Origin of the sequence: Providencia sp. PROV272 (assembly GCF_049901975.1) — a bacterium.
GTDB lineage: Bacteria > Pseudomonadota > Gammaproteobacteria > Enterobacterales > Enterobacteriaceae > Providencia > Providencia stuartii.
In genome coordinates this window covers 2364531-2422201 of sequence record NZ_CP096291.1, presented here as the reverse complement: position 1 = coordinate 2422201, position 57671 = coordinate 2364531, and the positions used below count along the sequence as shown (strand labels likewise).

Sequence of the window (57671 nt, the reverse complement as noted above, 5' to 3'; positions counted from 1 at the left end):
TTTATTTTATTTTTTCTTGCTGAAATATTTAGTTACATAGTTTATTTCTATGTACATTAGAACTTACAGGGTTCATCGTGTATTGGTGTGTTTTTTGCTCGATGATTATTCTGGTATGGTTTGTTTTTATCGTTTTTATTAGCATTATATAGCGAAATTTCAACCAGTTTACGCTAAGTCACTTATCCTAGAGAGATACAAAAAGGTCGACAGGTTTACAGTCCATTCATAAGATTTTATTATCCTTAATGTAAATCTTACCGTGCGCACTGGCTGAGATGACGGAAATTAATAGGTAATTACATTTACCTAACTCAACTTGTCATTTTGGATAAAGGATATCGCTATGCCAACTCCATGTTATATCTCTATCGAAGGTAAAACGCAGGGCAACATCACTGCGGGAGCATTTACCCCTGAATCCGTCGGTAACATCTATGTACAAGGTCATGAAGACCAGATGCTGGTACAAGAGTTTTCCCACATTGTGACCGTACCGACTGACCCTCAATCCGGTCAGCCTTCAGGCCAACGTGCTCACAAGCCATTCCGTTTTACGGTGGCATTAAACAAAGCGGTACCACTGCTGTATAACGCACTGGCGTCCGGCGAAATGCTGCCAAAAGTGGAACTGAAATGGTATCGCACGTCTGTTGAAGGGAAACAAGAGCATTTCTTCACCACCACACTGACGGATGCGACTATCGTTAACATCGATTGCCAGATGCCGCATTGCCAAGACCCAGCGAAAGCCGATTTCACGCAGCTTATCGAAGTGTCTCTGTCTTACCGTAAAGTGGACTGGGAACACACGGTTGCAGGCACATCAGGTGCCGATGACTGGCGCGCACCGCTCGAAGCGTAATTTATAAGATACTGTTCCAATGCGTGAGCGATTATTTTTGTGTAGTTCGCGCATTTTACGTGGGAGGCATTGCATGGCAAGAACCACAGTGCAAGGGAAAAAAGTCGGATTACATCAAGACAAAACTACCACAGGGGCAACTTGCCTAGCCAGTATCTCAACTGTCACCAATGACGGCACTCGTGTATTACGGGTCGGTGACAAAGCCACACGTTGCCCACAATGTAAAAAAGAGGGCACGCTGGTGACAGGAGAGGAAGGCATGATATTGCACGGACGCTACGTTGCCGTTGAAGGTTCGGTTGTGCAATGTGGGTGTGTCTACGGGGTAAATCGCTTGGTGTGTTGAGCTTTTCTTTTGAATTTATAAGGGTATATCGGTATGGATGGATTGGTTTTTACCTGTCAATTTAAAGGTGTACCACCAGATACGTTTGCGGTGACTGAATTTCAACTGACAGAGCACTTGTCTGAGTTGTTTACCTTATCGCTAACGGTCGTCAGCGCGCTTCCTTCCATTCCATTTGATGACATGTTGGGATTCGCCTGCTCATTAACCGTGATGCGGAATGGTAAACCGATACGTACTGTACGCGGGTTATTAGCCAGCGCAGAACAACAAAATACAGACGGTAACCGAACGTGGTATCATTTTATTATTCGCCCTGAAATCTGGGTAATGTCATTAGGGCAAAATAGCCGTATTTTTCGTCAGATGACTGTGCCTGATTTACTTCAACAGCTGTTGTCAGAATCCCACATTAAAGCGGATTGCAAGTTTTACGCAAAAGCACCTTACCCGAAACGCGATTACATCACGCAGAAACGCGAATCCAATTACCAATTTTTTTGTCGTTTAGCTGCTGAAGAAGGCATTAGCTTTTGGTTTGAAGATGCAGGGCAAGAACCTCGGCTGTTTTATAGCGATTCTCATTTGGGAATGACGGCGGGAATTGATTTGGTGTATAACCCCCAATATGATACCGATACCCAAGACCATACTGCGTATCACTGGCGCTATCGCGAGTCGTTGCTATCTGGCAAAACCCTCTATAAGGATTACAATCCTGAGCGCCCCTCTTACCCATTAGAACATGAAATAAAAGGGGATGTGCATGGTCAGCACCCCTTTTACGAAAGTTATGGACGTTTTCAAACCCAAGAGGATGCAGACCGCTTTACAGCGCTTCGCCATGAAGGGAGTCAGCAATACCGTTGTGTCGGTAGTGCGACCACTAACTGCTTTGCTTTGATGCCGGGTAAAATTTTCTCATTGTCATCCCACCCGAATCTTGACATGAACCGCCATTGGCAAGTGGTGTCGGTTTCTCATCACGGAGTTCAACCTTTAGCAGATAATAGTGGTGGCGAAGGTACGACTTTATCCAATCAACTGACTTTTATTCCGAGTGAACTAGATTGGCGCCCGCCGTTTATTCATAAACCCACCGCCGATGGGGATGAATTGGCGACTGTGGTTGGGCCGGATGGGGAAGAAATCTACACGAACAAAGACGGGGCAGTGAAAATCTATTTTCACTGGGACCGATATCGTGAACCTGATTTAAGCAGCTCTTGTTGGGTACGTGTCGCACAAGGTTGGAATGGGGATGGATATGGATTTATGGCGATACCCAGAATCGGTCAGGAAGTGCTTGTCAGCTATCTGAATGGGGATATTGATAGGCCAATTATCACGGGATGTACTTATAATGGGCGCAATGCACCGCCGTTAAATCTCCCCAATGAGATGACCCGCACTACGTTTAAAACCCAAACCCACAAAGGGGACGGTTTTAACGAATTGCGTTTTGAAGACAGAGCAGGCCAAGAGGAAATTTATTTCCATGCCCAACGCGACATGAATGTGCACATTGAACACGATACGCATTGGCATATTCAGCATGACGCTAAACATCGTATAGATAACGACCGTTTTACAGAAATTGCAGGCAATGAGCATTTCATCCTCAAAGGCAGCCAAAAGGAAAATATTACAGGCAACGCCTCTTTGCATATCGAAGGTGACCAACAGACACAAGTTGATGGGAAAACGGTGCATGAAAGCAGCCAGCAAACCCATTTAGTCAGCGGCGGAAAAATCGTTCTGGAAGCGAATACGGAAATCACGTTGAAAGTGGGGGGCAGTTTTATTCGTATTACGCCCGGCACGATATTTACCTCTAGCGATATGGTGGTCGGTGGTGGCAGTGCCGGCAGTGGCGCCTCAGTTGCTTTGGAATTGCCAGAAGGCGTCGCGCCGTTTGAACAGCCACCGTATCCCGTCAAAAAATACTGTGCCTTGGCCGCGCAGCAAGCGGGGGGATTAACCGTGAAGCCGAATGAGGACGAGTAATGCCACAGACAGTGATACAACAGCAGATGCTCACACAAACATCAATTTCGACCCCAGGTTCAACCTGGTTATCCTGGTTAACGGCTACCCCACCAAATGATGTGTATTTTTTGATTAATACCCTATCAGACCCCAATCCGGTTAAACGGTTTTATGCTCATGATTGGATTGAGGAAGCCTTCCCGATATACCACGGAACGGCATTAGCACATTTAGCGGAAGTGAGCCCGTGGCTCGTGAAAGTCAAACGGTCACAATTATTTCACCTCGGTAAAATGTTAGACAGTGAGCCGTTTAGCGACCCCAGTTGGGGCTGGGCATATCAAAGTCAATTGGATTGGCGTACCCAAATCACCCACTGGCAAAAATACCAATTTGCTTGGATGGGGGAGGAGAAAATCATTTTTCGCTTCTTTGATGCCCGCATTGCGCGTACGTTGTTACCTAAATTAGGCCGAGGCGACTGGGCATTACTGATGATGCCCGTTGAGGACTGCTTTATTGAAGAGAGTGAAACGAAGGTGATTTATTCACGCCCTCCATATGCAGAGCCGTTCATTAGCCCTGCTGATTATATTCTCAGTGAAGTGTTGATTAAGGTCTGGCGAAATTCAGAACAAGCCTATCTGAATGTGATTGATAATTTTTATATTCAATTTTGGGAAAACCATCCGACTTTAGCTGACTCGTTAGATGAGCCAGAAGGGCGTTTAATTGCGCTTATCCGTGAATGGATGGACGAGTGTCAACAAAAGCGCTTAGACACCGCGTATCTCTTTGATGATTTATTTTTGCGTTACCTTGATGAAAAAGGCTATTTACCCGACATGACAAGGAGTGCCAATGCCGTATCAGTATAATGACCCTTATTGTGCAGATTGTTCTAAGCGCAAGGCATGGATAGAATGTGTGCTGGTTGATGAGCAGAATCAGCCCTTGGCAGGTTTGTCTTACACCTTAAAAGTTCGTAATGGGGTTATTAGAAAAGGTGTTACTGATGCACAAGGGTATTTGAGGCAAGAAGACTTACCTCGTACAGTGGCAACATTGACCATTGAGTCTCAAAAACTCACCGATGAAATGGAAAAACGCCCACTGAGAACCCTTCGAGGGGAGGCTCACTCGACCGTCAAACCGGATGCACTATTACAAGGCTATTCCTATCGGTATGCGGTTATCGGGGAATTATGCGATAAAGCCCCGGATATCGATAAATGGGAATCCGCTCGTTTTGGACTACCCCATTATCATTTTCCCAAAGAAGATGAATTCAACGGATTGAAGTTCATGGGCGAAGATTTTAATCAACGTCATGTGATAGAAGTCTGTCCATTTAGAGCATGGTCGCTAATTCTCAACCACACCCCAGACTATGACATGGTCAATGCTTATAATTTAGGGTTAATGTCATTGCTTGTGTATAAAGATGAAATCATGGTTGACCCCGATGAAATCGAAGATATGCGCGAATTTATCAACACACCAGATACCACCACGTCTTTTTTCTATCAACAGTGTTTTGATTTATCCAAAGTGCCTGTCATGACGGACGGTTACGATTACCCAGCTATTGTGACGGATGTACCTTTTAAAGAGCGCTATCGCCCTGCAATTTACTTAGACCTTCAACAAGTGGAAAATGCGCCAAAATTTGAGCATGACACCCAAATGTTTTATGTGGAAAACGACACGCAAATTATTGCCGCCTGGCGAGGTACTGCCAGTGTAAGAGACGCGCTTACGGATGCAACGTATCGTCCTATCCCTTGCCCGAAAAGCATTCTTTCAACCCAAAATGCCAAAGTGCATAAAGGTTTTTTAGAAGCTTATCAATGTGTCGAAAAATATTTTGTTCAAAAAATTGAAAAATTGAAAAGTAGCGCAGGTAATAAAAATAAGAATCTATATATCTGTGGTCACAGCTTAGGTGGGGCACTTGCTTTATTGCATTCGTCTGAATTAAGGGATAATAATCCGCTCTTATACACCTATGGTAGCCCGCGTGTTTTTACGGGCAGTGGCGTTAACGCCTTAGCATCCGTCAACCATTTTAGGCATGTCAATGATGCGGATACCGTCACCAGTGTGCCATTCGATACCAATATGGATAACTGGCTATTTAATGTCTATGGTCCATTGGGCACAGTTTTTGGGTTTGGCTGGACACTGGCAACATTGCCAACTATTCCACTGCAAAAAGCACTCCCTGATATTGGGGAAGTTTATTATCATCACGGCAATACCGTCAGTTTCTTTGAAGCCAGACAAATTGGTGAACGAAAAATTCCGTCTAAGGGCGGCAGAGAAAATGATTTTGTCGGGAAAGAACGCTGGCGTATGAATGGCAACTATAAATTTTACTTAGTCCCTGACATTGCCAATAAATTAAATGGTCAGTTAGAACAAGACCAAAAAAATTACATTCATGCCATCAAAGCAGACCGGACTCTTATCGATGAAATATTTCCTAAAGGAAATAACCCATCGTTAGACACGATTATGACCATGGCAACCGACCACTCTATGGCCAGTAAATACCAAGTGATTATGAATAATCGGTTATTGAGTATGTTAGAGCCCACGAAAGCGCCTAAGTTAAGCGCTTCAAAACAGCGATTTGAAGAACTCATTCATCACAAAGATGCTTATCCGTTAAACGCGCAGCGTAATACGACGTTTATCGCGCTTGAAAACGCGCTTAAGAATGAGGTCAAACGAAGTACAGAAAAAAATGATATATTGAAACAGGCACTTGAACGCTACAAGGATGAAATACATGAAATTTAAAGCGAATAAAACGGTATTGGCTATGCTGTTCGGCCTGTTTTTTTTACACGGCTGTGCAGCTAATAACAGTATGTTTTCACCCCCATTAGACGGAGAAAGTATTCATTTTACCGCCACTGTGCCTAACGAATTAGAGGCCTTACCCATTTCAGCGACCTATCGCTCTGAAATTTGCCGTAAAGAACGCCGAAACTCCAATAGGGAGACGTATACTATCCCTGGGTTTCATCGAGAAGAATATCCATTAGCGACGAATGCCTCGAATCAAGTAGAGGCGGATATTCCGAAATCTGGGGGAGGAAAATGTGATTGGAAACTCAGTAATATTAAATTTGAAGTGAAACTCAAAGATCCATCAAAAATAGATCCGTTAATATCAAAAAACTTTGGTATGGAAGCCACCTTTGTGCTTGATAACAATGCACCAGCGACTTTTGATGGCGGCTATGAAAAAAAATCAGGAGATATAAATGAGCAGTTAATATTATTTCCGTTGATTAGCGAGCGATTTATAGGGGGGCATGTCAAACAATTTTGGTTAATAGCTAAATATGAAACTATGACCTATAAAGTAATAAACACTCAAAATATCAATATAAATATTGATTATAGATCTAACATAAAAAGTTACTGGGTTGGGGCAAAAAAGAAAGGCGAAGATTCTTTTTTAAAGTATCCAAATGGCGATGTTATTCTTAATTCTGAAGTTGAACCTGAGTATAAAAAACTACTTGAAATATCAGAATCCATGATCCAAAAATAAAAACACTAACTTATACACATTATATGGGTGTAATATTTTTATATGAAATGTAAAACACTCCCCATTATTACCTCTTTGCTTTCTTTGTTGTTTATGTCTGATGCACTTGCTTTAAAAACGTGCTCAAATGAGCAGAGAAATATTAACAAACAGAACGCTTATATAATTACCAGTGATATTTTTTATGGTCCCGTAAAATCTGTAAAAGCCATACACACGAGACCTGAAAATAAATACGGTAAAACCGATAATGGAACAAGAGTATATCAATTCTCAGATTGTAATGAGCTGACTGAATTCAGCTGGAAATCTCAAAGAGTCATATCACCGTCGGATTCTGTAACCTTTGTTTCAGACGGGGAATTAATTGGCAGTAATCCTTACCATGTTAAAGCTGTCTCTGACTTCAGTGCCTACAGTAACTCCAGCTATACCAATGCCAGCTTATTTTATTACACTGATAGCAATGGGCGGATTATCAAAAATGAGGAAATAGTTCTGACTAAAAACAGAGTCTTTTCTGATGCCGATGAAGAAAATAAACGCCGTGAATTGTCAGAAAATTCAGACGATACTTTTTCTGTTTCAGTTATTAACTGGAATAATGGACTTATTAATAACAGGGTTGTGTCCACTCCCCATTGGGAGCATGTTTTTTATACGTCAAAGTATTCATATAATGAAGTATTAAAGATAGCCAAGGATAGAGCTAAAAACAGTGGTTTTTAAATTGATATCTAGCTTTAAGGTTATAGTTTCGCCATAAGATCTATGTTGCCATATCAACCAACGATGATAAAATGCACTATCGCCCGTTTGAAGTGAGACTACCATGAAAAAGAATGAATTAATTCAAGCAACAAGACCAACTCGTACTCAACTCATTCGATCGGTAGCAACCTCTACAGCGATTGAAACAGGGCAGGACTCCCGTCGCCTTGAAGAAGAGATGAAAGCTAAGCGTGAGAAGTTCGGGCATTTGAAACTGGCGATTTAGTTCTCTTTCAAGGCTTCATTAACCCAATATTTCATGGGTTCATAGTTAAGGTTTAGCCCTGCGTGGATTGCTGCAATGTATTGCTCGGGTTGTTGAGTCCAACTTTCGTAGTCTAACGGTTGAAACCCAGCTTGTACCGCCATCACATCGGCGAGTAAGCGCGATAAGCGCCCATTTCCTTCCCTAAACGGATGTATCAGAATTAACTCCACATGCACTGTGGCAATAGCTTCTATGACCTGTTCTCGGCTCATATTGGTGCAAGGCGTGTACTTCGCTAGATACTCTTTTTCAAATTGAGCAAGTAACTTTGCAACACGACCCGCAGGGGCAAACATAAAGCCACCTTTGCTAATATTCACTGTGCGTAATTGACCAGCCCACTCGTAAACATTCCCTAACCATTGGCGGTGCCAACGCTGAATAAGAGATACAGTAATTTGCTCAGTGGGGAATTGTTCTTCAAAAATGACTTGATACAGTTTTTCTAACAGGACAAGCTCTGCATCATTGATATCATCAACGTTTGAAAGTCCTAGCTTGTTAGCCAGTACCTCTTCATCAGAGCCGTCAGCAAATTTTCCTTCGCTGTTAGATACATCATATCTATTCATTTAAGCGTGTTCTTTTGGTATGGGTATGAATTTTGTACGTTATCATGCTAAAAACATCAAATAAATAATAACTACCTATAAATCAACGGATTAATTAAGTGTAGGTTAAATTGTAGATTTTTCTAAAAAATTCATAAATATCGTTATATTTCAAAGCTAACACACCCATGCATCATGGTTTTAATTCAAAATTGGCTCGTTTTACCCAAATATCAAGTTTATCAGCCCAATCTTGCATCATGATTTTGCGCTCTTCAAGATAAGTTGCATGGTTATATGAATGTCTAACACTATTTGAGTCCATATGGGCTAACTGTGCTTCGATAGCATCAGGTCTATATCCAAGCTCATTTAATCGTGTGCTGCCTGTTGTGCGTGTCGCATGAGGGTTATATATAACACTCCAACCTCTCGTTTTAAGAAATTGCCTTAGTGAGTTGGTAGACATCGGTTTATGACAAGAATCCCGACCGGGAAATAAATGTTTACGGCTGCCAGTAAAACCATAAAGAGATTTTAGAATCGCAATAGCTTGTGTAGGTAGAGGAACAATATGTTCTCTTCGTGCTTTCATTCGCTCAGCTGGAATTGTCCAAAGTGCATTATCAAGATCGAATTCAGACCATTTAGCCTCAGCGACTTCAGATGGACGAGAAAGCGTCCACCACATTAACCACATACAATAGTTCAGTTGAAAGGTGCCACGGCTATTATCAAAGTTATTGAGTAATTGACCTATTTGATCTGTAGTGAGGGCTTTTTTATGTTGAGTTTTGTTTGCTGGGGGAGCTTTTCTTATTGCCCATACAGGATCGCTATCAGCTCTTAATGTGGCAACAGCAAATTCAAAAATCGAAGATATCGTCCGTTTAGCTTCAGCAGCAACTGTTGGAACACCTCTTTGAACTTCACGCTGCAATATTTTGAGAATATGGTGAGATGTAATTTCTCTTATTGGTCATTGCCGATAGAAGGAAATACAATGCGCTCCAACATATCAAGGCGACGGTATTTTGTCACATCAGCCTAATCTTTCATTTCAACCATTCTTTTGAGATGATTTGAAATATATTTGCAGATTCGTTCGCTTTTCTGATCTTGTCTAGTTGCTTAGCTTATGTTGGATTAATTCCTTCTGATACGAGTTTTTTTGGCATCATCACATTTAGGTCTGGCTTCAGCTAGTGTTATTAATGGGGAGTTACCTAATGCAAGCATGCTTGATTTTCCATTTAGTTGAAAACGGAATCGCCATGCTTTTTTACCATTAGGTTTCATTTTAAGGTACAAACCGTTGAATTCATTGATACGATAAAGTTTTTCTTTAGGTTTTGCAGTTCTGCATTTTGTATCAGTAAGCATAATAAGTTCAACTAGTTATGTAAGTTGATATTATTATACTCACTTAAAAAGGGAGGATAAATAAGTTGTACCCAGTTACATACTCATTTAGTCACGAGCTTTTATGAAACTTAATGAGGCATAAAAAAGCATAAAACCCAGTTAATATCATGAATTTTATGCTGTTTTATTATGATTTGATACTTTGTGAAATAATATAAGGCTAAAGCGCAGGCTTACACATTAAACAAGAAGTTCAGCACATCGCCATCTTGAACAATGTAATCTTTACCTTCTGCACGCATTCTACCGGCTTCTTTAGCGCCTTGCTCACCGCGGTATTTAATAAAATCATCAAATGCGATAGTTTGAGCTCGAATAAAGCCTTTCTCAAAGTCAGTATGGATCTTACCGGCGGCTTGTGGGGCTGTTGCACCGACAGGGATCGTCCATGCGCGAACTTCTTTCACGCCAGCAGTAAAATAAGTTTGTAGGTTCAATAACTGATAACCTGCACGGATCACGCGGTTTAAACCAGGCTCTTCAATACCAAGATCTGCCATAAACTCATCACGCTCCTCATCTTCCAATTCAGCGATATCTGATTCGATAGCGGCACAAACAGGAACGACGACAGAACCTTCTGATTCAGCAATTTTATTTACCGTATCTAAATAAGGATTATTTTCAAAGCCATCTTCATTAACATTCGCAATATACATTGTTGGTTTGAGTGTTAAGAAACTTAAATAACGGATCAGTGCTTTTTCTTCTGCGCTAAGATCTAAAGTACGCAGCATGCCTGCGTTTTCAAGATGGGGTAAGCACTTCTCTAATACTTCTAATTCTGCTTTAGCATCTTTATCGCCACCTTTTGCACGCTTTTGTATGCGATGTATTGCGCGTTCACAGGTATCAAGGTCAGCGAGCGCTAATTCGGTATTGATAACCTCAATGTCCTCAGCAGGGTTAACTTGACCTGCCACATGGATGATATTGTCGTTTTCAAAGCAACGCACTACGTGGCCGATAGCTTCCGTTTCACGGATATTAGTCAGGAACTGGTTACCTAAACCTTCTCCTTTTGAGGCGCCTTTGACTAAACCCGCGATATCAACGAATTCCATCGTAGTTGGTAGAATACGTTGTGGCTTTACAATCTCAGCCAATTGGTCAAGACGTGGGTCTGGCATTGGCACAACGCCCGTATTCGGCTCAATTGTACAAAAAGGGAAGTTGGCTGCTTCGATGCCGGCTTTGGTCAACGCATTAAACAGTGTAGATTTACCCACGTTAGGCAGACCAACGATACCGCATTTAAAACCCATATGTTTCTCACCTTAAAAATAGCAAGGGGCAGGCGAGCGCTGCTCCTGAATGTTAGAAAATTGGCGCTGATTATACACAAAAAGTTGTTTTTGATGAAATGAACTCTTTACGTACACTGATTTTACGCTGTTGCTTTAAAACTATGTAGGCGATTTATCGCTTTATCCATCCCATCACTAAGTAAGATATCTGTGCACCTTAAGGACTCATCAATCGCTTCATCGATAAGTTTTTGCTCAGATGCAGGTGGTTTGCCTAAAACAAAACCAACAACTTTGTTTTTATCGCCTGGATGACCAATACCTATGCGTAAACGATAAAAGTTTGGGTTATTACTAAACTTGTTTTGAATATCCTTAAGACCGTTATGCCCACCATTACTACCGCCTAATTTCATTTTTGCAACACCGGGGGGTAAATCTAATTCATCATGCGCGACTAAAATTTCATCAGGGTTAATGCGATAGAAGTTAGCAACAGCCAGAACCGATTTACCACTCAAATTCATAAAGGTGGTTGGAACAAGTAACCGAACATCGTTGCCATTAAGGTTGATACGGGCGGTATAACCGAAAAATTTTGCTTCTTCTTTTAAAGATTGGTTATGGCGTTCGGCAAGTAAGTCAACATACCATGCTCCAGCATTATGACGAGTTTGGGCGTATTCAGCACCTGGGTTGGCGAGGCCAACAATTAGTTTTATTTTGCTCACGGCTAATTATTCACTGTCAGTTAAGTCAAAAAATTATATCTAGTTTACCTTGTGATAGGGGGATGTACAAAATTGAAATAGGGCAATGAGGGGGTTATTTAGTTTCGTATGAAACTATTCGGGAAAAATATTTTTAAAAAAAGCATCTTTTGTACAGAAATTATGGGAAAAGTCTCACCATGTGATAGCCATCGCAAACAATTTTACTTATTACACTATAATAATCATATAACAATATAATTTTTTCGAATATTTCAATTATGCTTTGCTTATCAGTCTACTGAGATAGGAGGTAGATATGAAACGTAAAACAGCAGTTTTGGTTGGTAATATTTTGATGGCGTTAGGGCTAATCGTTATGATAGGAAGTATTGCACTGAACCTATCTTCCCATATATTTAGTCTCAATTTACCGGACATGATCACAATGGGCTCCTTGTTTGGCATCTTTGTTGGTGCGATGATCTGGTTAACTGGAGCGAGAATTGGCGGTAGAGAAAAAATTGCTGACCGTTACTGGCTAATAAAACATTATCCACATTCAAATAAAGATAACCATCGTTATCCATAATATTTGTTTTTAATTTATGTGGTACTAACAATATTAGTTGATCTTATTTAGCAACGAAGGGTGATTTCATATTTTAGATAATCACTCTTTTGTTTTTTTATTCACCTCTAACTCTCTCTTCTTTCGTGCGTATTTTATCACCATGGCAATATGAAAAATTAAGCCAACGAGGTTGCCTATAGGCTATGGTGAGTAAAAATGAATGGATAAATAAAGCCCCTACGGTTGATATTCAACCGTAGGGGCGCTACTTAAATTATGACATTTCTTTGATTTTCAAAGCAATATAGAAAAACGAGGTATTGCTACCTCGTTAATTAATTCTTAGTGCTCGAACATCGCAGAAATTGACTCTTCATTGCTAATACGGCGAATTGCTTCGGCCAGCATGCCTGAAAGTGTCAGCGTGCGAACTTTGTTCAATGCTTTAATTTCAGGTGAAAGAGGGATTGTGTCACAAACAATGACTTCATCAATGACTGAATTTTTGATGTTGTCTACGGCATTACCTGAGAAAATCGGGTGAGTTGCGTATGCAAATACGCGTTTTGCACCACGCTCTTTCAGAGCTTCAGCCGCTTTACACAGCGTGCCACCAGTATCTATCATATCGTCGACTAAAATGCAGTCACGACCAGAAACATCACCAATGATGTGCATCACTTGGGAAACGTTCGCACGAGGACGACGTTTATCGATGATTGCCATATCAGTGTCATTTAACAGTTTCGCAATTGCTCTAGCACGGACGACGCCGCCGATGTCTGGAGATACAACGATTGGGTTTTCCAAATCTTTCTGCAACATATCTTCCAGAAGAATAGGGCTACCGAATACGTTATCAACAGGAACATCAAAGAAGCCCTGGATCTGCTCAGCGTGTAGGTCAACGGTGAGAACACGGTCAACACCTACACTGGACAGAAAATCGGCAACAACTTTAGCGGTGATTGGTACACGGGCAGAACGTACGCGACGATCCTGTCTAGCATAACCGAAGTAAGGGATAACAGCGGTAATACGACCAGCAGATGCACGGCGCAGCGCATCGACCATAACAACCAGTTCCATCAGGTTATCATTGGTTGGTGCACAGGTTGACTGGATGATAAAGATATCACCACCGCGAACATTTTCATTAATTTGAACACTGACTTCGCCGTCGCTAAAACGACCAACAGCCGCGTCTCCAAGATTAGTGTAAAGGCGGTTAGCAACACGTTGTGCTAGTTCCGGTGTAGCGTTACCAGCAAAAAGCTTCATATCGGGCACGAGAAAAACCTCAGGCTTGCGTCCAGAGAGATATTGTTGACCAATAACCGATGCTAAATCGTTATTATTGGTGCAATACACGGGTTATCCCAGCGCGGAATTTGTGCAACGGCGATTCGTTCACCCCTTGAGCGACGAAACCATGCACCCACGATGGGGCTTTATTTAACACCTTAAGGGCATCAGCTTGTGTTTCAAATTCAGAAAAAACACAAGCACCTGTCCCTGTAAGGCGAGACGGGGCATATTCTAACAGCCAAGAAACGAGCTGTTCAACCTCACGAAAACGTTTTCTTGCAATTGGTTCGCAATCATTTGCGTACGGAGCCAGTAATAATGCGGCTAGTGAGCGTTTTGGAGAATTTCGATTTAATTGCGGATCTGTGAAGATCATCGGAGTTGAGATTTCAATTCCTGGATGTGCAACCAGATACCATTTCTCTTTAGGCGAGGCTGGAGTCAAAATTTCACCTATTCCTTCCGCAAAAGCGGCATGGCCTCGCACAAAAACGGGAACGTCTGCTCCAAGGCTTTTACCTAGCTCCGCTAACACGTCATCACTCACTGCTGTTCCCCAGTGAGTATTTAATGCAATAAGTGTGGTGGCCGCATTGGAAGAGCCTCCACCGATACCGCCGCCCATTGGCAATATTTTATTGATTTTGATATCTGCCCCGAGAGGTTCTGAATAGCCTAAAGTATCACGGCAGTAGTGTTGTAATAATTTTGCGGCTTTGACGATTAAGTTTTGTTCTGGTTCTACTCCCTCCATTGGCGTGAGTAGATTGATGTGATCGTCTGCCCGCGTGGTGATGGTAATGTCGTCACCGTAATCAAGAAATTGAAACAGTGTTTGTAATTCGTGATAGCCGTCTGCTCGACGGCCTGTGATATAGAGAAAAAGGTTCAATTTAGCAGGGGAAGGCCATGTTAACGTCATTTTTGTAAAGTCCAGCTATCCATTTTTAGCTTAATTAGGCGCGAACCCTGACGTAATTCAAGGTTGCTTGGTAACATTGGAGTGGTATTCATATTGTAAGAAAGATAGTTAAGCTGCCACTTTTCACCATTGGTTTGCTGTAATGTTACAGATTTTAGGAGGTGGTTTTTATCCAGCGTAAATTGTGTTGCGCGCCCAGGTGAGCCAGTTAACCAAGCGGTCAGGTCCTCAAGCGGGATCTCCATGCCAGTAAGTTGATAAATCAGCTCGGAAGGAACATCACTCATATGCGTTTGCCCATCTTTTGTGGTTAAACGCGCTAAATCAGGTTCAACGGTGAGCTCTAACTCGCGGCTGCCGAGTGGGTTTGTCAACAATAAACGATATTTTTCAGGTGTATACTGCTGCCAGAAGAATTTAGCATAGGTTTTACTACCATCAAATTCATAGGCAAAAGAACCGCGAGTTTGATAATTGCGAAGTGCGTTGACTTCTTGTAAATGGGTTTTCCATTGTGGATCAGACGCGGAACCTGTACCAGACGTTGTTGTTTGTTGAGTGGTCACACAAGCCGTCAGCAATAAGCAAGAAAGCGGCAATAAACGCCAAAAACGCTTTACGGTGGAAGGAGCGAAACAAGACCAAGTAGTGAACAGTTGCATAGCGACTCTCAAAAATCATCGAGTAAAAAGTAAATAGGTTTTATCAAAGCTGATACCCACTGAAGTGTAACGTGTTATTGCAATTTAGAAAAATGACTCACTGGATAATATGGTGCGACAGTGGGCAAAATATTGCGTTAAAACAGCTAAATGATCAATCGGATTGAAGAAGTTTTGCCTATTTATACAATTGGTCAATGAGTATCGATAGTTTGATTCATCAGTTGACAGATGACAATCGCAGCATATCTCATTGATATTGATAATTTCTTAATAAGTATAATAAAAAAGGGTACATCTCCGATATAAAGCGGTGTAGAATAGCAATACTAATAGTGTTGAATTCGGCTAAATCGTCAGCAGTTTTCTATGGAAAAAGTTTGGTAGTGATCATCTTTATGGTTTTCATTATTAGCGGGGCATAGAAAGCGGGGCGGAGATCATCTACAATAGTCGATAAACAAATAACAGTAGTGTGGTTATACTACTGGATAAATAATTAGCAATGTGAGCAATGTAGTTAAGCACAATGACCCTATTAGCCCTAGGCATTAATCATAAAACGGCGCCAGTAGCCCTTCGTGAACGGGTGGCTTTTGGACCAGAAAAAATCGACCATGCTCTTGAGGAGTTGCTTAAGCAACCTCAGGTGAGCGGTGGCGTTGTGCTGTCGACCTGTAATAGAACTGAGTTGTATTTGAGCCTTGAATCACAAGAACAAGCTCAAGAACAGCTTATCCAGTGGTTATGCAAGTTTCACAATATTACAGATAAAGATTTAAAACCGAGTCTGTACTGGCATGAAGGTGACCGAGCAGTCAGTCACCTTATGCGGGTTGCAAGTGGGTTGGATTCTTTAGTTTTAGGTGAACCGCAAATCCTTGGGCAGGTTAAAAAAGCGTTCGCCCTTTCTCAAGACAACCATTCTTTGTCGAGCGAATTAGAGCGTTTATTTCAAAAATCATTTTCTGTCGCTAAACGCATTCGTACCGAAACAGAGATCGGAGCGAATGCGGTTTCCGTTGCATTCGCCGCTTGTACATTAGCAAGGCAAATTTTTGAGTCACTCAAACATTTGAATATTTTGTTAGTGGGAGCAGGGGAAACAATTGAATTGGTGGCACGCCATTTACGCGAGCATGGTGTGCAGAAGATGATGATCGCTAACCGTTCTCGTGAAAGAGCGGAGTTATTAGCTAATGAGGTTAATGCGGAAGTGATCACGCTGTCTGATATTGATACACGTTTGGCTCAAGCCGATATTGTGATCAGTTCAACAGCAAGTCCGTTACCGATTATAGGCAAAGGCATGGTAGAGCGTGCGATGAAAGTGCGTCGCAGCAAACCCATGTTGTTAATTGATATTGCGGTTCCTCGTGATATCGAGCCTGATATTGAAAAACTCAGAGATGTTTACCTGTATACGGTGGATGATCTTGAGTCGATAATTCAGCAAAACCTTGCTCAGCGCAAAGCCGCAGCGGTTGAAGCAGAATTTATCGTGGAACAAGAAAGCAGCCATTTCATGGATTGGTTGCGCTCGCAAGCCGCAGTGTCTACAATTCGCGATTACAGAGCGCAGGCTGAGGCAATCCGCGCGGGGATGACAGAAAAAGCACTCGCGGCAATTAGTCAGGGTGCAGACCCTGAACAAGTTATTACACAACTTACCCAACAATTGACCAACCGCCTGATCCATGCACCAACAAAATCTTTACAGCAAGCCGCTGGAGATGGTGACTTGGAACGCCTGAATCTACTTAGGGACAGCTTAGGGCTGAACCATCAATAACCACATTTTAATCATGGGTCTGATATAACGAATGAAGCCTTCTATTGTCGCAAAACTGGAAGCATTACAGGAACGCTATGAAGAAATTCAAGCACACCTCGCCGATGCAGGTGTGATTGCTGATCAGGGACGCTTTCGTGCCTTATCAAAAGAGTATGCTCAACTGACAGATGTCGCCAAATGCTTTACGGCATGGCGGACTGTTCAGGAAGATATCGAAACAGCAGAGATGATGTTAGATGATCCTGAAATGAAAGAGATGGCTCAAGAAGAGCTAAAAGAAGCGAAAGCGCGCAATGAAGAGCTTGAACAGCAATTACAACTGTTGTTGCTGCCAAAAGATCCTGATGATGAATACAACTGTTTCCTTGAAATTCGTGCAGGGGCTGGTGGAGACGAAGCGGCTATTTTTGCGGGTGATCTATTCCGTATGTATAGCCGTTATGCCGAGGCTAACCGTTGGCGTGTTGAGTTAATGAGCACTAGTGATGGTGAGCATGGTGGCTTCAAAGAAGTGATTGCAAAAATTTCCGGTGAAAGCGTTTATGGTCGCTTGAAATTCGAATCTGGTGGTCATCGTGTACAACGTGTGCCAGAAACGGAATCACAAGGACGTATTCATACATCGGCTTGTACCGTCGCTATCCTTCCTGAATTACCGGAAGCGGAATTACCTGAAATCAACCCAGCAGATTTACGTATTGATACATTCCGCTCTTCGGGAGCGGGTGGACAGCACGTTAACACAACTGACTCCGCAATCCGTATTACCCATATTCCAACGGGTATTGTGGTTGAATGTCAGGATGAACGTTCACAGCATAAGAACAAAGCAAAAGCGATGTCTGTATTAGGTGCTCGTATCCGTCAAGCAGAAATGGATAAGCGTCAAGCCGCTGAAGCCTCGGAACGACGTAACTTATTAGGTTCTGGTGACCGTTCTGACCGTATTCGTACCTATAACTTCCCTCAAGGTAGGGTGACCGATCACCGTATCAATTTGACGTTGTATCGTTTAGATGAAGTGATGGAAGGGAAGCTGGATGCGTTAATTCAGCCGATTATCAACGAATATCAAGCAGATCAACTGTCTGCATTGTCTGAGCAAGATTAATGCAATACGGCGAGTGGGTTGACCAAGCAGTCGCAAGGCTGCCGATGAGTGATAGTGCTAAACGAGATGCGGAAATCCTGCTTCAACACATTACAGGGCGGAGTCGTACCTTTATTTTTGCATTTGCAGAAACAGAGTTAACACAGCCTGAGTATGAAGCACTTGAATCACTATTATGTCGTCGTGAGCAAGGTGAACCCATCGCCTATATTATTGGTGAGCGTGAATTTTGGTCATTGCCTTTATTTGTCTCGCCAGCCACTTTGATTCCCCGTCCTGATACTGAATGTCTAGTTGAACAGGCCCTAGCACGGCTTCCGGCTCAGCGCTGCCAAATACTTGATCTTGGCACAGGGACAGGCGCTATTGCTTTGGCGATCGCCTCTGAACGTCCAGACAGCGTGATTATCGGTGTTGATTTTAATCTGGATGCTGTTTCTTTAGCACAGCGTAATCAGCAACGTCTGGCGCTTAACAATGTACAGTTTCTACAAAGTGATTGGTTTATCTCACTGTCTTGCCAACATTTTGATATGATTGTGAGTAATCCACCTTATATTGATGGAAATGATGACCATTTGCAGCAAGGCGATGTTAGATTCGAACCTTTAACCGCTTTAGTGGCAGATAATCACGGACTGTCAGATTTAGACCATATTGTGTCTACATCGAGATCATACCTTAACCCACAAGGTTGGTTACTTGTTGAGCATGGATGGCAACAAGGTGCCGCAGTTCGTGAGTTATTCAAACAGTATGGATATAGCAATATTGAAACCTGTCTAGATTATGGTGGCCGAGATAGAATTTCGCTTGGGCAGTGGAATAAATCAGTGGAAATGTGATGAAAACCATAGCAAATATTGAATTTAACAAAATACCTTTGAGTGAAGGTATTATGATAGTTTCCCAAAGTATTCGTATCGATTTTCCTCTTATGCAAGTACAGGCTCGATTGGATAGCTTGGTTGAAGCAGCCAAAGCGGTTATTGATTTACAAGCGGATAATGAAAGTAAAATTAATCAACTAATAACGCTTTTTTATCATCAATGGCAATTTGGTGGTGCTGACGGCATCTATGCATTATCCGACATGCTTTGGCTAGATAAAGTCTTAGCAACGAAGCGTGGAACACCGGTCTCTTTAGGTTCCATTTTCCTTTATATTGCTGAGAAATTAGAGATTGATATCGAACCTGCCGTGTTTCCAACTCAGCTGTTATTACTGGCTCAGAAAGAGGATGGTTCACAATGGTTTATTAACCCAGTCAATGGGGAAACCTTGACATGGCATACGCTCAATTTGTGGCTTAAAGGAACCGTGGATCCCTACTCTGAGTTGGGTGAGGATCAACTTGATGTTGCGGAAAACAGTGTGATCATTCGTAAGTTATTTGACACGCTGAAAGCCTCTTTAATGGAAGAGAAAAAAATGGAGTTAGCGTTAAAGGTCTGTGAGACGCTATTAACGTTAGATCCTGAAGACCCTTATGAAATTCGCGACCGTGGATTAATTCTTGCACATTTAGATTGTAACCATGTGGCGTTGAATGATTTAAACTATTTTATTGAACACTGCCCAGAAGATCCTATTTCTGAAATGATTAAAATTCAGATATATTCATTAGATAATCATCCAGTAGTGTTACATTAATTTATGCACAGACAGCAAACTGTCTCGATATGAAAGGTAAGAGCATGCAACAGAAAATGGTCAGCATTGGTGATATCAAAGTCGCAAACAATCTCCCTTTTGTTCTTTTTGGTGGAATGAATGTCCTTGAATCCCGTGATATGGCAATGCAGGTGTGTGAGCACTATGTCACAGTGACGCAAAAGCTAGGCATTCCTTACGTATTTAAAGCGTCTTTTGATAAAGCTAACCGTTCATCAATTCATTCATATCGTGGCCCAGGCCTTGATGAAGGGATGAAAATCTTTCAAGAGTTGAAAGAAACCTTTGGCGTGAAAATCATTACTGATGTGCATGAGCCATCTCAAGCTCAACCTGTTGCTGAAGTGGTGGATGTTATCCAATTACCTGCATTTTTAGCTCGTCAGACTGATCTGGTTGCAGCAATGGCGAAAACTGATGCCGTGATCAATATTAAAAAACCACAGTTTATTAGCCCGGGCCAAATTGGCAATATCGTAGAAAAGTTCATTGAAGGTGGTAATGATAAAGTCATCTTATGTGATCGTGGCGCTAATTTTGGTTATGATAACCTAGTTGTTGATATGCTTGGTTTTAATGTCATGATGCAAGCTTCAAATGGTTGTCCAGTTATTTTTGATGTTACCCATTCGCTGCAATGTCGTGACCCATTTGGCGCTGCTTCTGGTGGTCGTCGTGCTCAAGTGGCTGAATTGGCCAGAGCAGGCATGGCAGTTGGGTTAGCAGGGCTATTCCTTGAAGCGCATCCAGATCCTGACAGTGCTCGTTGTGATGGCCCGTCAGCACTACCACTTGCTAAATTAGAGCCTTTCTTACAGCAAATCAAAGCGATTGATGAGTTAGTAAAAAGCTTCCCTGAGTTAGATACGAGTCGTTAATCTCGGTTTGCAATGCAACTGAACCAAGTTGTCTCCATGTTCGGCGCTGATCTTCAGCGCCGTTATGGCGAGAAAATTCACAAAATAACATTACATGGTGGTTTTAGCTGTCCGAACCGCGATGGTACTCTTGGGCGAGGTGGTTGCACCTTTTGTAATGTCTCCTCTTTCTCTGATGAAACGCAATCGACTCAATCGATTAGTGAGCAAATTCGTCATCAAAAAGCCAAAATCACGCGAGCCAGCCGCTATCTAGCCTATTTCCAAGCCTATACTAGCACTTATGCTGAAGTGTGTTTACTACAGCAGTTGTATGAGGAAGCTCTTAAGCAGGCGAATATTATTGGATTATGTGTTGGCACGCGTCCGGATTGTGTGCCACAAGACGTGCTCTCTTTATTAAGTGGCTATCGAGAGCATGGGTATGAAATATGGTTGGAATTGGGCTTACAAAGCGCACATGATAAAACACTTCATCGCATTAACCGAGGGCATGGTTTTGCCGAATATCAAAAAACCGTAACGAAAGCAAGGCAACTCGGACTTAAGGTTTGCACGCATCTTATTTGTGGCTTACCGGGTGAAAGCACTTTAATGAATATGCAGACATTAGAAAAAGTGCTGGAGTGTGGTACGGATGGGATCAAATTACACCCTTTGCATATTGTTGAGGGGAGTATTATGGCGAAAAGTTGGCGAGCAGGGCGATTAGCGCCGATGACCTTAACTGACTATACCCAAGTGGCTGGAGAACTGATCCGCTATACACCTACCGATGTGGTTTATCACCGTATTTGTGCCAGTGCGCGCCGACCAACATTATTAGCCCCAGAGTGGTGTGAAAACCGCTGGTTAGGCATGAATAGTCTATACCAATATCTACTCACACATGGTGGACAAGGCTCCGCACTTTAATGGTTATTAATAAGCCGAGTATGGTTTCTTATATTGTTAATACTAACCATTGAAAATAGAGATCTGTTGGTGGTAGAGGAGAGATGGTTAGGCATGTGACAGGGTAGCAGTCACAAACAACGTAACTCAGCATACCCCGTCAGAGATTATTTAGCGTTTGTTCCTAGATTAGCATTATAAATTAGCCACTCCCGCGCTTTTTGGTTGTGGCTCATTTATGGTTATTTGGAATCAAGTTCCTCGAGAGCTTTATCAATCGAATTATGGAAACTTAACACTCCCTCAATAGGCGTTACACCAGCGCGCGCCAAGGTTTTAAGCGGCTGGAATGGAATGTCACAAATAACGATATGCGTGTCTTTTTTGACTATGTCGATAAATTTCTGGAATGCTTCTAACCCGCCAGCATCAAGTACAGGCACCGCATCCCACTGCATGATGATGGTTTTATAACCTTCACTTTTGACCCTTAATTCATCAAAGATACGCTCTGCTGCGGCAAAAAACAGTGGGCCGTTGATACGAACCACTAAACGGCTTTTGGCTTCATCGGTTTCTGCTAATTCACTGATCCGAGTCATATTAGCAATACGGCGCATAAACAGCAGTGAGGCGAGAACAATCCCTACAGTGATGGCAATGACCATATCGAAAAGCACAGTAAGAGACATACACAAAAGCAAAACAATGATGTCATCTTTAGGCGCGCGGCGGATCAGGTCTATCACTTTACGTGCGGCGCTCATATTCCATGCAACCATCAACAGCAATGATGACATCGCCGCTAAGGGCAGATAGGAAAGCATTGGGGCGAGGACCAATAACGTCAGCAAGACTAACAATGAGTGGATCACTGAGGAAATCGGCGAGGTTGCACCTGCACGAACGTTAGCTGCCGAACGTGCAATGGCGGCGGTAGCTGTAATACCACCAAAGAATGGCGCTGCGATATTACCAAAGCCTTGCCCGATAAGTTCACTGTTAGAGTGGTGTTTCTTGCCTGTCATATTATCAAGAACAACCGCACATAGCAGCGACTCGATCGCGCCAAGGACAGCCATTGAGAAAGCCGCGGGCATCAATGCGGTGATCATCGACCAGCTAATAGGGGGGCTGCCGGGAAGCTGCCATGGTAAAATAAACTGAGGCAAGATAGGGGGGATACCGTTACCTTCTGAGCCATCGGGCAATAAATAGCTAAATTGTGAGCCGATGGTAGCAACATTTTTATCAAACAGAGAGAGCACCCACATGACCAGTGTACCTGCAACGAGAGCAGGTAAGTGACCCGGTAACTTTAGTCCTAGCTTAGGCCATAAAATTAAAACGAAGAGTGTCACTAAACCAATCAAAGTATCGCTGAATTGGAGTGTCGGCAAAGCGTTGACTAAGGCGATAACTTTATCGACATAGTTTTCAGGAACATATGCCATTTGTAAGCCAAAAAAATCTTTAATTTGCATGGTCGCAATGGTAATTGCGATACCAGAAGTAAAGCCTAGCGTGACAGAGACAGGAATGTATTCAATAAACTTACCAAAACGAGCGAACCCCATTGCAAGCAAAATAATACCAGACATTAAGGTTGCAACGAGTAGCCCACTTAACCCGAATTGCTGTGAGACGGGATAGAGAATGACGACGAAAGCGGCCGTTGGCCCTGAAACACTGTAACGTGAGCCGCCAGTGATTGCGATAACAATACCCGCGATAGCAGCAGTATAAAGGCCATATTGTGGTGGAACTCCACTTGCTATTGCCAGTGCCATTGCTAATGGAATGGCGATAATCCCAACGGTAACCCCGGCAATTAAATCTTTAATAAAGCGAGCAAATGTATATTTCTCTTTCCAACACGAATCTATTAATGCGCTAAATAGGCGCAAGCTATTAATTTTTTTTGTACTCATTGTACCCCACCAAAATAACAGGGTTAAATAACGGAAAACAGAACCAAAGGATACGCGGAACTTACACAAAAAAATCTGCTATGTGTCAATGAACTCGCAATTATCATAACGTTTACGGGTACAAAAGTAAAAAAACCTGCGAATATTCTGTATGAATATATCTAAAAATGAATTGTTGAAGTTTTTGTTATAGCGCAAGTTATATTTAAGATAGTGTGTATAATAAATTAAATTTCATTATTAATTTCCCGTTAATAATGAAATTAAAACCCACAACCAGAGTAAAATAGTCAATAATAGTGTGTAATTGAATAATCTCTTTGTGCCAGCCCAGCGCTGCTCCATAGTAGCAACGGGTTGTTTTTTAGGGAAAAGGTAATGTAGAGCAAGGTCAAAATGATAGGGCTCTTGTCGCTGGTATAATATTTTAAAAAGATGGCTGTCAAACCATAACCGGAAAATAAAATAGTGGCTCACAATAAAAAGGAGTGTGCTAATAAAGAAGGTGAGATTATCAATTAATGAGTAAATAAATAAGATAAATTGACAAATAAAAGCGAGTAGTGATGCACAACAAAAATAACGCCAACTTGTTGTAAAAATAACCATGACATCGCCACATTGTTTATCAGATAAATGATTCATGATGATGCTCGCTTTAAATAATAGTGTTGATACCAATAATGTAATTGTTCAAGAGTTGCTGAGTTTAGGATCACTTTTGGTCTGGCTTGAGTGATTAGCGCAATCGCATCATCAATCGTTTTAGATTGTTGACTATGAACTAACCATGCAGCGGCGACGGTCGCACTGCGCGAATAGCCTAATTTGCAGTGAACATAAATTGTGCCGCTTTCTGCAAGCTCATCCATTGTGTGCACGGCGCTTTCAATATCCTTTGCACTTAGTGGTAACAAATCGATTTGAGGTTGGCTACGATAATTTAAATCGTGGCTATAGGAATTGCGAGGCCACTCGCAAGTCATATCGAAAACGGCTTGAGCTTGCAAAGGATAAAGCGGGCGTCCACCCAAAATAAGTTTATCGTTAATTTTGCTAGGTTGTCGACACGCCTTGGCATAGTAATGATAAGTTCCTACGGCAATTAATCGATACGGGAGTAGCAAGAGGAGCGCCGAAGGTGACATGCTACCCATCGGAGTTTTTTGGAATACAGAAGCGCCTAGACCTAAGTAGCCAATCGCGACGATAAATAACGCAATAGCAGGCCATAGGAGTAGCCATGCGATACCTTGAAGCGTTATTGCGAGTAACAAACAGGCAAACGCCCCTAAGCCATAATTCGTGCTCATTTTAAAGCTACGACGGCTGCCGGTGTAGTGCCAGTGCCATTGGCTTTCAATAGGCAATAGATAACTAATAAGGACACCAACGGCAAAGCCACTGATAACATCAATAAAATGGTGTTGCCACGTCGTGAGGACAGAAATGAGGATCAGTAGCGACCAGCTATGTAGCAACCAATGCCATTTAGTCGGCATATGAGCTCGGAAACGTAACCACAATAGCCACAGTAAAATAATATGTAATGAGGGGGCTTGGTTATAAGGGAGGTCAAATAATTCAAGGCTATCGAACATCCAACCGGTGATACCGCTTGTGTCAGGCCGAGGGAAGCTAAATTTTAAGGGGAATAATAAAAAGCCAACACAGGCGGCTAATGAGGCAGCGATTAAGCGTAGCCCTTGGATTGTTTGCTCTCTTAAAGAGGTGCAAATAAAAAGGGATAGGCCATAAAACAGGTCAATACTCCAATAAGGGATAATCGTCCAAGGTAAAAAAGGAATATGTGTTTCCCATGAATAAACATAAGAGGGAACATTGGCTAGCGTAGACGTATAAGTGTTAACTTGCCCATAGGTAAGAAAGAAAAAAGGGGCTAAAAAGACTAACCAAAAGAAACCGTATAACCAAATTTTTCGCCGCGGCGAGGAAGGCAAGGGCTTATGTGTGGTTGTCATTCATCTATCCGTTTAGCTAGTTTAATTGATATTGAGATGGGAATTAAAAAGAGTATCGCGTTCACTCAGTGAGTTGTTGCAAGCTATTAGTATATCAGCTTTATTGAATATTAAAGGGGATAAGGTAGTGATGGTTGTCACCACCTTATCAAGCAAAATATCAGGTTCGTTTATGCTCAAATACGCTTAACGGCGTCGAGCAATAGAAACACTGAATATGCCCCAGTTATCAATTAACTGATTAAGTTTTTCGAATCCAGCTTCGTCGACAAGTGCGTCCATTTCACCTTGGCTCCGGCAACGCATCACCCATGCTTGTCCACCTTGGTGACTTGGTAAGACGCGAGCGATCATTTCAACCTGAGGGTGCCAAGGTTGGCAGGTGTAGATAAGTAGGCCACCAGAAGGGATCGCCTGAGATAAACCACTCAGTGAAGCTCGAATCAGGTCATTACTTGGGAAAAGTTCGTATAAACCACTTACGATACCAAGTGTAGGGGCTGGCGTTATGGAAGCTAAGTCATTCGTATCAAAGGCATTGCCTTCTTCAAAACGCACTTTATCTTCAAGATAGCGCTCTTTAATATGTGAACGACCTTGCTCAACATTGACAGGGCTATAGTCTCGCAGTAAGACGGACTCCACTTTGCCATAGTCATTAATAGCGTCGAAGACGTAACGACCTTGTCCGGCGGCTATATCGACAATACGCACTGGCTGGTGTTGTTCAGTTAGCTCACGAATAGCTTGTCGAATGATATTTTCGATGTTGGTTTTACGTTGGCGGATCCCTTGCCAGCCGATGCTATTGAGGTATTGCCTATCAATGATTCGGCCAAATAACCCTTTACCTTGTGCTTTATCACGGTAAATGTAGTCAAGGGTCGACCCAGAGTCAAAACCTTTGTCATAACCAATGCGAACACCTTCTGAAGCCTTGCCTAGTGTACTCATAGAACGGCTAAGTAGCTTATAACCAAGGTTTTTAGGGCACCATGCAGGCAGAGGTTGCGTTAGCTCGCGATAAGCGTCTGCACTCACGCTCCAAGTATCTTCATATTGGTAATCATGTTGATAGCGAGGAACTGAGAATAGTTTGCCAATGAATTCACGGATTTTGGCAATAGGGATATGGCGCTCTTTTTCACCCAGTGTATCGTGATAGAAGCCAGGTAAAATATGTTTCTCTTTAATGGGAGTATTAAGGCGCTCATAAAATTGATGCTGTGGTTTATGGTGTACCACATGATCACTACCAGAAATAAACAGTTGTGTTGGGAGGGTAATCGCACCTGCATCAGCCACTATTCTATCAGCAGTTTTGTACAGTTCGAGCAGGATATTAACTGCAATAGGGCGCGTAATTAATGGGTCACGGTTGAATGAGGCTATGCGGCTTTGGTCGTGAGTTAGGAATTTAGCTTTCACATATGAGTTAACATAAAACAGCCCCCGCATTTTTTGCATCAAAGCAAGTCCTGTGCGCGCAAATGGTACATACAACTTAACTTTAAAAGCTGGGGATGCTAATACCATCCCTCTAATAGGAGGGGCATAGTCATGTACCCAAGCAGAGACTAACACGGCACCAACGCTTTGACCAATGACGATAATATTTGCTAATGGTATTTGGTACTGGGATGACACATAACGTACAAATTCATCCACATCATGAATAGAGGTGCCAAGGGATGGGCTATAACCACGAGGGCCATCATTTCTGCCATGGCCTCGGGCATCCCATGCGAACATGGCGTAGTCAGGCAAGTCTAACTCATCGACAAGATGAGCAACGCGTCCTGAGTGTTCGTGGCCGCGGTGAAATAGAATAATGGCTTTATCTGTTGATTGTTCTGTTGGCCAGTAACGATAAAACAGCGGGGTACGGTCACTGGTGATAAACTGAGATTCAATGACAGGACGTTGAGTTAAATAGTCTGTCTGAGCGTTCATAATGGTTCCTTATGATGATCCGTTTGTGTATTAAGCTCACTTAAGGCCTTACGGATACGGTTGTAGCAGGTGTAAAACAGCAACAATGAAAGGACAATAAAAATAGCAGTAAACCAGTTAGAAGAAGTGATTTGGGGAAAGAGTGCGACTAATAGCCCAAAAGTACCGAAAATAAATGCACGGTCACTCTTACCGATAGGGCCATCATAGCGACGTGAAGCGCCAATAGCTTGTGCGATAACCCCAATAAACTCTGTTAATAATGACAAGAAAAGGATCAGTAAAATCCATCCAAAATCATGAGGGAACAACAAAACAAAAGGGATATACAAGGCCATATCGGAGATAACATCCCCCGTTTCATTTAATATTGCACCGAGATGACTTTTTTGGTGATGTTCACGTGCGAGCATACCGTCAATGGCGTTCAGCGCCATGCGAGTAAATAAAACAAAGGGTAATAAAATAAACAGGTGTGGGTTAGGAAAAATAAATAGCAGTACTCCGATCAAAATAGATAATAGCATTGCAGCCAATGTTACCTGATTTGCTGTCACGCCTGTGTCATAAAGCTTTTGTACGATAGGCCGTAGCAGGTTCTGAAATTTAGGTTTCAGATCATAAATTGTCATTTATTCATCCTTGCAAATTACAACCATAATGGTGCAAATATAGCGTATATGAATACGCGATTATTTTTTAGCTGCAATAAGAGCTATCCTAAGTTAGATTTCTCTCTTGTGATGATAACCTGTGTTCGTGGATATTACCTTTCTATAATATATTGATTGTAAATGAATAATTCATTATCGTAAAATTAAGTGTTTATTTATTGTTCATTTACTTTTATGTTTCGTAATTGTAATAAATTAATTAAGTCGATTTTATAAAGTAATAGAAAATTTTAATCAAAAAGTGAATCAATAACGTCATTCGGCGTAAAAAAAATGCTCAAGTGGCGTATAAAAATCATCCATTGCAGAAATAATAGTATCGCCGAGCTGGATATCATGAGTGTTGAATATCGAAAGTAAAAAAACATCTTAAAATAAGATGTTTTCTGTAATAACACAGCTTCTATTGGGATGAGATTATTTAAACAAGTTGTTCTTCAACGTGATATCTATTGGCAATATTCAACCTCATCCGTTTAAATTGGCTTGGGGTCATTGTCGTCATTTCTTTAAATTTCCGACAAAATGCACTGTGATCAGCATAAGCACATTTTATGGATATTTCAGTAATCGAATAATCTTCTTCGAGTAATTCAATCGCATGTTCAAGACGTTTTTTTTGAATATATTGTTGGGGAGTTATGTGGAATATGGCTTTAAATTGGCGATTTAGTTGGGATAAAGACAAGCCCGATATATCTGCAAGAGTGGTTATTTTTATTGGCATATCAAAGTGTTCGCTAATAAATTGTTCCACCTGACCCAACTGCTTGTTTAATTTTTGACTGACCGACTTTACATCTTGCAAATCTACCGAAATCCCAGCCACACCAATCACTTGGTTATGCGTATTGAAGATAGGAACTTTGGTTGTGACGCACCAACCTAATATGCCTGCTTTATATAAATGCAATTCTAATTTGTTAATGACGCTGATCTTTTTTTGCATCACCAGATAATCCTGAGAGCTATAACTGCGACCTAACTCATGATGAAAAATATCTTCGGCTCGCTTCCCAATGACATCGTTAGTCGTAGCCATTTTACAGCGTTTGGCTAGGTTCTCATTAGCAAGAAGATATTTGGCATTACGATCTTTAACAAAAAAAGTGACATTCGGTAATGTGTTAATTAATGGCATGACCAGCCCGAGGTGATTTAAAAGTATTTCAATATTATCAACGGGAAACAGCATATTTTCCTGACTAATTAATAGCAGCTTATTTAAATTAATCATGCGGCCTCCAACAAGTTCAACAAATATGATTAGTTCTCTGAAATATTTTTATATTGTGCCGAATTGCGCATCAGTGAGCACGAAAGATATCAAGATCCTTTAACAAAAATCAAGCATTCTGTTAACAATTAAAGTGAGCAGAGGATGCAATATGCACAAGCGCTATACACAAATTGAGGTAATTGATTCACATACGGCGGGTGAACCAACTCGATTAGTTATTGATGGTTTTCCTGATCTTGGTAATGGCTCTATGGCATCTCGTTTACAGCGTTTAAGGCACGAGCATGACCTATGGCGTACCACCACCATATTAGAGCCACGAGGCAGTGACATTTTAGTCGGTGCGCTACTTTGCAAACCTCAAAATCCACAAGCCACTGCGGGCGTCATCTTTTTTAATAACGAAGGATATTTAGGCATGTGTGGGCATGGCACGATTGGCCTTATTGCTTCGTTAGCTTACCTAGGAAAAATTACGGTTGGCGAACATACCATTGAAACGCCAGTGGGTGATGTTCAGGCGACATTGCACCCAGACGGCAGTGTCAGTATCCAAAATGTTTACTCTTATCGCTACCGCAAATCGGTCGCGGTGAAGGTTCCTGACGTGGGAATGGTGACGGGGGATATTGCTTGGGGAGGAAATTGGTTCTTTCTGGTTGAGCAATCACCGGTAGAGATCCATCACCGCAATACTAAGGCGTTGACTGAAACGTGCTTAAAAATAAAAGCGGCCTTAGTTGAACAACATATTTATGGCAAAGATGACCAAGAAATTGACCACATTGAACTTTTTGCTGCGTCTTCACAGGCCGATAGCCAAAGTTTTGTGTTATGCCCCGGAGGGGCTTATGACCGTTCACCTTGTGGAACAGGCACGAGTGCCAAACTCGCGTGTTTAGCCGCTGATGGCAAGTTAAACGAAGGGGCAATTTGGCGTCAAGCGAGTGTCATCGGTAGCCAATTTGAAGCCAGTTATCTCTGGGCTGATGGGAATGGCATTATCCCAACCATTCGAGGTACGGCCTATATCAGTGGGCGTAATACCTTGCTTATCGATGAAACCGATCCATTTCGTTGGGGGATCACGGTGTCGTGAGAGGTTGATATGGATAAGAAACGTTCAGTGATTGTTATCGGTGGCGGCATTATTGGCTTAAGTATCGCGCTGACATTACAAGCGGATGGAACAGATGTTTTGCTGGTCGAGAAAGAGCAGGTCGGCGCTGGAGCATCAATGGGGAATGCTGGACATATCGCGACGGAGCAAGTTTTCCCTGTAGCTGACCCATCAATTTTAAAATCGATTCCTGCGATGTTGTTTGATCCTCTAGGGGCACTGCGTCTCGATTGGCGTTATTTATTGCCATTGACGCCTTGGTTACTACGTTTGTTGGGAAATATGCGACATAAACCCTTTCAACGTATTCATCATGCGTTATCCACAATTAATGGTGCATCACTGGCTGCGTGGCAAGCGTTCAGCGATGACTGGCAACTGGCTGATCTTGTAAAAATTCAAGGTTCACTGCTGGTGGCAGAGAGGGAAGCTTCCTATGAAAAACTGCAAAAGCAAGGTGAGTACCTCAACTCCATAGGAGTGAAAAATCAACTATTAACTCAGGCACAACTATTGGCACGAGAGCCTGCTTTGGCTGGTAATCAATTAGGTGGGCTTTATTACCCAGATACGGGGCATGTCGTAGATCTCAATGCACTACATACTCAATTAACAAATCACTTTTTGAGATTGGGGGGGGAGTTACTTTCTCAGTGTGAAGTTACGGGCATTCATACCACTTCAGGTAATACAGTGCGCCTGACAACCTCACAAGGACAATTGGCGGCGCAGCGAGTAGTGATTTCAGGAGGCGCATTTTCTAAATCATTGGTCAAGATGGTTTGCCGCATACGTGTTCCACTTGAAACAGAGCGTGGCTATCACCTTATGTTGCCTAAAGAGGCAAGTAGGTTAAGCGTTCCTGTTTCAAGTATCGATAGGCGCTTTATCATGACGCCCATGAAAGGTGGATTGCGCCTTGCGGGTACGGTTGAATATGCGGGATTGAAACGTCCAGCCAATATGCAACGTGCTCGACACTTTATTCCTCTAGCTGATCCCATGCTTAACACACCGCTAAATAGCGAGCAAGCAACTGAATGGATGGGATTTAGACCGACTCTCTCAGATTCGTTGCCAGTGATTGATAAAAAAGGACCTTATATTTTTGCCTTTGGCCATCAACACTTAGGTCTAACTCAAGCGGCCATCACGGCAAAAATTGTACATAGCTTATTCAAAGAACAGCCGACACCGATCGATTGTTCACCTTATTCCATTGAACGATTTATATAAAAGTTAAGGAGATTTCACATGAATTTTCACGGCATTATTGTTCCAATTGTGACGCCATTTCACAGTGATTTTTCATTAAATGTTAGTGGGCTAGCACAATTAACTGAAACCTTAATTGAACAAGGTGTATCAGGACTTGTTGTGTGTGGCACGACTGGGGAGTATTACGCATTAAACGAGAAAGAGCGTGAAGTGGTGCTGACTACCGTGAGTAAAGTCGCCAAAGGGCGAGTTACCTTGATTGCAGGGATTAATGACCTATCGACAGAAGGGGCGATTAAGCGTGCAGAGCAAGCGGTTTCATTAGGTTATGAAGGCTTGATGTTAGCACCGCCACCATACAGTTTACCGGATCAGCAAGGGGTAATTGCGCATTATGAGCAGGTTGCTTCAGCAACACCATTACCCATCATTATGTATAACTTCCCTGCGCGTATTGGGATCGAAATCGAATACGACACTGTCATACACCTATCTAAGGTGAAAAATATTGTTGCGATTAAAGAAAGTAGTGGTGATTTCAGCCGAGCGCTACGTTTATTACAAACTCAATTCGACAATTTTGAGGTGATTTGTGGTTGTGATGATCAGCCTGTCGATTTCTTTTTTTGGGGCGCGAAAAGTTGGATTGCGGGGGCTGGAAATGTATTCCCAGCAGAGCAAGTGGCAATTTATCAGGCCGCACAGCAAGGGGATTGGTCTACGGCGAAACGGATCATGTCAGAAATTTATCCTGCAATTTATTCGATGGAATCTGGGGATTATAACCAAAAAGCCAAAGCGGGTTGTATCAAGGGTACTGTCGATGTTGGGCCAGTTAGAATGCCACTTTCCAATATTTCACCGCAACAACAACGTGAATTTCTCGCCTTGATAAAATAAGGAAAAACGCCATGAAAATGACCAAAGAAGCAGTATTTGAGCGAGCTCGTTCAGGTTTATTGTGGGCGGGTAACTTGATAGAAAACTACCAAGGGAGCAATGAAAAATTAGAAACCAGAACGCCTATTGATGACAGCATTATTGGATTTATTGCCGATGGTGATGCTCAAGATGTCGATGCCGCAGTTTCAGTGGCAAGAAAAACCTTTAGTGATGGCTGTTGGCAAGGTTTGTCGCCGCAAGAGCGCAAACAAGTCATGCTGCGTTGGGCACAGTTGATTGAGTTACATCAGGAAGAGCTTGCTGCATTAGATTGTGTTGATGCGGGTAAGCCAATCACAGAATGCTTAAATACAGATATGCCAGCGACCATTGAAACTTTTTATTGGTATGCCGAAGCACTGGACAAAATGTTTGGAAAAGTTGCGCCGACAGGTCATCAGGCGTTGGGGTTGATTGTTCATGAACCCATTGGTGTTGTGGGGGCTGTTTTACCGTGGAATTTCCCCGCACAAATGTTTGCATGGAAAGTTGCTCCAGCGTTAGCTGCGGGGAACTCAGTGATTGTAAAGCCCGCGGAGCTGACCTCATTGAGTGCTTACCGAATGGTTGAATTGGCTTATGAAGCTGGGGTGCCAAAAGGTGCTCTGAGCTTAATTTGCGGATTAGGGGAAAAAGTGGGTGAGGCGATAGGTCGACATAGGGATATCGATATTGTCTCTTTTACCGGTTCGACTGAGGTGGGGCGGTTATTCCTTAAATACTCTGCTGAAAGTAACTTAAAAGAGATCGTGTTGGAGTGTGGTGGGAAAAGCCCGCAAGTGGTCTTTGAAGATGCCGATCTTGATGCTGCTGTGCCTCATATTCTATCAGCCGCTTTCTGGAATATGAGTGAAAATTGCAGTTGCGGCTCTCGCCTAATTGTTCATGAAAGTATCCGTCAAAAGCTATTAGATAAACTCGTTGCAGCATTAGCTGAGTGGAAAGTTGGTGATCCCATGGATGAAACTGTCTCCATTGGGCCAATGGTTGAAAAAGCTCACTTTGAGAAAGTGAAGTCATTTATTGATCTTTCTGTGAAACAGGGCGCAAATATTGTTGCAGGTGGAAAAATCCACAGTGAAATGGGCAGTGGTTGGTACATTGAGCCGACAATATTCGATAACGTCACTCCAGAGATGTCATTATTCCAAAATGAGGTTTTTGGACCCTTACTTGCCGTGTCAACGTTTGCAACAGAAGAAGAAGCGATTGCCCTCGCTAATAATACTCACTATGGGTTAGCGGCCTCATTCTATAGTCAAAATATCCATCGAGTGATGAAAGTTGCTCGGCAAATTAATGCAGGCACAGTGTCGGTGAATGGATTTAGTGAAGGTAATATCACGACGCCTTTTGGTGGCTTTAAGCAGTCAGGCTTTGGCGGCAAAGATAACGGATTAGAAGCTTTCGAACAATATACTCAAACAAAAGTCATTTGGATGATTAATCATTAATTTATTCACAACCTGAACAGCGTTAAGTTCAGGTTTTTTTATCCCTACAAATACATAATGACAATAACGAAGGAGTACTCATATGGAAGCCATCGTTAACACACTCGTTGGATACATTTGGGGCAACGCATTAGTGATTTTATCGCTCGGTGTCGGGCTCTATTTTACATTAGCTACACGCGGTGTTCAGTTTCGCTATTTGATTAAAATGGTCTGTTTGCTCAAAGAAAATAAATCATCAAAAGAGGGCATATCTTCATTCCAAGCTTTTTGTCTTGCGCTATCAGGGCGGGTAGGTGTAGGTAATATTGCTGGTGTGGCTACTGCCATTGCGGCGGGCGGGCCAGGGGCGATATTTTGGATGGTAGTGATGGGGCTTTTAGGTGGTGCTAGTGCATTTATTGAATCGACACTCGCTCAGATCTATAAGCAACGCTCCGATGGGCAATACCGAGGTGGCTCGCCTTACTATATCGAAAAAGGGTTAAAACTAAAGCCATTTGCGATTATTGTCGCTGCTGTGATCTGTCTATCTTACGGTGTGTTAGTGCCGGGGATCCAAGCGAATACCATTGCTGACTCTTTCCAAACGTCTTTCAACATTCCGCCTATCGTTACAGGTGTGATTATTACCTTATTGATGGCGTGGTTGATTTTCGGCGGTGTTAAGCGTATTGCCAGTGCTGCCGATAAAATCGTTCCTCTGATGGCGGTCGCTTATATTGTCATGATGGTGATAATTTTAGGTAGCCATTATGACAAAGTACCTGCCATGTTTAGCCTAATCTTTCGGAGCGCTTTAGGGATGGATGCCGTTTTTGGTGGCATCGTCGGTACCGCGGTTTCGTGGGGTGTTCGACGCGCTGTATTTTCTAATGTCGCGGGTGCGGGGGAGGCCACGTTTAGTTCGGCGGCGGCTGAAGTGAGTCATCCGGCGAAGCAGGGGTTGATTCAAGCGTTCTCAATCTATATTGATACTCTTGTGGTGTGCACGGCTTCAGGGCTCATGATCCTAGTTACCAATATGTACAATGTTTTCCCCGATGGAGGAGCAACGGCGCTGATTGAACATGTCCCGGGAGTGGCTGCAGGAACTGCGTGGACACAAATGGCCGTCTCAACAGTATTTGAATCAACGGGCTCTGGTTTTGTCTCAATTGCCGTGTTTTTATTCGCATTTACCACCTTGATGGCATATTACTATATCGCAGAGACAACCATTGTTTATCTAGACCGCCAACTCAAATACCCCATTCTCAAGTTGGTCCTAAAAATGGTCTTTTTGCTTATTCTGTTTATGGGGAGTGTGCAGTCCGTTAGCATGATGTGGAGCCTTGGTGATATTGGGTTTGGTAGTATGAGTTATCTTAACTTAATCGCGATAGTCTTTTTATCTAAACCAGCACTTCGCGCACTACGTGACTATGAACGCCAAGAAAAATTGGGAATCGATCCGGTTTTCGACCCGAAAGTCGCGGGCGTTGAAAATGCACAATTATGGGAAGAGATCAGTCGTGAATATCAATCGCAAACACAATCACCACAACATAAACAGATTGGAAAATTAACCGAAGAGCAGGAATAACATAAGAGGGCATTGATTTGATTAAAAATGGCGGTGAGGGAGGGATTCGAACCCTCGATACGTTGCCGTATACACACTTTCCAGGCGTGCTCCTTCAGCCTCTCGGACACCTCACCGTATTTTTAAATGTAGGTTGCTAACAAACGATATAACTTGTGTTGCAACGGGGCGCTACTATAGGGAAAAGCCGGGCTTGCGTCAACTCCCTATTTGCGCTTTTTACAGTTTTACTGCTTGTTTAGTTAAATATAAAACAATTTGGTTATTATCTAATCTTGAATGGTGAATCTGTGATCGACTTAAACTTCAAGTATTAATTATAAAATTCGTTAGCGGCTTAACAAAATGCTCATCATAACATTCATCAACCGTTGTATTCGCTTGAAAATGAGACATTTTCGGCACACTCTGTTGTAAACATAAGAGGAGTTGTCATGAATATTCTATTTTATCATCCATTTTTTGATGCTAATGAGTGGATCGACGGCATGAAAGCTAGACTTCCACAAGCCAATATTCGTCAATGGGTTAGGGGCGATAAACAAAGTGCCGATTATGCTATGGTTTGGCTCCCTCCTTATGAATGTCTAGCAGGGCGAAAAGATCTGAAAGGTATATTTGCGTTGGGGGCGGGTGTTGACGCCATTTTGAAGCAAGAGCATGAGAACCCAGGAACATTACCTGCTGGCGTGCCTTTAATGCGCTTAGAAGACACGGGCATGGCATTACAAATGGAAGAGTATGCGATGGCGAAAGTCCTCTATTACTTTCGTCGAATGGATGAATACCGCCAATTTCAATCGCAACGTCAATGGAAACCGTTGCCAGCCTATCGCCATGATGAGTTTGTCGTCGGGGTAATGGGGGCTGGCGCATTGGGGCAAGCGGTGGCTAAAAGGCTCGTGGAATTTGGTTTTCATGTGAGAACGTGGAGCCGAAGCGCAAAACAGCTCAACAACGTAAAGAGCTATTATGGACAAGAACAGTTAGGGGCGTTTCTGCAAGGTACACGGGTGATTATTAATTTATTGCCAAGTACCCCCCAAACAGTCGGAATTTTGAATCAAAGCTTATTTAGTCAGTTACAAAAAAATGCCTTTATTATTAACCTTGCTCGTGGCTCGCATCTTATTGAACAAGACTTATTGGCAGCATTAGAGTCGGGGCAAGTTGCAGGTGCCTCTTTGGACGTATTTGCCAGTGAACCTTTACCACAAATGCATCCTTTTTGGACACACCCGCGCCTTGCGATTACACCCCATATTGCCGCGATTACACTACCGCAAGAAGCGATGGACATGATCAGCAGCAATATTCAACGCATTGAAAATGGGCAAACACCTGTCGGGATTGTTGATATGCAACGCGGTTATTAAGATATACTTATTTTATTTCAGGTTGCAGCTTGGTTGATGGCACTGCTTTATATTCTTCATGCCATCATTTCTTATCCTTGCTGCGCCTCAAATGACTTAGAGTATGCTGGTGATAAGCCACCGTATAATGCGAAAACAGGAACCTGACATGAACGAATTTTCGATCGTCTGCCGTATTTTGGGAACACTCTTTCAGCGCTCCCCCGATGATAGTGTGGTAAAGCCATTACTGGATATGATAGCCCAAGATAAATTAAAGGCATCTTGGCCATTGGAGCAAGATGAGTATTGGGCGCGCATGGCAAAATCGGTTGATATGGCAGCGATTACCGCCGACTATCAAACGTTATTTGGTGGAGAAACACCTGCGGTTTCGGTGTTTGCCCATGATTATGATGATGAAATCGCGGAAGCGGAAATCCGTGAATTTCTTGTTGAGAGGGGGATGACTCTGACAAACGCGAGAACCGATGCCTTTGGTGCGCTCTTATTGGCGGCATCTTGGCTTGAGGATCAAGCGGCAGAAGATGAAACAGCGGCGCAAATTGAGCTATTTGATAGCTTTATATTGAGTTGGTATGGTGCATTTCTAGGCAAAATGGAAGCTCATGCGACAACGGCATTTTATCGTACGCTGGCGCAAATTGCGCGTGATGCAGTGATTGCATTACGTGATGAATTAGAGTCAGAGTGACAGCGTCACTTTTGGTGTAATAAAATCCGCCTCTAAGCGAACCTTGTCAATGTAAATTGGCTATCAGAAAAACGAGGTAAGCCACTTAAGAGGTTTTTGTATTGGTATTAAGTATAACGCGTAGCATTTTGATAAACGGGTATATAGGTAGATAAAGAAAAGGCAACGTCTAAAAACGTTGCCTTTTGTGCTGTTTTCAATCGAAAATTTTTATGGATGTTAGTCAACTAAAGGAATAACGAGCTTGCCTGGTTTGATTTCAAGCCCTTTTGCTAATTTTTTAGCCGTTGCCTCAGCTGCACTATTTTCTGGATTCAACACATAAACCGGTTGTGTCTCAAAAAAGGTTTCTAATGAACTGTTGAGGTATGGGATCACGGCAGCAATAGCGGTATCCATACTCTCAGGAGTGACAGTGTATTGGCTGATGTTCAGCTCTTTTAAGTAAATGGCGCCTGCTTGAGCGTCAAAATAAGGGCGAGCCGTTAGGGTAAGCGCTATTTTGGCCTCGGCTTTACCTAATAAAGTATCTAAGTTGACTGCGGCATCCCCCGTTAAGGCGATTTTCCCCGGCTCACTGCGACCAATTTCTGATTTCAAGTTGGTTAATTGGATGTCTGCATCCGCGACGCCAGAAATACCAACTTTATTGTTATATTTAACTTTATTTGCAAGATACTGATTAACTGTATTTTCGCTAATCGAAAATTCAGTAAGTTGGCTACAGCCAGTGAGTAAAGTCAAACAGCCAATCAGAGCCGCCAATATAAATTGTTTCATAAACACTCCTTTTACAGTAACTTGACTATCTTATCCTATAATTATGGTTAATTGGCCTTTTACCCACATTTTTGTTAGTTAAAGTTTAAATTTATGGGCGTGTAGAGTCTAAATATCTCCGTTATTAACCACTTAACATGGCAGATTCAATTTTCTTACGGTTAAATTGTTTATGCAGTGCCCAAAGAGTGATGAAACCAATTACACCTAATAAAAACCACGGTAATTGTGGCAGATCCCATTGGTGACCAATATCGTACATCCAACCTCCACCAGTGTAGCCAACAGCACCTCCTAAAGCTAATCCTAAGCGGCTAAACCCCATATAACTACCGCGTGCACGTGGATCTGCCAGTGAAGCACTTAATGTTTCTCGTGCAGGATCGGCGGTTACAGTGCCTAAATAAAATAAGCATATTAATCCAAATAAAACAGGTAAAGAGCTCGTCATACCGATAGGAAACATGCTTAAACTCATTAAAAACAATCCAGCCATTAAACGCTGCTCAAGGCGAAAATATTTTTCACTCCAACGGGCGATGGGATAAAGTAACGTTAATGAAATAACGGCTTCAATGGCATACATCCATTTCACTGCGGTTGGCGTGCCTGCGATTTCATTCACAACAATAGGGAACATCAGCATAACCTGTACAGAGAGCATAAAATAACCAGCTAACGTGACCACATAGGTCACAAAACGGGTATCTTTGAGTACTCGGCTCATACCTTCTTTGATTGGTGTTCTTACCGTTGAAATACGGTAGGCCGGGAGTAGCCAAGCATTACAAATAGCGGCAAGTACAAAGACGGCCGCGCCAGCCCAACAGACATAATGGAAATCGTATTGCAGTAACCAACTACCAATCAGTGCACCAATAACGGCGCCCGCGCTGTCTTGCATGAGCAGCAGAGAATAAAAGCGTCCACGCTCATAAGGCCTTGTTAGCTTAATAACTAATGCGGTTCTTGGAGGATCAAATAGTGTTCCACCTAATGCTGACAAGACACAGGAGAGCCACAACACCCAAGGGTCATTGGCAATTGCCATGAGCACAAAGCCACAGGCTCGCAATAGCATCCCTATGACTATCATTGGCTTAGCGCCAAAGCGGTCTGCAATAGCACCACCAAAGATCCCAAGTCCTTGCTGAACAAATTGTCTCAGACCTAAAGCAAAGCCAACAATGACGGCGGCCCAACCTAGCTGGTCAACAAAGCGAATAGAGATCAATGGAAACACGACAAAAAAACCGAGAACAACCAGCATGTTGTCTAGGAGTAAAAAATATTTACCTAGACTTCTTGCCTGTGACACCTGCGCCATGACACACCATCGTAAAAAATAATAAAGAGGGAAGGATTCTTAATGTTTCTCATCAATAATATCAGTAGAATAGAAAGGGGAAGATGATATTTTTTTATCGTTATACCTAATGGTTATTGATAATGTGTTTTTATCCTTATGCCATCTCTGGCGATTTAATTTTTAAAAGGGTTAACGATGTTTGGTTATCGGACAAATGAACCAAAAGTGCGTCTTGTGACAGAAAGGATGGTTGTACGGTTAGCATATGAGCGTGACGGCTATCGATTAGCAGATTACTACAGCGAAAACAGAGAATTTTTGAAACCTTGGGAGCCAACCCGAGACAGTTCACATTTCAATCCATCAAGCTGGAATAGTCGCTTACATTTAATGACCGAGCTGCATCGTCAGGGAAACGCCTATCATTTTTTACTCTTAGACAGTCAAGAAAATGAAGTGATGGGTGTGGCGAATTTCAGTAATGTATTGCGTGGTGCTTTTCATGCGTGCTATCTAGGCTACTCATTAGGTGAAAAGTGGCAGGGGCAAGGGTTGATGTATGAAGCCCTTTCACAAGCTATCCGTTATATGCAAAAACATCAAGGGATGCACCGCATTATGGCTAATTACATGCCACACAATTTGCGTAGCGGTAACCTTTTGGCTCGTCTCGGTTTTGAGCGAGAAGGGTATGCCAAACAATATTTGCAGATTGACGGCCAGTGGCGTGACCATGTACTTACGGCGTTAACCGATGCAAATTGGAAACCGGTGAAACCCTAATTAACGGTATACGCCTAATAATTCGAGTGCAGCGTATCAAAATTATCAGCTTGCTGCTCTCGGACTCGGGCAAGTAACCTCTGATTTTATCATCCAATCATAGTCAGTCATGCTCCACGCTGATAAACTGGCATAATTGTTTTCTTTTAGTCTACCTATCATGAATTTATTAAAATCATTAGCAGCGATAAGCTCAATGACCATGATGTCTCGGGTACTTGGATTTATCCGTGACGCAATTATCGCTCGGGTATTTGGTGCAGGGGCAGCCGCGGACGCCTTTTTTGTCGCCTTCAAATTACCTAATTTATTACGCCGTATTTTTGCAGAAGGGGCGTTCTCACAAGCATTCGTGCCAATACTGGCGGAATATAAAAACCAACAAGGCGATGAAGCAACTCGTACTTTTGTGGCGTATATTTCGGGGATGCTTACCCTCGCACTAGCGATTGTCACCGTGATCGGTATGATTGCCGCCCCTTGGATTATCTATGTGACGGCGCCGGGCTTTGCTGCCGATGCCGATAAGTTTGCATTAACCACAGACCTACTGCGGGTCACCTTTCCTTATATCTTTTTAATCTCACTCGCGTCGTTAGCTGGTGCAATTTTAAATACATGGAATCGTTTTTCGGTTCCTGCGTTTGCGCCAACGTTGTTGAATGTGAGTATGATTTTCTTTGCAGCATTTGCGGCGCCTTACTTTGATCCTCCCGTAATGTCATTAGCTTGGGCCGTGATTGTGGGGGGAATTTTGCAACTGGTGTATCAACTCCCGCATTTGAAAAAGATTGGCATGTTAGTTCTGCCACGGATCTCTTTTCGCGATAGTGGTGTTTGGCGAGTAATGAAAATGATGGGACCTGCCATTATTGGGGTATCTGTTAGCCAAATTTCGTTGATTATCAATACTATTTTCGCATCATTTCTGCAATCTGGCTCAGTGTCTTGGATGTATTATGCGGATAGGTTGATGGAGTTGCCATCAGGGGTGCTGGGTGTTGCATTAGGAACCATTTTGTTACCTTCGCTATCGAAAAGTTTTACTAGTGGTAACCATCAAGAATATCGTCATTTAATGGATTGGGGCTTACGCCTCTGTTTATTGCTCGCCTTGCCTTGCGCGATTGGTTTAGCGATCCTTTCGGAAGCGCTTACCGTATCGCTGTTCCAGTATGATAAGTTTACAGCTCATGACTCATTGATGACGCAATACGCATTAATGGCCTATTGTGTAGGGCTGACAGGGATGATCCTAGTGAAAATTTTGGCGCCAGGGTTCTATTCACGTCAGGACATTAAAACACCAGTTAAAATCGCTATTGTCACATTAATTCTAACTCAGTTAATGAACTTAGCATTTATTGGGCCAATGAAGCATGCCGGATTAGCACTGTCGATTGGTTTAGCAGCGTGTTTTAACGCAGGTGTCCTTTATTGGCAATTACGCAAGCAAGAAATTTTCAAACCACTTGCCGGTTGGCGAGGTTTTATTTTTAAACTCGTCATTGCCCTTATCGTGATGTCAGCGGTTCTGTTTGGTGTATTGCACTTTATGCCAGAATGGCAAGAAGGCAATATGGCCATGCGTTTATTGCGCTTAATTTTTGTGGTGATTATTGGTGCTGGGAGCTATTTCGCCGCGCTATTCGCTTTAGGTTTCCGCCCAAGAGATTTTAAAAAGCAGAGTATTTAAGCCACAATAAATAACTGAAACGCCCCATTGGGGCGTTCAGAAATTCTTATTGTAGCAATTTTCTCACTACCCATTTGCTTGGCAATAGTATTAGGCATACACAAAGCGCTTAAGTAGCGCCTTATGCCACCCGCAGTATTTAACAGGTTGTTAAAATTTTGTCAGTAATGACAGGGCCATTTGAGCTGGATTATTAGTCAAATAGTCCTGTAATAATCCATTCATTGGAAGATCATGTACGTCGAGTCTTGGCTTTTCCCCGTGGGGTAGCGATACATGCCACCTTGCCACGGCTTTGCCGATCGATATAACAGCAGGATTAACAGGGGGATTATTGGCTCGTATGTCTCAACGTAATAAAAAAATGACCATTGCACTTAACTATATATCGGGGATAGCGCTGGTATTGATTGGTTTAATACTTCTATATGATAATTTCATTTTCAAGAGATGAATTTAAGGTTAAATGTGTCAAAACAGTATCGGCATCTTTGCCTGACTATAATGATACATTTAACCAGAGAAAAATAATTACTAACATTTGCTGTAAAAAACGTCATAACAGCTGGTAAGAAGCTTCGTGAAAATTTTAAAGAGAGGGGCTTTCGTCTAATAAATAATATCGCTGATTCATATAATGAGGCCGCTTTTTATTACGGTATTGGAGGGGCATGCTATTTCGTCTCTCAGCTCTAACGCTCATATTGAAATAAAGCGGTCTAAAGAGCACGAAAAAAATTTCCTGAAATTGAGTCGACAGAAACAATAAACCCTATGCACAGCATAGGGTTTATTATCAATATGACACTTAGATATCAGCTTACATACGTTCGACGGTATCGATCCCTAAAGTATCCAACCCAGCTTTTAATGTCTTCTGGGTCAATAGCGCTAATTTTAAGCGGCTTTGGCGCTGAGCTTCATCTTCGGCACTTAAAATAGGACAGTGTTCATAGAAGCTTGAGAACAGGCCGGCTAAATCATAAAGGTAAGCGCACATAACATGTGGCGTACCATCACGTGCGACCATCAAGATGGTTTCTTCAAATTGCATCAAACGCGTAGCAAGTGCAATTTCACGTGGGTCTTGTAACACGATAGGCAGTGTGAGATCCGCTTGTGTCACGTTTGCTTTTTTGAAGATTGAGGCGACACGCGTATAAGCATATTGCATATACGGTGCGGTATTACCTTCGAAAGCTAACATGTTATCCCAATCAAAAATATAATCCGTTGTACGGCTTTTTGATAAGTCTGCATATTTTACTGAACCAATACCGACAACATTTGCAACGTTGTTTAACTCATCTTCTGGCATATCGGGGTTTTTGCTGCGGATGAGTACTTGCGCACGTTCAATCGCTTCATCTAATAAGTCAGAGAGGCGAACAGTACCGCCTGAGCGAGTTTTAAAAGGCTTGCCATCTTTACCGAGCATCATGCCAAACATGTGATGTTCGAGAGACATTGATTCTGGGATATAACCGGCTTTACGTACGATTGTCCATGCCTGCATCAAGTGTTGGTGCTGACGTGAATCAATATAGTAAAGTGCACGGTCAGCATGCAGTACTTCATGACGATATTTTGCACAAGCGATATCTGTTGTCGTATATAAGAAGCCGCCATCTTTTTTCTGGACAATAACGCCCATAGGCTCGCCTTCTTTAGTTTTAAATTCGTCAAGATAAACGACAGTAGCACCTTCGCTTTCTACCGCGAGCCCTTTGGCTTTCAAGTCAGCGACAATCCCAGGCAGCATATCGTTATATAAACTTTCGCCCATGACGTCATCTTCAGTTAACGTCACGTTCAAGCGACGATAGGTTTCTTGGTTTTGCTGCATGGTGATATCAACCAGTTTACGCCACATTTTACGGCAGTACTCATCACCTGATTGCAATTTAACCACGTAACCTCTTGCACGCTCAGCGAATACTTCATCACTGTCATAGTGTTGTTTTGCTTCGCGGTAAAACTCCTCGAGATCTGCCAATGCCATGTCACTTGCATTTTCATTTTGCATTTTTTCGAGGTAAGCGATCAGCATACCAAATTGCGTACCCCAGTCACCAACATGGTTAGCACGGATCACTTTATGCCCTAAAAACTCTAAAGTACGTGCGGCAGCATCACCGATAATTGTCGAACGCAAATGGCCTACGTGCATCTGCTTGGCCACGTTTGGCGCGGAATAGTCGATGACGATAGTTTCTGATTTAACAGGGGATAGGCCAAGGCGATCACAGGTTAATGCTTGTTCCACTTGTGTGGTGAGCCAGCTTGGCTCAAGGAAAATATTGATAAAACCCGGCCCTGCGATTTCTACCTTGCTTGCAATACCTTCAAGATCTAAATGGCTGACAATCTGCTCGGCCAGTTGTCGGGGATTGATGCCCATTTTTTTAGCAGCGCCCATTACACCGTTGGCTTGATAGTCACCAAACTGCGCTTTCGCTGATTGACGCACAAGGGCATCACTGCCTTCTGGAGCTCCCGCTGCCTGCATTGCAGCACTGATTTTATCTGAAAGAATAGCCTGAATATTCACCGGATTACCTTAAATAACGAACCATAGTTATCGCATTGTGCCATCACATGCGTAGAACTAAAAGAAAGAAGAGAAAATTCGGCAGGTTTTATACCATATTTTAAGGGAGTCGTGCTACAGTCTGGCAGTTTTATTCACGGTATAGCTGTCATATTTCAATAGCGTTGATAACACAACAGACGAAAAATTGAGAGTATATCGCGAATGCGAAGAGATAAACGGTGTTTAGAAAAGAGTGTGTTGAATGACTGAATTTGCCAATGTGCCTGAACTGCAAGATCTATGGAACACGTTGCCTGAGTTTGAGCAAAAATTAACGCAAATGGCTAAAGTATTAGCTTTATCCTTAAACGATCACCTGATAGACCATGTTTCTGTCCGTTGTCATCATAATGAAACAGCAGAGCGCTGGCGGAAAGGCCTTCACCAATGCGGTCAGTTACTGTCTGAAAATGAAATTAACGGGCGTCCGATCTGTTTATTCGAGTTGAACAAACCATTAATAATCGCATCTCAACAGGTTTATGTGGTCGAATTGCCTTTTCCAAAAGGAAAAATGTACCCACAAGAGACATGGGAGCACGTTGAGATGGTCATTAATGTCTCCCCAGAACAGCTAGAGCAGAGTGCATTGGCATTACTGCCACATCCGCTTCCAGAAGGCTACAGCTTGAAAATGAGTCAACCGAAAGGGCAGTTAGAAAGATTGCCTAATCCGACATTAGCAGTGACAAATGGGATAATTACTTTGAAATATCACCCTTACGCGCTGAAACAGATTATTGAAAGCGAAAAATAAGTGATGTAATTAACGTTATTACGAACAATTCGTAAAAAACTGTTAATGGTGTGATGTTAATCCGGTAACGTTCAAAAATTAGTGGCATCATTAATCGAATGTTAACGATTAACAAGTTCCTTTAAGTTATTAATTAGATGTTAAAGCAACACTTTAATCCTACGTTTTGGAGGTGGTCATGGCAAAATTGGAAATTTGCTGTTTCGGTATCGAATGTGCACAAGTTGCACAAGAATACGGCGCTGATCGTATTGAATTATGCTCCGGTGCAGCAGATGGCGGCCTGACACCAAGTTATGGCTATCTAAAATTAGCAAGCGAAAAACTTCATATCCCCGTTCATCCTATTATTCGTCCGCGCGGAGGCGATTTTTGCTATAACACGAATGAATTTGAAGTAATCTGTGAAGATCTGCGGATGGTGAAAGAGATGGGCTTCCCAGGGGCAGTTATCGGAATCCTCGATACCGAAGGGCGTATCGATATCGACCGCATGGCGATATTGATGGAAATAGCAACGGGAATGAATATCACGTTTCACCGCGCATTTGATATGTGCGTGAATCCCTTATTAGCCTTTGAACAACTAAAAAGTTTAGGGGTTGCTCGTATTCTTACATCGGGGCAGCAGCAGAATGCAGAGTTGGGATTACCGTTACTTAAAGAGTTAAACGAAAAAAGTATTGAAATTAACGGCCCAGTGATTATGGCTGGTGCAGGGGTTAGGCTGGCTAATTTAAGTAAGTTTATGGAAATAGGGCTGGTAGAATTGCACAGTTCGGCGGGGAAATCAGTTCCGTCAAATATGAGTTATCGTAAAGCAGGGGTGACGATGGCATCAAACAGTGAAAATGATGAATTTACTCATTACTGCGTTGATGGGCCAACCGTTGAAGCGATGAAAGATTTTATTTCGATCACTGAAAAGATTTCGGCATAAAAACGAAACTATTCAATAATAATTAATAAAAAGGGAGAGTTTTATCTCTCTTTTTATTTTAGGTCATGTAATCAATACAGAAAAGAGATAGTAAGTAATAAATCGTTCAATATAGCCTTTTACCCATAAAACAGTATTCAAAGTCATTTTAGAGATCATGCTAAATAAGAATTAAATGATAAGGCAATATCGATAAGATATTAAAAAGGGGAATAGTTTCGCGCTTTAAAGAGAACAGTTATATGCTGTTTTTCTCGAGGTAATAAGGCATAAGAAACCGCGTATAAGATAATCTTCTTTATCCATAAATACACGTAAATTGATTGGGCCGTTATAGAAAATAAGATAATAACGTGCCCAATAAAATTACCTTAAACTAGGATTTGGCTGGAAAAACAGCGTTTGCATAAGAAACACCATTTTCTAGGATCTCAATTGCCAATGGTAGCAGCTTTGAGGGTTTTCCACCGTTATCCTCAGTCGTATAATTTCCTAATACAACGAGGTTCTTATCTTTTTCAGCCCCATGGATATATTTTACGACGGAATTTTTTATAGGCTCTAACTCATAGATCTTTTGATTCAGTATGGAAGCAAAATAGACATCATCACCTTTTTTATAGGCAACAACAGTAACCAAACGTCCTTCTGTTGAGTCAACGACCTTGAGTGTTTCAGGGCTTAATTCATTGTCGTAAATCTCTTTTGCTCTATTAATGAGATGAGCTCTCACTCGATTACCGACTGATGAATCGTTAATATAGTTTTCGATTTGAGCTAACCCATTCATATTATCTATAAACGCTTTATTTTGAAGGTTCTGCGCTTTAATACCACCCTCATAACTGCCGTGCTCACAAACTAAGGCAGGAAAGCTGTCTTTACGAATGAGATTGCCAACACGAACAGAGTTAATTACGATATCGTCACCGATATAGACTTCACTAATAAATGGCCTAAACCCCATAAATTCATTTTGATTATTCTTTGCATTAAACTCACCACAAACGATGGCTTCATCGGCATTCCTATGAACAACAATATCTTTATATTGTATTGAGTCAGGATCAGGATAATGTGTGGCAATCTCTTTTTTTATTGCAGTATGAATTTTATTTTCTGGGGGGGAGCAAGCGAATAAGAGAAAAGAGAGAGGAAAAATAAAAAAATGGGGCAGTTTCATGATCGTATCCAAATGAGTCTGTCATTAATAAAGGCTAACCGCTATTTAATTTTTGTATAAGTATATTATATCAATAAATATTGAGAGATAAAATGTTTGCAGGGTTTGATAAATGTATTATTACTATTTGGGCAACTACAGATTTAAAAATACGGAGAATAAATTGAGAAAAGAATAAGAGTGAAACAAGTCACCCTTATTCGATGATTTTAGGGTTTACGTGCAACGAGGATAGCGCGTAATGGAGCAGGGTAACCTTCGATGGTTTTTGTTGAGTCATTAGGGTCTAGAAATTCTGCTAATGAATCCGTTTTCATCCACTCAGTACGGCGCTGCTCTTCAACTGTGGTGACGGCTTGGTCAACGATCCGCACATCAACAAAGCCACATTTTTCTAACCAAACTTTAAGCATTTTAGCCGATGGAATAAAGTAAACGTTACGCATTTGTGCATAACGGTCACCGGGTACTAAGCACTGGAACTCATCCCCTTCAACAACCAAGCTTTCTAAAATTAGCTCGCCTTCACTGACTAATTGATTTTTTAGCTGCCATAAGTGGTCAAGAGGAGAACGACGATGATAGAGCACTCCCATTGAAAATACGCTATCAAAGGCATTAAGTGCGGGGAGCTGTTCGATGCCTAATGGTAATAAATGAGCGCGTTGGTCATCGCCCAGTAATTTCCTAACCGCTTCAAATTGGCAAAGAAACAGTTGTGTAGGATCAATCCCGACGACAAATGAGGCGCCTTCGCCTAACATGCGCCACATGTGGTAACCACTACCACAACCCACATCAAGGATCATTTTATCCTTTAAAGGGGAGATGTGAGGTAAAACCCGATCCCATTTCCAATCAGAGCGCCATTCCGTATCGATATTGATACCGTATAGAGAGAAAGGGCCTTTACGCCAGGGTTTTAATTGCTCAAGAATACTATTAAGACGGCGAGTTTCCCCTGCGGATAATTCAGGGTCACGTATCGCAGTTACGCTATTTTTTAAATCGAGTTGGGTGGGGGTCATGATGGGTAAATTTTCTAACATTTTTTCCCATGATTTGAATCCACCGTGTAATTGCGAGTTTTTCCACTCGCTAAGTTGAGCGGGTAATGTTTCAAGCCAATGACTTAAAGGGCCTGTTGCAATTTGCTGATAAAAGCGCCCGAAATCAATCATAACTGTGCCTCTTTAAGTGCTAATAAGGAGCCAAAGTTAAAGCATTGGAACCATACTTCACAATGCGTAAAGCCGGCTTGTTTTAACCGTAACTTATGTGTTTCAACAGAGTCGGTCAGCATAACATTTTCTAACATGCTGCGTTTCTGGCTGATTTCTAATTCGCTATAACCATTTGCACGTTTAAAATCATGATGCATATTGAATAACAACTCACCAATCTCTTTGTCTTCAAAATTGAATTTTTCTGACAGCACAAGGATACCGCCGGGTTTGAGGCCTTGATAAATTTTAGTTAATAGCTGTTGGCGGTCATTAGGATTAAGGAACTGCAACGTAAAATTGAGTACCACCATCGATGCATTTTCAATAGGGATATCGCGAATATCACCTTCGATAACCTCGACGGGCGTTGCGGCTTTGTAAGCGTCAATATGACGACGGCAACGTTCAACCATTGCAGGTGAATTATCGACAGCAATGATTTGGCAATGTTGCGCGGTAATATTGCGGCGAATTGACAGCGTTGCTGCTCCCAATGAGCAACCAAGATCATAGACACGGCTGTTTTCGGTGACAAAGCGCCCAGCTAGCATCCCAATCATCGTGATAATGTTTGAATAACCCGGCACCGAGCGCTGGATCATATCGGGAAAGACTTCGGCAACTTTTTCATCGAATTGCCAATCACCTAAGTTGGCAATCGGAGCGCTAAAGAGGCTGTCTTTATTGTTGGATTCCTGACTTGACATAAGATCTGTGTATGTAAAACAAAAGTAGTTGCGGATTGTAGCAGAAAAGGCGCGTAACCTGAAAATCAATCAGTCAAAACAGCAATAAAAGTTTTACGACACTTAAATAAAGTGCCGCGCTGATAATAAAAATTAAAGATTGAAGGAAAAAATTTGGATCCAAGGTAGGTAATAGATATTGGCGATAACCATCAATGTCATGGCAATATAGGTTGCCGCCATGCCTGAGCGACGATAAGAGATATCATGATTTTTCAGGCCATAAGAGTGGAGTATACGCCCTGCGATTAAAACTAAGCCACATAAGTGGATCATCCAAACCTGCGCGCCGTTCATCTCCATAAAAAGCAATAATATCAAAGCAATGGGGATGTACTCTATAGCGTTACCATGAGCGCGAATCGCTGTTTGTAGCTCATAGAAACCCCCATCACCATAAGATACTCGATATTGATTTCTGAGCTTCACAACATTCAACGATAGTTTAAGTAGTAACAAAGCGCCCAGTACAGCATACAGAGAGCTGACCATTTATTCACTCCATTGCTTAACCAAATTGATTCACTGATTGATTAAAACTATTCACTATATTAATAGATATTAGTAAAATTTACTAATAGTATAATGTCTAATTAGTCTACCTTTAAATTAAGGCTCCACAACAACGTAATCTGTTGGTGATTAACTTAATTAATTAGGCCATCTTGTTGTAATTTCGCCATAATGATCGCGGCAGTGGCTGAACATTTTGCTAGGTCATGGCTATCAAACCAAGCAAGCTCCGCAATTTCTGCGGCAGGGCGAGGGGTACCATTATAATGCGCAAAATAGCAACGAATACGTACCTGAGTTCCATCTTGTTTACCATCAGCAGCGCCAATAAATTCATCATAAAATTGAAGAGAATCTTTATGTAAGGTTAAGGTTAACTCTTCTTCAATTTCTCGACATAAGGCTTGTTCATCACTTTCGTTAGGTTCGCGCTTTCCGCCCGGAATATAGAAGAGTGTCTTATTATGAGAACGAACCATTGCTACTTTGCGGTCAACAAGTGTAATTAAGCCTAACTTATCGATAATTTTATTGTCCATTGCCTTTAACTCTTTGTTTTAAGTGTTGGGGCCACTATGATGTGATGTTAATAATATTACTCAAATATAATGAAAACAATGGGTTTTGTATGGTTCCCCATTAGTAGACAGAATCATGGTCCACTAATGGGTAATATAAAATTTTATATGAATTATTTGGCTTTATTAATAATTTCAACTAACTCATATCTGACATTTGGGGCATCAGCAGGCGGATTAGCAACGTCAAATTGTTTGACTTTCAAAGTGTATTGGTAGCCAGGTTCATATTCAAACCCTTGGATATTGCCATAAAAAAATTCCCACTCGGCATTTGGGTCTTGTTTGACTTTCATACATTTCATGGGGGCAACACCAACGCAATCAGCCAATGTTGAATCAATATAAAAAGTTTTTGTGTTATCAGCAGGTTTCACGGTTTGGCAGCCTACAAGCAGTAGAAATAGAGAAGAAACGAAGAGACTTTTTTTCATCGGATGGCCTTATATGCAGTTCAAATAAGTATGATTATAATAAATAACAGCAGGTAATTATTCTTAAATCAATTCAAATTGAACAATTATTTTGCTCGTATGCAGTTAAATAGGTTTTTGTTTGTTATCACATTCATCGTCGTGCAGTGATGAGCTAGAATAACCTTATTATCTATTTTGTTTGAAAATTAAGCATCATTTTGTTTCGAGCGCGTAAGGATAATGGATAACGCAAACACCATTGTCTATGTTGCGGTCATGAAACAGAATAACGCAATTAAATAAACCCGCCTTGCAATATGTACATAACTCGCGGAGTCACTTAAAATCACCAACAGTCATAAATTCTGTTTATAGCCATGTACAGTCATCGTTACGTGTTTCGATTAACTTTTAATCGATTAAAAGATGATTAAAAACAAAAATATTAGCTGTGTCCGCTAATACGTAACTGTTTGTGCAACAGAATTTCCTGTATAATGTCTGCCTTTTTGACATTCTGAATGTTCAGCAAAATGCCAAATTTCCGCAGCAAGTAAAATGCACAACAAGCTGAGTAAAAAAGGATATTGTATGCGTACTAACTATTGTGGGCAGTTAAACATTGCTCATGAAGGCCAAAAGGTCACTCTTTGTGGATGGGTAAACCGCCGTCGTGATTTGGGTGGTTTGATTTTTATCGATATGCGTGACCGAGAAGGTGTCGTGCAAGTATTTTTCGACCCTGAGCGCAAAGACCTCTTTGAAAAAGCTTCGGAATTGCGTAATGAATTCTGTATACAAATTACAGGAACTGTCCGCGCTCGCCCAGATAACCAAAAAAATAAAGACATGGCGACGGGGGAAATTGAAATCTTTGCTGAAGATCTCAACGTTTTTAATAAATCAGAGCCACTGCCGTTAGATAGCAACCAATCTAATACGGAAGAGCGCCGCTTAAAATACCGCTATCTTGACCTACGTCGCCCTGAAATGTCAGAGCGCTTACGCACTCGTGCAAAAATTACCAGTTTCGTCCGTAACTTTATGGACAAAGAAGGCTTTATCGATGTCGAAACGCCAATGCTGACCAAGGCAACACCAGAAGGTGCTCGTGACTACTTAGTGCCAAGCCGTGTGCATAAAGGTAAATTTTATGCGTTGCCACAGTCACCACAATTGTTTAAACAATTGCTGATGATGTCTGGCTTTGACCGCTATTATCAAATCGTTAAATGTTTCCGTGATGAAGACTTGCGTGCAGACCGTCAGCCTGAATTTACCCAGATCGACGTCGAAACGTCATTTATGACGGCAGAACAAGTACGTGAAATCATGGAACGCATGATCCGCCAATTATGGTTGGACGTTAAAGGTGTTGATCTCGGTGACTTCCCAATAATGACCTTCGCAGAGGCAATGCGTCGCTACGGTTCAGATAAACCTGACCTACGTAACCCAATGGAATTAGTGGATGTAGCTGATATCGTTAAAAATGTCGAGTTTGCCGTTTTTTCAGGGCCAGCGAACGATCCAAAAGGCCGTGTTGTGGCATTGAAAGTGCCTAACGGTGCTGTCATGACTCGTAAACAGATTGATGAGTATGGTCAATTTGTTAGCATCTATGGTGCTAAAGGGCTAGCATGGATGAAAGTAAACGAACGTGCAAAAGGTTTAGAAGGTATTCAAAGCCCTGTCGCTAAGTTCTTAAATGAAGACGTTATTAACCAACTTCTTGAAAGAACAGAGGCCGCTGACGGTGACATTCTGCTGTTTGGTGCAGGAGCAAAAAATGTTGTGACCGATTCAATGGGGGCATTGCGACTGAAAGTAGGTCGTGATTTTGAACTGACAGACTTAAATAGCTGGAAGCCACTTTGGGTGATTGATTTCCCAATGTTTGAAGAGGATGGCGAAGGTGGCCTAAGTGCAATGCACCACCCATTCACTTCACCACGTGACTATTCACCGGAAGATCTGGCCAAAAACCCAGAAGAAGCTGTTGCTAATGCCTATGATATGGTCATCAATGGCTATGAAGTCGGTGGTGGCTCTGTGCGTATCCATCGTAGCGAAATGCAACAAACCGTGTTTAATATTCTAGGTATTAATGAACACGAACAACGTGAGAAATTTGGCTTCTTGCTAGATGCATTAAAATACGGTACACCGCCACATGCCGGTTTGGCGTTTGGTCTCGACCGTTTAGTCATGCTATTAACGGGAACTGATAATATTCGTGATGTTATTGCATTCCCTAAAACAACGGCTGCGGCGTGTTTACTAACTAGTGCACCAAGCCAAGCGAATCCAGATGCACTAACAGAATTAGCTATTTCAGTTGATGCAAAAAACGCTGAAGACTAATTTATTCGACATGAATAGTTTTAAACGCCCAGAGTCGGTGTTAGTGATCATTACCGCTGAAAGCAGCGGTAATGTGCTTATGCTACGGCGCAAAGATGATCCCGATTTTTGGCAATCCGTAACGGGTAGCTTAGAAGATCATGAAGGTGCGTTTGAAACCGCAATGCGGGAAGTCCGTGAAGAAACGGGCTTCCTCCCCCAAGAGGGGCAACTGTATGACTTGGCGCGTGAAGTCACTTTTGAAATTTTTGCGCATTTCAGGCATCGTTATGCTCCCGGTGTAACACATTGCAAAGAGCACTGGTTTAAAATGGTACTGCGTGTTGAACAAGTACCACTTTTGACGGAGCATACTGAGTTTTGTTGGGTTCCACCGCAGAAAGCGGCGGAATTAACGAAATCTTGGAGTAACCGTCAAGCTATTTTAGAATTTGCTATTTAATTATTTTATTGACGTTTTTGGAGATATTTCATGGCAGGTCATAGTAAATGGGCCAACACCAAACACCGTAAAGCGGCACAAGATGCTAAGCGCGGTAAGATTTTTACTAAAATTATCCGTGAGCTGGTGACAGCGGCGCGTTTAGGGGGCGGTGATCCTGCTACTAACCCGCGTTTGCGTGCTGCTGTGGATAAAGCATTATCGAACAACATGACCCGTGATACTTTAAACCGCGCAATTGCGCGTGGTGTTGGGAATGATGAAAACGATAATATGGAAACTATCATTTATGAAGGCTATGGCCCAGGCGGCACAGCGGTGATGGTTGAATGTTTGAGTGATAACCGTAATCGTACCGTTTCTGAAGTGCGTCATGCTTTCACCAAAACTGGCGGTAACCTCGGAACAGATGGTTCAGTTTCCTACTTATTTACTAAGCGTGGCGTTATCACTTATGCACCGGGCGTTGATGAAGATGCCTTGATGGAAGCTGCATTAGAAGCGGGCGCTGAAGATGTTGAAACTTATGACGATGGCGCTATCGACGTTTACACCACACCAGAAACTTTTGGTGAAGTGAAAGATGCTCTGGATGCAGCTGGCTTTACTAGCGAAGCGGCCGAAGTTTCGATGATCCCATCAACTAAAGCAGAGCTGGATGTTGAAACAGCACCTAAATTACTGCGCCTAATCGATATGTTGGAAGATTCTGACGACGTGCAGGAAGTTTATCATAACGGTGATATCTCTGACGAAGTAGCAGCACAACTGTAATCAGCTATCACTCGCGTAGAGAAAGCGGGCTGAATTCAGCCTGTTTTCTCTAACGCATCTCTAATAATAGCTGCTCCTTTATCTACTCTGCGTGGCTTACTGGTTTGCCATCTAGCGCTTTTGTGCATTTTGTCTTTCCTGTCTGTTTTTTTGGGCCTAATGATATTGGGAAATAGGCTATTTCTGTGCTTTTTTATCTCAGCTTAGAGAGACTCGCTAGTCATAGTCGCTTATCAATACGATTATTAAGGCACGGCATGAGTATTGTCGCCGCGGAAAGATACAGATAAGATGATATTAAAAGTAATAATGGATATTAATAGGCTTTGATATGGCGATTATTTTAGGTATAGACCCCGGTTCACGTGTAACGGGCTATGGTGTTATCCGCCAACAAGGCAGGCAACTTTTTTATTTAGGAAGTGGTTGTATTCGTACTCAGGTTGATGATTTACCAAGCCGTCTGCAACGTATTTATGCGGGAGTCTCGGAAATTATCACTCAATACCAACCCGATGTATTAGCAATTGAACAAGTGTTTATGGCAAAAAACGCCGACTCAGCCTTGAAATTGGGCCAAGCTCGTGGTGTAGCGATTGTAGCAGGTGTTAATCAAAATATTCCTGTGTTTGAATATGCTGCGCGGCAAGTGAAGCAAACCGTTGTCGGTACAGGGGCCGCGGAAAAAAGCCAAGTACAGCATATGGTTAAATCGATACTTAAACTTTCTGCTAATCCTCAATCAGATGCAGCGGATGCCTTAGCGATTGCCATAACGCATTGTCATTTTAATCAGAATTTGCTTCGTGTTGGCGATCCTCGCTTAGTGTTAACGCGTGGGCGATTAAGATAGTGACTGGATATACGTCCAGCCTTTTTTATGGTATAAACAGCGCTATCAATAAAATAAACTGAGGGCTTCAAGGTGATAGGTCGTTTACGCGGTATTGTATTAGAAAAACAACCCCCCATTGTTTTGTTAGAATTGCAAGGTGTTGGCTATGAAGTCCATATGCCAATGACCTGCTTTTATGAATTACCCGAAATCGGTCAAGAAGCCATTGTATTTACCCATTTTGTGGTGCGTGAAGATGCGCAATTATTGTATGGTTTTAATGACAAACAAGAGCGTGCACTATTCAAAGAGCTGATTAAAGTGAATGGTGTTGGGCCTAAACTGGCTTTAGCGATATTATCAGGGATGTCGGCTCAACAGTTTGTTTCTGCTATCGAACAAGAAGCGATTTCATCATTGGTTAAACTACCGGGAATTGGTAAAAAAACGGCTGAACGTTTGGTCGTTGAAATGAAAGACCGCTTTAAAGGCCTCAATGGTGATCTGTTTAACCAACACAGTGATATTAAGCTGCCGGATGTCAATGTCAAAGTATCAAGCCGCGCTGATATTGAAGCGGAGGCGGCAACCGCACTGGTCGCTTTAGGTTATAAACCACAAGAAGCCAGTCGTATGGTCAGCAAAGTGGCTAAGCCAGACAGTGATTGTGAGTCATTGATCCGTGATGCATTACGTGCAGCACTTTGATTGAGAGAAAATAACGATGATTGAAGCTGATCGCCTAATTTCTGCTGAAGTGATCCATGATGAGGAAGAAGCGATTGATCGCGCGATCCGCCCTAAATTACTCAATGAGTATATCGGGCAGCCACAAGTTAAAGAGCAGATGGAAATCTTTATTCAGGCGGCTAAGTTACGAGGTGATGCACTTGATCATCTATTAATTTTTGGCCCTCCAGGTTTAGGTAAAACCACGCTTGCAGGGATAGTCGCGAATGAAATGGGGGTAAATTTACGGACGACCTCCGGCCCAGTACTCGAGAAAGCGGGAGATTTAGCGGCGATGCTCACCAACTTAGAGCCGCATGATGTGTTATTTATTGATGAAATCCACCGCTTATCTCCCGTTGTTGAGGAGATCTTGTATCCCGCAATGGAAGATTATCAACTTGATATTATGATAGGGGAAGGGCCAGCAGCGCGCTCGATCAAAATTGATTTACCGCCTTTTACTTTAATTGGGGCAACAACACGGGCTGGCTCTTTAACTTCACCATTACGTGATCGTTTTGGTATTGTGCAGCGCCTTGAATTCTATAATGTCGATGATTTGCAATACATTGTGAAACGTAGCGCTCAGTTTATGGGTGTAGAAATTAGTGAAGAAGGGGCTAGACAAGTCGCCATGCGCTCGCGAGGTACACCGCGTATTACTAACCGTTTATTACGCCGTGTACGTGATTTCGCACAAGTCAAAGGTGATGGCAGCATCAATGAGCTAATTGCTAGCCAAGCACTCGATATGTTGAACGTCGATGCCGCGGGTTTTGATTACCTTGACCGGAAACTGTTAGTCGCCATTATTGATAAATTTATGGGTGGACCTGTGGGGGTTGATAACCTTGCAGCGGCTATTGGTGAAGAGCGGGAAACCATCGAAGATGTTTTAGAGCCATTTTTGATCCAACAAGGTTTTATCCAGCGCACTCCTCGTGGTCGGATGGCAACAGCTCACGCTTATCTACACTTTGGTTTAACTCCGAAAGAAGTTTAAGTGCTTAATGTCAGAAATTTCCCCCTTTACGGATAGGAAAAATAAAGGGGGAATATGATGCTACACGATCATTTACTCATTTGAATTAGGATCAAATGAGTAAGGGGAATCATATAATTCTAATGCTGGATCTGTACGAATCTGATAATTTAAAATGTCGTATAAATCAAATGAATTCCAATTTTGGCACTCTTTCTTATTGATTAACTTGTTATTTTTATAAACAGCTAATCCCTTAAATGCCCAGCCGCGCCCCTCGCCTTGATACAA

The 57671-nt window shown here is 42.2% G+C and carries 53 protein-coding genes, 1 tRNA gene and 1 pseudogene (1 of these 55 only partly in view); 32 read left to right on the top strand and 23 right to left on the bottom strand.

Annotated elements, in window-relative coordinates:
- The first annotated feature begins 346 nt into the window (after window positions 1–346).
- From M1E93_RS11035 to M1E93_RS11000, 8 genes are all read left to right on the top strand, one after another.
- Entirely contained in the window at window positions 347–865 is a 519-nt protein-coding gene (locus M1E93_RS11035) for an Hcp family type VI secretion system effector (protein ID WP_004925618.1), read from the top strand.
- A gap of 73 nt (window positions 866–938) precedes the next feature.
- Window positions 939–1214, top strand: coding sequence for a PAAR domain-containing protein (locus M1E93_RS11030; RefSeq protein ID WP_004925621.1), 276 nt, complete (start codon window positions 939–941; stop codon window positions 1212–1214).
- A gap of 33 nt (window positions 1215–1247) precedes the next feature.
- Window positions 1248–3221, top strand: a complete 1974-nt coding sequence (locus M1E93_RS11025) for a type VI secretion system Vgr family protein (RefSeq protein WP_014657552.1) — start codon at window positions 1248–1250, stop codon at window positions 3219–3221.
- Window positions 3221–4081: a DUF4123 domain-containing protein gene (locus M1E93_RS11020; RefSeq protein WP_169342166.1), complete on the top strand. Its 861-nt coding sequence runs from the start codon at window positions 3221–3223 to the stop codon at window positions 4079–4081. Before M1E93_RS11025 ends, M1E93_RS11020 begins: the two co-directional genes overlap by 1 nt.
- On the top strand, window positions 4065–6008 hold the full coding sequence (locus M1E93_RS11015; protein ID WP_426206907.1) for a lipase family protein: 1944 nt from the start codon (window positions 4065–4067) through the stop codon (window positions 6006–6008). Before M1E93_RS11020 ends, M1E93_RS11015 begins: the two co-directional genes overlap by 17 nt.
- A complete protein-coding gene (locus M1E93_RS11010; RefSeq protein WP_169342168.1) occupies window positions 5989–6771 on the top strand; it encodes a hypothetical protein in 783 nt (260 codons plus the stop codon). Before M1E93_RS11015 ends, M1E93_RS11010 begins: the two co-directional genes overlap by 20 nt.
- A gap of 42 nt (window positions 6772–6813) precedes the next feature.
- Complete coding sequence (locus M1E93_RS11005) at window positions 6814–7500, top strand: hypothetical protein (protein ID WP_237683235.1); 687 nt, start codon at window positions 6814–6816, stop codon at window positions 7498–7500.
- 103 nt (window positions 7501–7603) lie between these two features.
- The gene (locus M1E93_RS11000) at window positions 7604–7768 is read left to right on the top strand and encodes a hypothetical protein (RefSeq protein WP_014658269.1); all 165 of its coding nucleotides are present in this window, start codon (window positions 7604–7606) and stop codon (window positions 7766–7768) included.
- Here the strand turns inward: M1E93_RS11000 and M1E93_RS10995 are convergent.
- From M1E93_RS10995 to pth, 4 genes and pseudogenes are all read right to left on the bottom strand, one after another.
- Window positions 7765–8382, bottom strand: a complete 618-nt coding sequence (locus tag M1E93_RS10995; RefSeq protein ID WP_014658270.1) for a Fic/DOC family protein — start codon at window positions 8380–8382, stop codon at window positions 7765–7767. The genes M1E93_RS11000 and M1E93_RS10995 overlap by 4 nt on opposite strands.
- Before the next feature lie 172 nt (window positions 8383–8554).
- Window positions 8555–9744, bottom strand: a pseudogene (locus M1E93_RS10990) (tyrosine-type recombinase/integrase).
- A gap of 215 nt (window positions 9745–9959) precedes the next feature.
- Entirely contained in the window at window positions 9960–11051 is a 1092-nt protein-coding gene (gene ychF / locus M1E93_RS10985) for a redox-regulated ATPase YchF (RefSeq protein ID WP_004919376.1), read from the bottom strand.
- A 122-nt stretch (window positions 11052–11173) separates the two neighbouring features.
- Window positions 11174–11764, bottom strand: coding sequence for an aminoacyl-tRNA hydrolase (pth, locus tag M1E93_RS10980; RefSeq protein ID WP_004919378.1), 591 nt, complete (start codon window positions 11762–11764; stop codon window positions 11174–11176).
- 298 nt (window positions 11765–12062) lie between these two features.
- Here pth and ychH point away from each other — a divergent pair, with 298 nt between their 5' ends.
- The gene (gene ychH, locus M1E93_RS10975) at window positions 12063–12335 is read left to right on the top strand and encodes a stress-induced protein YchH (protein ID WP_004919381.1); all 273 of its coding nucleotides are present in this window, start codon (window positions 12063–12065) and stop codon (window positions 12333–12335) included.
- 324 nt (window positions 12336–12659) lie between these two features.
- On the opposite strand, the gene prs is transcribed toward ychH, so the two are convergent.
- The 3 genes from prs to lolB all read right to left on the bottom strand — a co-directional run bounded on the left by prs (window position 12660) and on the right by lolB (window position 15209).
- Window positions 12660–13607: a ribose-phosphate diphosphokinase gene (gene prs, locus M1E93_RS10970; RefSeq protein ID WP_006661866.1), complete on the bottom strand. Its 948-nt coding sequence runs from the start codon at window positions 13605–13607 to the stop codon at window positions 12660–12662.
- Between the two features lie 64 nt (window positions 13608–13671).
- The gene (gene ispE, locus M1E93_RS10965) at window positions 13672–14547 is read right to left on the bottom strand and encodes a 4-(cytidine 5'-diphospho)-2-C-methyl-D-erythritol kinase (protein ID WP_004919385.1); all 876 of its coding nucleotides are present in this window, start codon (window positions 14545–14547) and stop codon (window positions 13672–13674) included.
- The gene (gene lolB, locus M1E93_RS10960; protein WP_426206904.1) at window positions 14544–15209 is read right to left on the bottom strand and encodes a lipoprotein insertase outer membrane protein LolB; all 666 of its coding nucleotides are present in this window, start codon (window positions 15207–15209) and stop codon (window positions 14544–14546) included. Before lolB ends, ispE begins: the two co-directional genes overlap by 4 nt.
- Window positions 15210–15738: 529 nt before the next feature.
- Between lolB and hemA the strand changes: the two genes are divergently transcribed.
- From hemA to M1E93_RS10930, 6 genes are read left to right on the top strand one after another with little or no spacing between them, the layout of a single operon-like run.
- A complete protein-coding gene (hemA, locus tag M1E93_RS10955; protein WP_004919391.1) occupies window positions 15739–17001 on the top strand; it encodes a glutamyl-tRNA reductase in 1263 nt (420 codons plus the stop codon).
- Between the two features lie 31 nt (window positions 17002–17032).
- On the top strand, window positions 17033–18115 hold the full coding sequence (gene prfA / locus M1E93_RS10950; protein WP_004919392.1) for a peptide chain release factor 1: 1083 nt from the start codon (window positions 17033–17035) through the stop codon (window positions 18113–18115).
- On the top strand, window positions 18115–18960 hold the full coding sequence (gene prmC / locus M1E93_RS10945) for a peptide chain release factor N(5)-glutamine methyltransferase (protein ID WP_426206902.1): 846 nt from the start codon (window positions 18115–18117) through the stop codon (window positions 18958–18960). Before prfA ends, prmC begins: the two co-directional genes overlap by 1 nt.
- Window positions 18960–19769 (top strand): invasion regulator SirB1, encoded by an 810-nt coding sequence (sirB1, locus tag M1E93_RS10940; RefSeq protein ID WP_004919394.1) that lies wholly within the window; start codon window positions 18960–18962, stop codon window positions 19767–19769. Before prmC ends, sirB1 begins: the two co-directional genes overlap by 1 nt.
- 44 nt (window positions 19770–19813) lie before the next feature.
- Window positions 19814–20668 (top strand): 3-deoxy-8-phosphooctulonate synthase, encoded by an 855-nt coding sequence (gene kdsA / locus M1E93_RS10935; protein WP_014658273.1) that lies wholly within the window; start codon window positions 19814–19816, stop codon window positions 20666–20668.
- Between the two features lie 12 nt (window positions 20669–20680).
- A complete protein-coding gene (locus tag M1E93_RS10930) occupies window positions 20681–21583 on the top strand; it encodes a TIGR01212 family radical SAM protein (protein ID WP_040133088.1) in 903 nt (300 codons plus the stop codon).
- A 221-nt stretch (window positions 21584–21804) separates the two neighbouring features.
- Here the strand turns inward: M1E93_RS10930 and dauA are convergent, their stop codons facing one another.
- From dauA to M1E93_RS10905, 5 genes are all read right to left on the bottom strand, one after another.
- Window positions 21805–23493, bottom strand: a complete 1689-nt coding sequence (gene dauA, locus M1E93_RS10925; RefSeq protein ID WP_004919397.1) for a C4-dicarboxylic acid transporter DauA — start codon at window positions 23491–23493, stop codon at window positions 21805–21807.
- Between the two features lie 641 nt (window positions 23494–24134).
- Window positions 24135–25475 (bottom strand): phosphatase PAP2/dual specificity phosphatase family protein, encoded by a 1341-nt coding sequence (locus M1E93_RS10920; protein ID WP_036940096.1) that lies wholly within the window; start codon window positions 25473–25475, stop codon window positions 24135–24137.
- Window positions 25476–25661: 186 nt separating this feature from the next.
- Window positions 25662–27428, bottom strand: a complete 1767-nt coding sequence (locus M1E93_RS10915) for a bifunctional alpha/beta hydrolase/class I SAM-dependent methyltransferase (protein ID WP_053110883.1) — start codon at window positions 27426–27428, stop codon at window positions 25662–25664.
- Window positions 27425–28060: a CDP-alcohol phosphatidyltransferase family protein gene (locus M1E93_RS10910; RefSeq protein ID WP_104873456.1), complete on the bottom strand. Its 636-nt coding sequence runs from the start codon at window positions 28058–28060 to the stop codon at window positions 27425–27427. The genes M1E93_RS10915 and M1E93_RS10910 overlap by 4 nt, the downstream gene beginning before the upstream one ends.
- A gap of 463 nt (window positions 28061–28523) precedes the next feature.
- Window positions 28524–29339: a helix-turn-helix domain-containing protein gene (locus tag M1E93_RS10905; protein ID WP_014658279.1), complete on the bottom strand. Its 816-nt coding sequence runs from the start codon at window positions 29337–29339 to the stop codon at window positions 28524–28526.
- A 151-nt stretch (window positions 29340–29490) separates the two neighbouring features.
- Between M1E93_RS10905 and M1E93_RS10900 the strand changes: the two genes are divergently transcribed.
- From M1E93_RS10900 to M1E93_RS10880, 5 genes are all read left to right on the top strand, one after another.
- Window positions 29491–30441, top strand: a complete 951-nt coding sequence (locus M1E93_RS10900) for a 4-hydroxyproline epimerase (RefSeq protein ID WP_088499327.1) — start codon at window positions 29491–29493, stop codon at window positions 30439–30441.
- 9 nt (window positions 30442–30450) lie between these two features.
- The gene (locus M1E93_RS10895; protein ID WP_004919408.1) at window positions 30451–31698 is read left to right on the top strand and encodes an NAD(P)/FAD-dependent oxidoreductase; all 1248 of its coding nucleotides are present in this window, start codon (window positions 30451–30453) and stop codon (window positions 31696–31698) included.
- A gap of 18 nt (window positions 31699–31716) precedes the next feature.
- Window positions 31717–32580, top strand: a complete 864-nt coding sequence (gene dapA / locus M1E93_RS10890; RefSeq protein ID WP_004919411.1) for a 4-hydroxy-tetrahydrodipicolinate synthase — start codon at window positions 31717–31719, stop codon at window positions 32578–32580.
- Between the two features lie 11 nt (window positions 32581–32591).
- Entirely contained in the window at window positions 32592–34076 is a 1485-nt protein-coding gene (locus tag M1E93_RS10885; RefSeq protein ID WP_053110884.1) for an aldehyde dehydrogenase, read from the top strand.
- A gap of 82 nt (window positions 34077–34158) precedes the next feature.
- The gene (locus tag M1E93_RS10880; RefSeq protein WP_004919417.1) at window positions 34159–35661 is read left to right on the top strand and encodes an alanine/glycine:cation symporter family protein; all 1503 of its coding nucleotides are present in this window, start codon (window positions 34159–34161) and stop codon (window positions 35659–35661) included.
- A gap of 28 nt (window positions 35662–35689) precedes the next feature.
- Here M1E93_RS10880 and M1E93_RS10875 read toward each other — a convergent pair.
- A tRNA-Ser gene (locus M1E93_RS10875) sits at window positions 35690–35777 on the bottom strand.
- Window positions 35778–36095: 318 nt separating this feature from the next.
- Here M1E93_RS10875 and ghrA point away from each other — a divergent pair.
- Window positions 36096–37037 (top strand): glyoxylate/hydroxypyruvate reductase GhrA, encoded by a 942-nt coding sequence (gene ghrA, locus M1E93_RS10870; protein ID WP_426206898.1) that lies wholly within the window; start codon window positions 36096–36098, stop codon window positions 37035–37037.
- A gap of 148 nt (window positions 37038–37185) precedes the next feature.
- A complete protein-coding gene (locus tag M1E93_RS10865; protein WP_104873457.1) occupies window positions 37186–37731 on the top strand; it encodes a TorD/DmsD family molecular chaperone in 546 nt (181 codons plus the stop codon).
- 219 nt (window positions 37732–37950) lie between these two features.
- Here M1E93_RS10865 and M1E93_RS10860 read toward each other — a convergent pair whose 3' ends face one another.
- On the bottom strand, window positions 37951–38511 hold the full coding sequence (locus tag M1E93_RS10860) for a lipoprotein (RefSeq protein WP_004919424.1): 561 nt from the start codon (window positions 38509–38511) through the stop codon (window positions 37951–37953).
- Window positions 38512–38635: 124 nt separating this feature from the next.
- Complete coding sequence (gene mdtH / locus M1E93_RS10855; RefSeq protein ID WP_004919425.1) at window positions 38636–39838, bottom strand: multidrug efflux MFS transporter MdtH; 1203 nt, start codon at window positions 39836–39838, stop codon at window positions 38636–38638.
- A 177-nt stretch (window positions 39839–40015) separates the two neighbouring features.
- On the opposite strand from mdtH, the gene rimJ reads away from it, so the two are divergent.
- A complete protein-coding gene (rimJ, locus tag M1E93_RS10850) occupies window positions 40016–40603 on the top strand; it encodes a ribosomal protein S5-alanine N-acetyltransferase (RefSeq protein ID WP_004919428.1) in 588 nt (195 codons plus the stop codon).
- A 160-nt stretch (window positions 40604–40763) separates the two neighbouring features.
- The gene (gene murJ, locus M1E93_RS10845) at window positions 40764–42299 is read left to right on the top strand and encodes a murein biosynthesis integral membrane protein MurJ (protein WP_004919431.1); all 1536 of its coding nucleotides are present in this window, start codon (window positions 40764–40766) and stop codon (window positions 42297–42299) included.
- Window positions 42300–43119: 820 nt separating this feature from the next.
- Here the strand turns inward: murJ and argS are convergent.
- Complete coding sequence (gene argS, locus M1E93_RS10840) at window positions 43120–44850, bottom strand: arginine--tRNA ligase (protein ID WP_014658286.1); 1731 nt, start codon at window positions 44848–44850, stop codon at window positions 43120–43122.
- A gap of 244 nt (window positions 44851–45094) precedes the next feature.
- Between argS and M1E93_RS10835 the strand changes: the two genes are divergently transcribed.
- A complete protein-coding gene (locus M1E93_RS10835) occupies window positions 45095–45649 on the top strand; it encodes a VOC family protein (RefSeq protein WP_104873458.1) in 555 nt (184 codons plus the stop codon).
- 178 nt (window positions 45650–45827) lie between these two features.
- Complete coding sequence (gene cutC / locus M1E93_RS10830; protein WP_426206896.1) at window positions 45828–46589, top strand: copper homeostasis protein CutC; 762 nt, start codon at window positions 45828–45830, stop codon at window positions 46587–46589.
- Window positions 46590–46965: 376 nt separating this feature from the next.
- On the opposite strand, the gene M1E93_RS10825 is transcribed toward cutC, so the two are convergent.
- The 6 genes from M1E93_RS10825 to M1E93_RS10800 all read right to left on the bottom strand — a co-directional run bounded on the left by M1E93_RS10825 (window position 46966) and on the right by M1E93_RS10800 (window position 51269).
- Window positions 46966–47772, bottom strand: a complete 807-nt coding sequence (locus tag M1E93_RS10825) for a hypothetical protein (protein WP_426206894.1) — start codon at window positions 47770–47772, stop codon at window positions 46966–46968.
- A 209-nt stretch (window positions 47773–47981) separates the two neighbouring features.
- Window positions 47982–48953 (bottom strand): tRNA 5-methoxyuridine(34)/uridine 5-oxyacetic acid(34) synthase CmoB, encoded by a 972-nt coding sequence (gene cmoB / locus M1E93_RS10820; protein WP_004919439.1) that lies wholly within the window; start codon window positions 48951–48953, stop codon window positions 47982–47984.
- Window positions 48950–49705 (bottom strand): carboxy-S-adenosyl-L-methionine synthase CmoA, encoded by a 756-nt coding sequence (cmoA, locus tag M1E93_RS10815; RefSeq protein ID WP_004919440.1) that lies wholly within the window; start codon window positions 49703–49705, stop codon window positions 48950–48952. Before cmoA ends, cmoB begins: the two co-directional genes overlap by 4 nt.
- Before the next feature lie 132 nt (window positions 49706–49837).
- Window positions 49838–50236 carry an MAPEG family protein gene (locus M1E93_RS10810; protein ID WP_004919441.1) on the bottom strand — a complete coding sequence of 133 codons (399 nt, stop codon included), beginning with the start codon at window positions 50234–50236 and terminating at the stop codon, window positions 49838–49840.
- Between the two features lie 155 nt (window positions 50237–50391).
- Complete coding sequence (locus M1E93_RS10805; protein ID WP_004919442.1) at window positions 50392–50796, bottom strand: NUDIX hydrolase; 405 nt, start codon at window positions 50794–50796, stop codon at window positions 50392–50394.
- Window positions 50797–50948: 152 nt separating this feature from the next.
- On the bottom strand, window positions 50949–51269 hold the full coding sequence (locus tag M1E93_RS10800; protein WP_036940116.1) for a DUF4377 domain-containing protein: 321 nt from the start codon (window positions 51267–51269) through the stop codon (window positions 50949–50951).
- A gap of 573 nt (window positions 51270–51842) precedes the next feature.
- Here M1E93_RS10800 and aspS point away from each other — a divergent pair.
- The 6 genes from aspS (at window position 51843) to ruvB (ending at window position 57401) form a co-directional block, all read left to right on the top strand.
- Window positions 51843–53615 (top strand): aspartate--tRNA ligase, encoded by a 1773-nt coding sequence (aspS, locus tag M1E93_RS10795; protein ID WP_053110887.1) that lies wholly within the window; start codon window positions 51843–51845, stop codon window positions 53613–53615.
- 10 nt (window positions 53616–53625) lie between these two features.
- Window positions 53626–54057: a dihydroneopterin triphosphate diphosphatase gene (gene nudB, locus M1E93_RS10790; RefSeq protein WP_169342169.1), complete on the top strand. Its 432-nt coding sequence runs from the start codon at window positions 53626–53628 to the stop codon at window positions 54055–54057.
- Between the two features lie 30 nt (window positions 54058–54087).
- Window positions 54088–54831, top strand: coding sequence for a YebC/PmpR family DNA-binding transcriptional regulator (locus M1E93_RS10785; protein ID WP_004919448.1), 744 nt, complete (start codon window positions 54088–54090; stop codon window positions 54829–54831).
- Window positions 54832–55162: 331 nt separating this feature from the next.
- Window positions 55163–55684 carry a crossover junction endodeoxyribonuclease RuvC gene (ruvC, locus tag M1E93_RS10780; protein WP_004919450.1) on the top strand — a complete coding sequence of 174 codons (522 nt, stop codon included), beginning with the start codon at window positions 55163–55165 and terminating at the stop codon, window positions 55682–55684.
- Between the two features lie 72 nt (window positions 55685–55756).
- Entirely contained in the window at window positions 55757–56374 is a 618-nt protein-coding gene (ruvA, locus tag M1E93_RS10775) for a Holliday junction branch migration protein RuvA (RefSeq protein ID WP_004919453.1), read from the top strand.
- Between the two features lie 16 nt (window positions 56375–56390).
- Window positions 56391–57401, top strand: a complete 1011-nt coding sequence (gene ruvB / locus M1E93_RS10770; protein ID WP_004919456.1) for a Holliday junction branch migration DNA helicase RuvB — start codon at window positions 56391–56393, stop codon at window positions 57399–57401.
- A 72-nt stretch (window positions 57402–57473) separates the two neighbouring features.
- Here the strand turns inward: ruvB and M1E93_RS10765 are convergent, their stop codons facing one another.
- Window positions 57474–57671, bottom strand: the 3' end of a protein-coding gene (locus M1E93_RS10765; protein ID WP_004919459.1) for a hypothetical protein. 276 nt of this gene lie beyond the right edge of the window; 198 of the gene's 474 nt are visible here — the last part of the coding sequence; its start codon lies beyond the right edge, outside the window; the stop codon is at window positions 57474–57476.

Excerpts from the sequence above, each read along its gene's own strand:
- M1E93_RS11035 (WP_004925618.1), top strand. The coding sequence starts at position 347 with ATGCCAACTCCATGTTATATCTCTATCGAAGGTAAAACGCAGGGCAAC.
- M1E93_RS11030 (WP_004925621.1), top strand. The coding sequence starts at position 939 with ATGGCAAGAACCACAGTGCAAGGGAAAAAAGTCGGATTACATCAAGAC.
- M1E93_RS11025 (WP_014657552.1), top strand. The coding sequence starts at position 1,248 with ATGGATGGATTGGTTTTTACCTGTCAATTTAAAGGTGTACCACCAGAT.
- M1E93_RS11020 (WP_169342166.1), top strand. The coding sequence starts at position 3,221 with ATGCCACAGACAGTGATACAACAGCAGATGCTCACACAAACATCAATT.
- M1E93_RS11015 (WP_426206907.1), top strand. The coding sequence starts at position 4,065 with ATGCCGTATCAGTATAATGACCCTTATTGTGCAGATTGTTCTAAGCGC.
- M1E93_RS11010 (WP_169342168.1), top strand. The coding sequence starts at position 5,989 with ATGAAATACATGAAATTTAAAGCGAATAAAACGGTATTGGCTATGCTG.
- M1E93_RS11005 (WP_237683235.1), top strand. The coding sequence starts at position 6,814 with ATGAAATGTAAAACACTCCCCATTATTACCTCTTTGCTTTCTTTGTTG.
- M1E93_RS11000 (WP_014658269.1), top strand. The coding sequence starts at position 7,604 with ATGAAAAAGAATGAATTAATTCAAGCAACAAGACCAACTCGTACTCAA.
- M1E93_RS10995 (WP_014658270.1), bottom strand. The coding sequence starts at position 8,382 with ATGAATAGATATGATGTATCTAACAGCGAAGGAAAATTTGCTGACGGC.
- ychF (WP_004919376.1), bottom strand. The coding sequence starts at position 11,051 with ATGGGTTTTAAATGCGGTATCGTTGGTCTGCCTAACGTGGGTAAATCT.
- ychH (WP_004919381.1), top strand. The coding sequence starts at position 12,063 with ATGAAACGTAAAACAGCAGTTTTGGTTGGTAATATTTTGATGGCGTTA.
- ispE (WP_004919385.1), bottom strand. The coding sequence starts at position 14,547 with ATGACGTTAACATGGCCTTCCCCTGCTAAATTGAACCTTTTTCTCTAT.
- lolB (WP_426206904.1), bottom strand. The coding sequence starts at position 15,209 with ATGCAACTGTTCACTACTTGGTCTTGTTTCGCTCCTTCCACCGTAAAG.
- hemA (WP_004919391.1), top strand. The coding sequence starts at position 15,739 with ATGACCCTATTAGCCCTAGGCATTAATCATAAAACGGCGCCAGTAGCC.
- prfA (WP_004919392.1), top strand. The coding sequence starts at position 17,033 with ATGAAGCCTTCTATTGTCGCAAAACTGGAAGCATTACAGGAACGCTAT.
- prmC (WP_426206902.1), top strand. The coding sequence starts at position 18,115 with ATGCAATACGGCGAGTGGGTTGACCAAGCAGTCGCAAGGCTGCCGATG.
- sirB1 (WP_004919394.1), top strand. The coding sequence starts at position 18,960 with ATGAAAACCATAGCAAATATTGAATTTAACAAAATACCTTTGAGTGAA.
- kdsA (WP_014658273.1), top strand. The coding sequence starts at position 19,814 with ATGCAACAGAAAATGGTCAGCATTGGTGATATCAAAGTCGCAAACAAT.
- M1E93_RS10930 (WP_040133088.1), top strand. The coding sequence starts at position 20,681 with ATGCAACTGAACCAAGTTGTCTCCATGTTCGGCGCTGATCTTCAGCGC.
- dauA (WP_004919397.1), bottom strand. The coding sequence starts at position 23,493 with ATGAGTACAAAAAAAATTAATAGCTTGCGCCTATTTAGCGCATTAATA.
- M1E93_RS10920 (WP_036940096.1), bottom strand. The coding sequence starts at position 25,475 with ATGACAACCACACATAAGCCCTTGCCTTCCTCGCCGCGGCGAAAAATT.
- M1E93_RS10915 (WP_053110883.1), bottom strand. The coding sequence starts at position 27,428 with ATGAACGCTCAGACAGACTATTTAACTCAACGTCCTGTCATTGAATCT.
- M1E93_RS10910 (WP_104873456.1), bottom strand. The coding sequence starts at position 28,060 with ATGACAATTTATGATCTGAAACCTAAATTTCAGAACCTGCTACGGCCT.
- M1E93_RS10905 (WP_014658279.1), bottom strand. The coding sequence starts at position 29,339 with ATGATTAATTTAAATAAGCTGCTATTAATTAGTCAGGAAAATATGCTG.
- M1E93_RS10900 (WP_088499327.1), top strand. The coding sequence starts at position 29,491 with ATGCACAAGCGCTATACACAAATTGAGGTAATTGATTCACATACGGCG.
- M1E93_RS10895 (WP_004919408.1), top strand. The coding sequence starts at position 30,451 with ATGGATAAGAAACGTTCAGTGATTGTTATCGGTGGCGGCATTATTGGC.
- dapA (WP_004919411.1), top strand. The coding sequence starts at position 31,717 with ATGAATTTTCACGGCATTATTGTTCCAATTGTGACGCCATTTCACAGT.
- M1E93_RS10885 (WP_053110884.1), top strand. The coding sequence starts at position 32,592 with ATGAAAATGACCAAAGAAGCAGTATTTGAGCGAGCTCGTTCAGGTTTA.
- M1E93_RS10880 (WP_004919417.1), top strand. The coding sequence starts at position 34,159 with ATGGAAGCCATCGTTAACACACTCGTTGGATACATTTGGGGCAACGCA.
- ghrA (WP_426206898.1), top strand. The coding sequence starts at position 36,096 with ATGAATATTCTATTTTATCATCCATTTTTTGATGCTAATGAGTGGATC.
- M1E93_RS10865 (WP_104873457.1), top strand. The coding sequence starts at position 37,186 with ATGAACGAATTTTCGATCGTCTGCCGTATTTTGGGAACACTCTTTCAG.
- M1E93_RS10860 (WP_004919424.1), bottom strand. The coding sequence starts at position 38,511 with ATGAAACAATTTATATTGGCGGCTCTGATTGGCTGTTTGACTTTACTC.
- mdtH (WP_004919425.1), bottom strand. The coding sequence starts at position 39,838 with ATGGCGCAGGTGTCACAGGCAAGAAGTCTAGGTAAATATTTTTTACTC.
- rimJ (WP_004919428.1), top strand. The coding sequence starts at position 40,016 with ATGTTTGGTTATCGGACAAATGAACCAAAAGTGCGTCTTGTGACAGAA.
- murJ (WP_004919431.1), top strand. The coding sequence starts at position 40,764 with ATGAATTTATTAAAATCATTAGCAGCGATAAGCTCAATGACCATGATG.
- M1E93_RS10835 (WP_104873458.1), top strand. The coding sequence starts at position 45,095 with ATGACTGAATTTGCCAATGTGCCTGAACTGCAAGATCTATGGAACACG.
- cutC (WP_426206896.1), top strand. The coding sequence starts at position 45,828 with ATGGCAAAATTGGAAATTTGCTGTTTCGGTATCGAATGTGCACAAGTT.
- M1E93_RS10825 (WP_426206894.1), bottom strand. The coding sequence starts at position 47,772 with ATGAAACTGCCCCATTTTTTTATTTTTCCTCTCTCTTTTCTCTTATTC.
- cmoB (WP_004919439.1), bottom strand. The coding sequence starts at position 48,953 with ATGATTGATTTCGGGCGCTTTTATCAGCAAATTGCAACAGGCCCTTTA.
- cmoA (WP_004919440.1), bottom strand. The coding sequence starts at position 49,705 with ATGTCAAGTCAGGAATCCAACAATAAAGACAGCCTCTTTAGCGCTCCG.
- M1E93_RS10810 (WP_004919441.1), bottom strand. The coding sequence starts at position 50,236 with ATGGTCAGCTCTCTGTATGCTGTACTGGGCGCTTTGTTACTACTTAAA.
- M1E93_RS10805 (WP_004919442.1), bottom strand. The coding sequence starts at position 50,796 with ATGGACAATAAAATTATCGATAAGTTAGGCTTAATTACACTTGTTGAC.
- M1E93_RS10800 (WP_036940116.1), bottom strand. The coding sequence starts at position 51,269 with ATGAAAAAAAGTCTCTTCGTTTCTTCTCTATTTCTACTGCTTGTAGGC.
- aspS (WP_053110887.1), top strand. The coding sequence starts at position 51,843 with ATGCGTACTAACTATTGTGGGCAGTTAAACATTGCTCATGAAGGCCAA.
- nudB (WP_169342169.1), top strand. The coding sequence starts at position 53,626 with ATGAATAGTTTTAAACGCCCAGAGTCGGTGTTAGTGATCATTACCGCT.
- M1E93_RS10785 (WP_004919448.1), top strand. The coding sequence starts at position 54,088 with ATGGCAGGTCATAGTAAATGGGCCAACACCAAACACCGTAAAGCGGCA.
- ruvC (WP_004919450.1), top strand. The coding sequence starts at position 55,163 with ATGGCGATTATTTTAGGTATAGACCCCGGTTCACGTGTAACGGGCTAT.
- ruvB (WP_004919456.1), top strand. The coding sequence starts at position 56,391 with ATGATTGAAGCTGATCGCCTAATTTCTGCTGAAGTGATCCATGATGAG.